We start from the raw sequence: 43,744 nt of genomic DNA on the forward strand, positions 1-43,744 counted from the left end.
CAGCTGTATATTCATCAAGCATCTTTGCACTGCGGGTTCTGGCATCTTCCATGCAAAATTTCAGGAAATGCTGTAATTTTTCCTCAGTCGTCAAGATGACCACCTCTTTCTTATAGTTTTAATCCGATGGCTTCATTAACATAATCCGTGATAAAGTTCGGCTTGCGGCCGGTACCATGGCGGTCAGGGATTTCTATGATTAATGGAAGCTTACGGTTCAGCTTCACATCATTGATGATGTCCGGAAACTCTTTTCCGAACTTTTCCGTCAGGAGAATGATCCCGAACTCCTTATCGGCCAGGACTTTATCCAGTTCACGTTTCAGTTCTGCCTTTTCATGAACGACAGCGCCCTCGACCCCGGCTAATCTCATGCCGGTCCAGGTATCCACGTTGTCGCTGATCAAATACATTTTCATGAGTTACAGCTTACCTAAGATCATGAAAGAAATGATCAGACCATACAGACAAACACCTTCGGCAAGCCCTACGAAGATCAGTGATTTACCAAGTATGGAACCATCCTCGCTGATGGCGCCAAGAGCGGCGCTGGCGGCTGCGGAAACGGCAATACCACCGCCGATGCATGCAAGTCCTGTGGAAAGAGCAGCAGCCAGGTAACCCATTCCTGTGATGCTTCCTGCGCCTGCGGCTGTGCTTTCCGCAGCGGCAGCCTGGCCGTTAAACATCAATACACTGGAAACGATCATGGTTCCAAAAAAATAAAAGAGTGTTGATACCAAGGGCGGTTTTATAGCGGCCCTTGGTTTTTGCGCCCATGGCAAAAGCTCCGAAAGGAAGGGCGATGCTTAAGATTAATGCGATAGCTAATGTTATTTTTACTAAGGTTGACATAATATTACCTCCGTTTTTATTTTTAAATTTTCTTTCCGTATGGTTTAAATGCACGGCCGGTTCCCCGATAGAAACGGCTGAATAATTCATAATATTCCAGACGCAATACCTGGATTCCAACGATCAGGCCTTCCATGCCGCAGACGAATAAGTTGCCAAGAACCACGACCAGCCAGTTTGGGCTGCCTGCTTCCGCACCGGACAGCATGAGCACCACCTCCATCATGGCTGCATGGCTGACAGCAAAGGCCCCTACACGGACAAAGGAAAGGGTGTTGGAAAAGTAGCTTAAAAGCACTTCAAACAGTTCAAAGAAGCCCTGGACCACAAACATGCCCTTTTCCTTTGGCATGATCTGCGCTTTCTTTTCCACCATATTAGTGAGAGGCTCCTTAAAGAACATAACAAGCAGCGGGATGCCAAACATGATAACCAGGAGTATGGCAGCCGGAATGGGATTATTTGTCATGTAAAGGACGATGGTGAGCACAAGGCTTGCGTAAAAGACAAGTCCTGCAGCACCGTTTGTGTCAAACAGGGTCCTTTCCGGATCATGAAAGCGGATGCTGTTTATGATGTTGAGGACCATGGTCAACAGGATAATTCCCATACCAATGGAAACCGCAACGATAAATACGGTGTTCAGTCTCCCTATAAAGGCAGGCTGGTCATGTGCTCCATGGGGCGGAGCCAGACGGCCTTAATAATATCTTCGAATCCGAAAACACTGCCGAACAGGAAGCCGAATATGGTTGAAAAAAAGCCGCAGCAGGATATAATAGCCGCCAGATTTATTTTTTTTCAGCCGGTAGAGGAGGAGCCCTCCAAACAGAAGACAGATTCCCTGCCCCACATCCCCAAACATAAAGCCAAACAGGAAGGAATAGGTGAGGCCGATCAATATGGTGGGATCGATCTCATTGTATGCCGGCAGGCCGTACATCTGAATGAACATCTCAAAGGGTTTAAAAAGCCTTGGGTTCTGCAGCTTGGTGGGCGGCTGGCTCATAATCTTGTTATGGTCATCCTCCACGATACAGAAAGTTTTTTTCATCGTTAGAGATTTCTTTCTGAAAGGCGGCGGCATCCCGGTTGCTCATCCAGCCGCAGAGGATGTAAAAGGTGTTTACCTTCTGCTTGGTGCATGCGGCCAGTTTTCTCACGTTAAAGTTGGTAGAAAAGGTTTCCAGGCTCCTAAGAGCCCCCAATAACTCTTCCTGTTTTGACGCCAGCAGTCCGGACACCTGGTTTCGGATGCCGTCAATATCAGACTGGAGAGCACTTATCTTATCTTCCAGTGCATGAATGGCATCTAAAGGCGTGCCCTTGTACTCATCTGATAAAAAGTAACGTTCAAAACGCATGGAGGCATAAATGGCGTCAATCTGATTTGAAATGGTTTCCGGTACAAAGTAAACCAGCCAGACATATTCGTCATCCTCCCGGCATTTATAGAGGACAGTATCAATGGTATCGTATACATAACTCACAAATTTGTCAAAATATTCATGAGAAATGCGCCCAAAACGGAATTTAATGTACTTAAATTGTAGGATGGAACTTAAGTCATAGTTAAGTCCGGTAAATGGAAGGATACGTTCCAGGGATTGGTGGTAGGACTTTTGTTCGGATACAAGCGCCTCTTCCTTTGCCGTAAGCTCCTTTACCTGTTCACTGATCGCTGTGACAATTCCGGCGGCCTGCCTGACGGGAAGCTTTTTCTGTCCGCTTTTCTGAATATCCGGCGGGAGTAATTCCGCCAGCTCCATGGCACGCTGGTAATCGTCTTTGTATGGATTGGTTTCAATATAAGGTCTTAAGTCTTTCACCGTCTTTAATTCCGACAGGGCATTTTCCAAATGGATTTCATATTTGGATAAATAAGTGTCAATGACCCGGTCAATGTCTTCCTTAGGTCCGGTGATACTTAAGAATTTCATTTTTTCTATCACGAAAAAAACAACCCCCTTTACTTTTTTACTACATAGGAGATGATTTCATCCTGGCTTACGCGGTAACGGATGCTCTCTATGAGGGTGATAATCTTTTGAATTTCTTCCTCCTTAAAATAAAGATAGGAATTCAGTGTGGCAATGGAATACGGATTCTGCCGGCTGGTGGAATTGTATATTTTATCCAGCACTTCATGAGTCAGGTATTCCAAGTCCGGCATGTCTGCGGCTTCCAGGTCTGATTTCCGTCCATAAAAGGTGGTCTTTAGTACGGAATAGAACTCTTCCAGCGTAGCTGTCTCTGCCATTTTTCCAATCTCCTCCTTATTCAGGTGATAATTGATCGGGATGAGAAGGGAATAAATGTCGGCAGGCTGCAGATGATAATACTTTTTGGAACGGTAAATCCACTGGACATTAAGTAAATCCAGCTTGCTTCCAAAGCAGCGTGTAAGCAGTTCCTTTTCCTTCCTGGTAAGATATTTGCCCATGACCTTCCAAATGGCCTTAAAGTAAAGAAGGTCTAAGTGAACCTCATAATCAAACAAGGTAGGCCGTTCCCTGTCATCTAAGTGGGACAGCAGGTCATAATAGGCCGAACCCTCCAGGTTGGCTATGAACTCATGTAAGTCCGTGGAGGATAACAGCTTTAGCAAATCCAGCCGGGAATGCTTGTCAAAAAAAGTCCTGGAATACAGAAAGATCGATATCCAGCCTGTTCCGCCCCATAGCATTGCGAAAGCATTTCTTCAGGATATCGATTTCAAAGTGCATAAAATACAGGTCCAGGAACTTACGCTGGGTTAAATTGGCGAACCGGTAGAGTTTGGCAAAATCCTGATACAGGGAAAGGATCAGCCGCTGTTCAATGGCTCCCCGGTGGAGCTCCACACCCTCCAGGTTTGCAAACAGCCCTTCATATGCTGGAAGACGCCTTAAATATTCCACTGCATCAGAAACGGTTTCAAGGGCTGCCATTCGCGAAACTGGCTGTCGGTGATCAGATGGCTCTCCATGGCTCTTACCTTGGTTGTAATGCCGCTGTAGGATAGTAAGTCTCCCATAGGATCACTCCTTTATCATAGTATTGAATAGTTCCTCCACATATTGAGTATGATGGTCTTCATAACGTTGTTCCATGGCTTCAAGGACCTTTTGGGAATCGCTTCGCTGCTTTTCCAGGCGTTTGTTCATACTGATTTCCATGCCAGCCTGCAGCTTTTCAATCTTTTTACTGGTCTCTGCTTCCAGCTGCGCATCAAATGCAGCGGTCCGTTCTTCCATATCTTTGGCAAACGCTTTTTGCGTTCATTGGCATCATTCATAATGGAAGCCGCCGCCGATTCAATCTCGGATATCTTCTCGATCACAGTGTCCATACCGTGTCCTCCTTTTTGTAATAGTTCATTAAAAATATAATGCTTAATTTATAATGATACTACAATTTTTAAAAAAAATGCCATAGGTTGTTAGAGAAAAAAACACAATATTAATGGAATTTTAGCATAAATATAAGTTACGCAACCGGGGTAACGGTTATGCATGAACAATAAAAAAGCGAAGCACAGGGGAGTGTTTCCCCTGGATTCTTCGCTTTTAACGCTTTCTTTACTGGGTGGCGGCTGTTGTATTATCTGCGGCAGAGGTGGATTCCCCTGGGTCGGTTCCTGTCCCACCTTCCGTTATGGTCAGGAATTCGGTGGCAACATAAGCCTCTGTTCCTTCAAACATAATGACCGTCCATTTGTCGTCATAGGTCTTGACATATTCCACTACTGTACCGGAAGCAAGGCTTCCAAGCTTGGCGCCGTTGGTAGAAGGCTCGGAGCGGACATTAAGCTTGCTCTTGGTGGTATAAATCTTAGGGGCTTCTGTCTCTGGTTCCGCAGGCTCTGTTGGTGCTTCGGTGTTTGTTATGGCCTCGGTAGTGACCTCAGCAGTCGTCGCAACAGTTGTCGGCTCTTTTTTTGAACCTTTTCCTGGAATCAGCTTTACGATGATCAGGACAAGAACAAGAAGAACCAGGAAAATAAGAGCTGGTTTTAGCAGTTCGTAAGCATCAAAGCCTTTCTTTTTGGTGCGCCGTCTGCTTCTGCTGTGGGAAGAGGGCCTTTGACCGCTTCTGGAAACGTTCCTCTGGGCCGGCCTCTGTCCGGGCCTTGCCCCAGCCGGTCTTACCCCGGTGCGCCCTGTTCCGCCGGTATGTTCCTGGGTTCTTAAAGGCGCAGTCTTTGCGCCGCTGTTTCTTAAAGTTCCGGTTCCCTGGAGTTCACTTCTTGGAGCGCCGCTTCGCGGCGGATTATTCCGGGAAGAGGAAGATATGGTCCTGACGTCTGCAGGCCGTTTGTTGACGGGGGCTCCCCCATGGCTTCCTCTATTATGAGAGTTTGCAAAGGCATTGACTTCCTGAGACAGAAGCTGGAAGGCTTCGTTGGCATCATAGGGACTGTCATCTCCCTCGTGGACTGCCTTATTTCCCAACACACGGATCCTGTGATAGTGGTCTTTGGCAGCCGGAGAAATAAAGCGCCCTTCAAATAGCTGGTCTATGCTGTCAGCCAGATCGCCTTCTACAATCAGAGCCCTTTCCCCAAGATAATTAACCATATATTCCAAGGTTTGACGGGCTTTGATCATGGCCATGTTATACTGCTTCTGGCTCATGAGCTTTTCCGTTTCCCTTTGACCCTGCTGGATTCTTAGCAAGAAACTGTTGTCTGTAGTTCCCATATATTTCCTCCTTTGCAAAAACGGTTGTATTCCAATATACAGATATTATACTAGATTATTACAAATTGTGCACCTGTTATTTTGTCGTTTTTTTGATTTGTAAGAGAAAAGTAAAAAGTAAACAGGGAATCCATATAAATAAAGAAATCTCTGTATTTAAAAGCTGTCTGAAATACTGTTTTGATACAAAATCCTGCAATTTGCTTTCAGTCTTACTTTGCTTATTGGTATAACTGAATATTGATAGTTAGTAAATTTAGTAGTATTCTAATTTATTAAATTTTTTTATATTATTTATCGCATAGAACCAGGCAGGAGATTTAATCCATGGATACCAGTAAGTACGTTTATCATATTATAACCAATTAAAAAAATGGCGTCAGGTCAAAAAAATTGTTTTTGATAATTCACATCATAATTCTGTATATATCCATTTTGCTGCTAAGGGATGGTATAACTTAAAAGGAAAAACCTGTTTAGACATCTTAAAAAAAACATGAGGATTCCAAACGTTTACACTTAAATAAGGATGACACTGCATTACTTTATACTTACATAGATCAAACAATGCGGGCAGTCCGGGAAATCATATTAGAATAGGTTAGAATTCAAAGGTTTTCCCAATATCCATCAAATTTATCATGCTTATATGCTGCGGAAACATACGAAGATGTCATGAAGTGGAAGGATATATTTAATGGATATAACCGCAAAGTCCTTCAAGCTGTTAAAATGAGGGGTGATGGTAATATTGAAGTTGTAGAAATTTCAGAAGATTATAATCATTGATGTTATATAGGAAGCATTAGGAGGTTGAGAAACAAATAAATTAAATATGTATAGAGAACTACAGGCTGTCAGTAATTAAGCCGGGAGTTATACATGTTTTTTGAAAAAGATCCTTATAAAAGGGAGGGCCGGCAAGATCGGAGAATCCTGCCGGCTGAGTATGAAAAAAAAGTTCTTATTAAAAGGATATTACCTGTTACAAGTATAAATATACCGGAAGGTTATGTAGAAAAAAATGTGGAAGATGTGAACAGTTTGTGAAAGAAAAGCAGTATATTGATCATTGAATAGTGATAGTTTACAGGCAATATGTATGATAAATCAGGAATATAGTATGCTGAATAATCGGATAAAAATTTACGCTGCGCCATGAATATGACATACTGCTGTCATATTCAATATGATATATTTGTTTCAAATAAAAAGCAGGAGGCAAATATAATGAATGAAGAAATGATTGTCAGAGCCGGAGAAATTGTTGCGGCAAAGACCGGTGGAGGAAACGAGGGGTTTTGCGTATTGGCATTGATTGACAAAGACGGTTATCCAACCGCCTCTACAATATCCGCATCAAAGGCAGACGGTATCAACTGGATTACATTCTGTACTGGGCTTGAAAGCAATAAAGCCGATCGCATTAAAAAGTGTAATCTCGCCAGTGTTTGTTTTAATGCAATAGATCACAATATCACACTAGTGGGTACAATAGAGATATTAACTGACCCGGATGTAAAGAAAGAAATGTGGTACAAGGGTCTTGAAGATAATCTCGATGGACCGGAAGATCCAAACTACTGCGTTTTGCGCTTTAAGACAGAGCGTTATAATCTGCTAATTGATTGGAAGGAAGCAAAGGGGACTTTTTAAAGAGATAGCTTTGGCTGTCCTTTTCTTGTCATGGAAACCGGTTAATGCCGTTTCAGATTAATGCACGCTGAAATAGAGACTGCGGGGAGTAACTAATAACTGAGATAGCAGAGAAAAGAAAGGGGATACCTCTATAAAGGAGAGGAGCCGGCAAGATTGGAGGAATCCAGCCGGCTATATGAAAAAAAGTTTATCTAAAAGGATATTACCTGTAACAAGTATTAATATAATGATTGGTTGTGTAGAAAAGTTGTGGAAGATGTGAACAGTTTGTGAAAGAGGCTGTGTCTTTTTTGCTTAGGGACAATCCTGGATTTTCAATCATATCTGTATACTAGTGAAGCATGTGGATATGCTGTATACCCGCATGCTTCACAATCTCAGGGCTGAAGGCTGCTTTTCTTTCATGCCCTGCAGAAAAAAAGAAAGGTGAGAATATGACATCTCAGGAAAAAAAGACAGGCGGTATGTGATAAATATGCAACTATTATAGGCCGCAACATTTATAGTCTGGATCTGCGGGATTACTGTTTTAAAAAAATATATTAACAACAAATATTACAGCGACTGCAGCAGTTCTATTTGTTATTCCTATAAAGAAGCCGGCTATGGTTTTGGCATCCTGACTACGGCTGGAATTTACCAGTCCAGTGCTCTTACTGTGGTAGATGTGAATATAACAAATGGCATTCCGGATATCTCCAGGCTGCGAAAGGGGGACATGCTGGAATTCGCTGGCACGGATGCCGAGAGGCCGCTGAAAATCGGCCACGTTGAAATGTACTATGGAAATAATATTTTATGCGGTCATGGCAGCGGCACCCCGTCCTTTAAGGATCTTAAGGGCTATTGCACCAGCCGGTACAATTCCTGGGCTCCCGGGGGCTGGCGTGAAGGTCTTGTATGCGTCCGAAGATACATTCAGGACGATGGTGAGACAGAGACGGAAGCTGTCAGGTTATCAGGCTGGAAGAGGGAAGCTGAGGGATGGCACTTTTACCTTGGAAATTCGGGAGAGTGGTAAGGAATTCCTGGTATCAGGATAGCGATGGGAAGTGGTACTGGTTCAATGCAGACGGTGTCATGGTTTCAAATATCTGGTACCAGTACAGAGGTGACTGGTACTATCTGAAAGCAGACGGAGCCATGGTCAAGGGCCGGCAGGATATTGACGGCAAATGGTATTATCTGAATCGGGGCGGCAGGATAGCAACAGAACCGGTGAAGCTGACCCCGGATGAAAACGGGGCGCTGCAGTATCCGGGTATGGCAGTGTAAGAAAAGAAGGCGGGCGCCAGTATTTGTGTACTGACCCGCCTTCTTTTCTTACACTGCCATAATACTGAGAATTTATGTAAACAATATGGATTATCATATGATCTTTATTGGAAATAATTAAAAAAGTCCAGGAAGGAAAATAAACGGCAAACTTGCGTTCCCGGCACCATGTATGATACAATCGTTCAGGTGATGCATGTTTTCATTAAGATGAATTTATTTGGAGGAATTTTAAGTATGAGGTTACGTCATATACCAGGCTCGGAAGAAGAAATCGCGGGCAGTCCATATGTTGTCCAGACTCCTTTTGAGAAAAAAGGCTGCTGGAAGGAAGTGTTTGGCAATGAAAATCCCATAGAGATAGAAGTTGGCATGGGAAAAGGCCGTTTTATCATGGAACTGGCTGCTATTCATCCGGAAATAAATTATGTTGGTATTGAGAGGTATCCCAGCGTTCTTTTGAGAGGCCTGCAGAAAAGGGCCCAGATGGAACTTGATAATATATTTTTTTATGTGCGTGGATGCAAAAAACCTGGCAGATATATTTGCACCGGGGGAGGTTCAGAAGGTTTACTTAAACTTTTCTGATCCATGGCCAAAGGACCGCCATGCAAAGCGCAGGCTCACGTCAGAGGATTTTATGGCGGTTTATGACCAGATTTTAAAGTCTGACGGAACTGTGGAGTTTAAAACCGACAACAGGGGCCTGTTTGACTATTCCCTGGAAGCCATTCCCAAAGCCGGATGGCAGATTAAGGAATTCACCTATGACCTTCACCACAGTGAGATGGGAGAGGGAAATGTGATGACAGAGTATGAAGAGAAATTTTCCTCTAAGGGGAATCCGATTTATAAATTGATTGCAGGAAGAAAATGATATTTTTTTAAATCCGGCATTCGGTTTCAATAACCGTGATGCCGGTTTTGCATATAATAAAGCAAAAGCAGATGCAGGAGCGGCAGTTATGGGAATGAAAGACAAGGTCACAAGCAAGCTTCTTCAGGCTACCAGCGATAAGACCGAATTAAATAAGAAAATGCTGGCTTGGAACAAATCTTTTGTAGAAGTGAACAAAACACTAGGTGAAAATGTACAAAAAAAATAAGAAAAATAAATAAATTCGAAAAAGTTGTAAATTATTTGTAAAAAAAGGTGTTGACTTTTGTTGGATACGGTTATATAATTACACACGTGCTCGAGACGAGAGCACAGTGAAAGAAAAAACAAAAGACATGCGCCTTTAGCTCAGTTGGTAGAGCAGTAGACTCTTAATCTATTTGTCCAGGGTTCGAGTCCCTGAAGGCGCACTCAAAAGTTCCGGTTTTGCAGACAGAGAGCTGCGGGGTTGGGGCTTTTACTTTGTCTGGATTTATGGGGATTTAAAAGGTTTTATTTCGTTTGAACAGAATAGACGGGGAAGCGGATGCCTGGAGGGTGTTCGCTTTTTTATTTAGGTCATCCCACGAAGATCCAAAAGCAGACGGTCTGAGCCCTGTCAAAGCGTGTTGAAAAATTCTTGTGCCCGGTGGGCTGCTGTAAGGCGGCCTGCCGGGCACAATGAACTTTCAAACGTACTTTTTCGTTGCTGTTACTGCTGCGCCAGCGCATGCATGAGTTCGGCTGCAGCAGGATAAAGCCTGTCATAAATATCCTGGTATATCTTGTAGGCTTCGTGATTTTTTGCGTCTGGACGGTAGGTTTTGCCGGTCTTGATAAACTTGGTCAGGGCGGCAAAATCCTCAAATCCGGGATACTTTACGGCGGTAGCTGCCATCATGGCATCCCCAAAGCTGGCGCCGATGGTCACAAGCGGTGTATTGATCTCCTTGCCGGTCACATCCGCCACAATCTGCATCCACAATGGATTCTGCACTCCGCCTCCTACGGCGAATATCTGGTCGATTATTACGTTGTCATGGGCTTCCATAAGGCTCAGCTGCTGGTTGACGGAGAATGCCACGGATTCCAGGGCACTGCGGTACATATGGGCTCTGGTGTGGGCCAGGGTCAGTCCAAGCAGGCAGCCGCTGGCCAGGGGATCGTTGATGGGAGTCCGCTCGCCGGCGAAATAGGGCAGTGTGATCAGCCCGCCGCTTCCTGGTGCAATTTGATCAACACCCTCCAGCATGGCCTGATAGGCATCCGGACCGCCAGCCCGCTCGAGTGCCAGGGCATCCGGGAACAAGGTGTCACGGTACCATTTGGTCAGAGAACCGGCTGCGTTGGTCCCTGCGGAAATGTCGCATAGACCCGGAACGATAAATTCTTCCCGCCACAGGCGGTCATCGTCCACCAGCTCCTTTGTTCCCAGAATCATATAGATGGAAGAACCGAACTGAATCATCATCTTGCCAGGAGCTACCACGCCGATGCTGATGGCCTCTGCGCCGGAATCATCGGTTCCTGTGATGACCGGAGTGCCCTCTTTCAAGCCGGTTTCTGCTGCTGCCCGGGCGGTCACTCTGCCTGCGATCTCGTTGGCCTCTTTAATCTCTGCAAGCTGGCCGGGGCGGCAGATGGGAGCGCACAGTCCGGGATTTGGCATCCCGTCCCGGTCGTACAGGGGATTGAAGCTGGACAGCCCCAGGAACCGGTCCACCACATAATTCCCTGTCAGCCTGGCGGTGATAAAGGTGGAAGCTGTAATGAATTTGTATGTTTTTTCATAGACCAGGGGCTCATTGTTCTTGATCCAGAGAATCTTGGGCATCACATCCGAGGAACAGAGCGGTCGTCCGTACCATTTCTTGATCTGTTCCTCACCGTAAAGCTCTGTAAGCTGTGCCATCTCCCTTGTGGCTCTGGAGTCGATGCCATAGAGGATGGCTTTTCGCAGGGGGCGGCACTGCTCGTCCACAGGCAGGCAGTCCGCGCCCAGTGCGCTGGCTCCCACAGCCAGAATGTCTGCAGGGTCCACCCGGCTTTCTGCGATCAGCTGCCGGCTGATGGTACAAAAATCCCCCCACCAATCCTCATCCGCATCGTGCTCATAATGGCCGGGCCTGGGATTGGTCATGGCGTGTTCGGTAGTTCCGGTGGCGATGATGTTGCAGTCTTGGTCAATCAGTACGCCTTTGCTGGAGTTGGTTCCCGTGTCAATACCCATAAAATATTTTTTTGCCGATCATGTTTACCTCCATAAAAAAATGTTATTCAACTGTGTCCGCGGGTCTGCGGGACAGCCTGGGTTTGGAGCCGATTATGTAACGTGTCAATTCATCTATTTCCTTAGATAGTGCGATGGACAATTTTGCCGTCCACCAGTGTCAGGCACACTTTAATGCCGCGTATCTGGTCCATGGGGGTCTCAAACACATTCCCGTCCAGCACTGCGATGTCTGCCAGATTGCCGGCTTTAAGGGTGCCCAGCTGGGATTCGCAGCCCAGGTTGTACTGACCGCCGTAGGTCCAGGCCTTTAATAACTCAGCAGTGGTCAGGGTGTTCTCTTCATTGAAGGGCGCACCTCCTTCGGGGAACAGGGCGCCTACAGTGTGGTAGATGGACTCAGGAATATTGTCATAAAGCAGCGGCAGGTCCGTGCCGCAGGAAATTATTACACCGCTGTCGGCCATTTTCCGGCGGTTCCAGTAGTTTTTTTTCGCGTTCCAGACCAATCGTTTTCTGAATCATTGCCAGCTTGCTGTCACGGTTTGCGATGGACATGATCTGGGGATAGACCTCTGCAACTATGCCGAGAGCTCCCATGTGCTCCAGATCAGCAGGATCTGAGCACTCCAGGTCTGTGATTGCATGGCGGTTTTTCACCTTACCATCTGGTCCCCTTTGACACTGGTCAAAGATATCTATGGTCCTGCAGATGGCTCCATCGCCCTGTGCATGGAGAGAAAAGCGGAAGTTCTCCCTATCGGCTGCCAGGGTATCCTTTCTTAAGCCTTCCCAGTCGATATCTTTGGCACAGCAGGTGTCCGCGCAGAGGTAGGGAGACTTCATTTCGCCTTCCAGCTGGCTGATGGATCCGTCGGTCATCTGGTTATAGCCTGAGAAATGTACGAAACTGTCGGGGAAGAAATCCCGCATCTCCTTTCCGTATTCCAGATTCATGGGAAAGCCTACAGGCTGACTCATGAAATGTACTCTGGCAGTCAGTGCGTTTTCCTGTTCCAATTTCTTAAGTTCTTCTGTAAAACCGTAGAAATCGTCAAACCCCATTTCCTTGATAGAAGTAATGCCTCTTGAATTCATCATAGACAGATATTTCCTGAATTCCGGTACGGAAAATTCCTTCTGTCCCAAAATATATCTCAGAAGGCGCCAGTAGCTTTCTGACCAACAGGTGTCCGGGGTGAATCGGTACTCCCTGCGGGCGGCGCTGTTCATATAGCAGCTTTCGCCTCCCTCCATAAAGAAGATGGCAGGCACGTCCCCGAACTCCTGGTCCAACCGGCCGCAGCTCAGTTCTGTGAAGCCGGGGCGCACCCCTCTTGCAAGCACGCTGCGCCGGGGGAGAGGGTTTTCTGGTAATCCTTAGCTGCTGCCACCAACTGGTCTGCGTTCTGGCATGCGCTTAAATCAGCGCCGGTGATGGTAAGCAGATATCCGGTGAAAAAAAACAGTGCACGTCTGTAAAGCCCGGGCAGATGAGCCGATCTCCTAAATCCATCACCTGGGTGTCCGGTCCGGTGTACTTAGCTCCGTCCGAGGGACCAACGGCCAGAATGCGGTTGCCAGATATGGCTATGAAGCCTGCTTCCGGAGTGGAAGCAAGGCCTGAGAAGACAGCGTTGGAACGTAATAGAATGTCAGCTTTCTGCATAATGCAGCCTCCTTTGATAAAAATAGCAGTATCAATAAGTTGATAATAATTTTATACCAGTTCTGAAATCATCATAACACGGTAGGAATCTGGATTCAATCAAAAAAAGGGCTTTACGGAAAAATTGTAATAAAGGTAAAAAAAATAATGCATAAAAATGTGCATATTGCACAAAGCATGTAATTAAGTGGGTGAGAAAACTGGAATGATGTTGACAATGGGGCTTTCGTTTGATATTGTAAAAGTGGTATTAAAATATAGTGAACATATATAACTAAAATAGGAGGAAATAACACATATGCTTTGGACTGAAAAAATGTTTCATACCAAAAAACCGATTATTGCCATGCTGCATCTGGATCCACTTCCAGGAGATCCCATGTATTCTTCAGATAATGATATGAAGACAACGGTAGCACACGCCAGGTCAGATCTTAAGGCGCTGCAGGAAGGCGGTGTGGACGGGATTTTATTCTCCAACGAATTCAGCCTTCCCTATGAAAGGAATATGAGCTTCGTCACACCTGCCAGCATGGCGAGGGTTATCGGAGAATTGATGAGCGAGATCAGAGTGCCTTTTGGTGTGGACTGCATCTCGGACGGTCTGGCGACCTTGGAGCTGGCTGCTGCCGTGGGTGCCGATTTTGTACGGGGAACTTTCTGCGGCGTCTATGTGGGAGACGGCGGACTGTACAATAATGATTTTTCAAAGCTTCTGAGGCGCAGGGCTGCCCTGCCCCTTGAAAAGCTTAAGATGCTCTATTTCATCAACCCGGAATCTGACCGGAATCTGGATACCAGACCGCTGAAGGATATTGCCAAGTCCACAATTTTCAAAGCTAATCCGGACGGGCTATGCATCTCTGCCTCAGCCGCCGGGCAGGATGTGGACGATGAGCTGATCGCACAGGTGAAGGCTGCGGCTCCGGAGGTGGTGGTTCTGTGCAATACTGGGTGCCGCAGGGATACCATAGAGCGGAAGCTTTCTGCAGCGGATGCTGCAGTGGTGGGGACTACATTTAAAGAAAACGGTGATTTCTACGCTCGCGTGGACGTGGTCCGCGTGAAGGAATTTATGGAAGCAGTAAAAGCATACAGGGAGAGTCTGTGAGCAGAAAACTGATTAAAAAGATTGGGCTGGAGGCAGAGAGGTCATCCCCCGCCGGGCTGTACACAACAGTATTTGGCGGGGGATGACCTTTTTGGTATAAAAATTATTTATACATATATAGATTCTGGCTGAATAAATGGAAAATATTACCACTAATCAAATAGTTTATGTATAATATGCACTATTACATGGGCGTATTTATGTGAAAAATAATAAATTGACACTAATATACTGATCTGATATACTTCAAGTGGTATAAAAAAACTAGAAACATATATACATAAAAGGAGGGAAAATGAAAGTTGCTGCTATGGGAGACAACTGCATTGACGTGTATGAGCGGATTCAAAAGAAATACCCCACCGGCAATGTGGTAGATACGGGAGTCAATATTCAGAAGCTGGGAATTCCCGTATCCATTATCAGTACTACCGGTTCTGATGAAAACGGAAAATGGATGGTGGAGACACTGTCCGGAGAAGGACTGGATTTGAGCCACTTCAAAGTGGGGAACGGGCTGACTGCCATTACATACATGGATATGGACGGGCTGGACCGGGTGCATGGTGATTATGTGGAAGGGGTGCTGGAACATATTGTGTTTGACGATGAGGATGTCCGTTTTGCTGCTGCCCATGACCTGGTGCATACTGCGCTGTGGGGGAAGGCCGAAGAAGCCCTGCCGAAGATCCGCCAGCTTTCCGGCGCGCGGATCAGCTTTGACTATGCAGACCGGCTGGACCACGAACTGGTTGAGAAAACCTGCCATTTGTGGATTATGGATTTTATTCCTACCACAAGGAGCGGGATGCATTTATTGAATCCTACTTAAAGGATAAGGTAGACAGAGGCATGAAGGTTGCGGTGGCCACTTTTGGCGATCAGGGGAGTTTGGCCTATGATGGCAGCCGGTTTTATGAGGGAGGCATTTATCCTGCCTATGTGGTAAATACTGTAGGAGCGGGCGACAGCTTCATCGCTGGATTCCTTTATGAAATTCTCAATGGGTCTGACATTGAAACATGCCTGGACACAGGCTCGAGAATAGCTGCCAAAGTGGTCAGTACCTTCAATCCCTGGGAGGAATGAGATGATAAGAAAACGGGTTCTCTGTTATGGTGATTCCAATACCTGGGGCTACATGCCCGGGACCGGAACCAGATATGAGGAGAATGTTCGGTATCCGGGAGTTATGGCTCAATCGCTGGGAGGGGAATACCGGGTTGTGGAGGAGGGGTTAAACGGACGGACTACTGTGTTTTCCGACCGGATGGAGCCGGAGCGCTGCGGAATTGAACACCTGCTTCCGTTTCTGCTGTCCCACCTGCCTCTTGATTATCTGGTGATTATGCTTGGGACAAATGATACGAAAAGCCATTTCCACGTCAATGCAAGAGAAATCGGATACGGTATGGAAGAGCTTCTGATCCGGGCCAGGCACATTCTGGATACCAGGGGATTTAAAACTGAGATTATACTGGTGGCCCCGGTTCCCATTCAGCCTGAGGGAGATCCCATGTTTGACCGGGAGTCCTGGAAAAAGAGTGGAGAACTGGCACTGGTTTTCCGGGAGCTGGCCCATACATGCGGATGCCTGTACCTGGATGGCGGATCCGTCACCAGGGATGTGGGGGAGGATGGAATCCATCTGAGCATACAAGGCCACCGGGCATTGGGAGAATCAATTGCAGAGATCATAAAGGCACACGAGCAATGCCAACTTACTAAGCGTATGAAGAACCCGTCTGAGTAAGCCGGCATGTATTGCACATAAGCGGTCAGCATACAACCGCTTCGTGCTCATAACAAAGGGGGTAATTAATTATGAAACTTGGAATGTTTACTTCTGGTTATCAGCGCAATCCGCTGGAACACTGCTTTCGGGACGCAAAGCGTTTCGGCTATGATTTCATCGAGCTGTGGGGCGGCAGGCCTCACGCCTTTGCACCGGATCTGAAGGCAGGGGAAATTGAGGACTTGAAACGCCTGATCGATAAATATCAGATGCCGGTACTTGGATTCACACCAGAGCACAACGCCTATCCTTATAATTTTATGATTGGAAGCGAACTGCAGAGGAGAGACGCAGTGGATTACCTGAAGCTGTGTCTGGATATGGCGAAGGAAATGGGTTCTGATTATATGCTGGTGTCACCGGCCCATGCCGGATACCTTTCAACTTATGAGGAGATCTGGTCCCGCATGGTGAGTACCTTGAGAGAACTGACCGACCACGCTGAGAAGGTTGGCGTAAAGCTGGTAGTAGAAACGCTGACGCCCTATGAGAGCAACGCGTTCAAGAGCGCAAATGACTTAATCGAACTGTTTAAACGCATCGATTCCCCCTATATTGTAGGCATGTGTGATGTTGTGCCGCCTTTTGTCCAACATGAAAGCATCATGGCTTACATTGATAAGCTGGGCGAAAAAATGTATCACATGCATATTATTGACGGGGATCAGGGGACAGACAGCCACATTGTTCCCGGCGAGGTTCCATACCGCTGCCGGAGCTGTTTAAGGAGCTGAAGGATGCCGGATATGAGAAGACTGCCACATTGGAGCTGGTGACAGGATATATCAACGAACCCAGGCTGTATGCCAGGAGAGCCATCGATAATACCCGCGCCTATATGAGGGAAGCTGGCTTCTGACAGACGGGAGGGAAGGGAGACTGATCATGTTTATTGACATTCATGTACATCCGGCGTTTTATGAGCGATTAATGAGGATGCCAAGGTGGAGGAGTTAAGGCATAATGCCCTGGACATCCACTTAAACGGAACGGCACCTCTGCAGCACATATTCAACCAGATGCGCTGTGCGGGGCTGGACCGCCTGTGCCTGCTGCCGGAAGATTACTCCGCAGAGTACGGCAGGCCGCTGGTGACAAATGAGGAGATCAAAAGGCTGGTGGATCTGGCGCCGGACCGCTTTATTGGTTTCGCAGGGGTGGATCCCCTGGCAGAGGGAGCTGGGGATAAGCTGGAGCACGCGTTTGGAGATCTGAAGCTCAGAGGATTGAAGCTTCATCCATCCCGGCAGCATTTTTATCCGTCGGATGAGCAGCTGAATCCGATTTACGACATCTGCGAGAAGTATCACAGGCCCATAATCTTTCACAGCGGACTGTCCTGGGAGCCCAATACTCTGGCAAAGTATTCCAGGCCCGTAGAGTTCGAGGCGCTGGCAGCCGACAGGCCGGGCCTTAAGATCTGCCTTGCCCACTTCGGCTGGCCCTGGGTACAGGAGACAGCCATGCTTATGCTGAAATATCCCAATGTTTATGCGGATACGGGGCTTCTGTATTTTGACAATGCTTTGGAGTTTTATAAGAGGGTATTTAACCATGACATTCCTGCCACATGGATTGACCGCAGCCTGAGGCACCAGGTAATGTTCGGAAGCAACAATCCGCGTTTCGAGCAGATCCGCATGGCGGACGCCATTTCGCGTCTGGGTTTCAGAGAGAGTACCCTGAAACTGATCAAAGGCGGCAATGCCATCGAATTCCTGGGAGGATTAGAAGACGCTTTCTCCGGCGGTGTTACAGGGGAACAGTAAGGAGGGATACCAGTGGTAAGCACAAGTTCAATTACACTTCTGACAACGGAATATAACCAGATGATCCGGATCACCGGTGAAATCGAAAAAGCCGTGAAGGAAAGCAGAATTCAAAACGGGATTGTCAACGTAATCAGCAGGCACACAACCACCGGAATTACGGTAAATGAGTCCCTGGAATGCCTGGAAAGTGATATAGCGGAGTTTCTGGCCAGGATGGCTCCTGAGGACTGGCCATACGCCCACGCCAGGATGCTCCGTGACTATGGTTCTACGGCCGGCAATCCTACCGGTCATCTGAAATCACTTCTAACAGGAAACCACTGCCATCTGCTGGTAAGCGAAGGCTGCATTCAAAAGGGCGGGGCTCAGGAGGTTTACTTTTGCGAATTTGACGGACCGGCCCAGAGAACTATATACATCCAGGTAATGGGGGAGTAGGGGTTTTAAGCAACAGATGCACGTCCTGGGGGACATGTAGTCGTATACGGTTAAGGGAAGCCTATTGACAAAAATACGAATAAAAAGGAGAAAGAGTATGTCGAACGTTAAAACACCGGAACAAAGTACCAACGAATTAAAGCGGAAGCTTGGTCTTGGCACCGTAATCGCTCTCGGAGTCGGAACAACAGTAGGATCCGGAATCTTCTCATCACTGGGTGAGGTGGCGGGAGCCGCGGGAAGCAGCCTGTTTTTGGTGCTGTCTTTCCTGATCGGCGGAATGCTGCAGATCCCGGCCAACTTCTGCTATGCGGAGTTGGCCAGCGCCTTCCCTGAGGACGGCGGACAGTATGTTTACTTTAAGGAAGCGGGATCACGTCCTCTTGCATTCCTCTGTGGCTGGATCAGTTTTTGGGCTACCGATCCGCCGTCCATTTCCATCATGGCCCTGGCCATTGCGAACTACCTGGCGTTCTTTATTCCGGTGCACGGCTTGATTCTCCGCCTGGTGGCAGTTGGTTTCGTGCTGATTTTCATGGTGCTTCATCTGCGCTCTGTGGAAGGCGGTGGTAAATTCCAGGCCATAATCACCGCTTTGAAGGTTATTCCCTTTGTGCTGATCATCGGCATCGGTATCTTCTTTATTAAAGGAGACTTATTCCTGTCATCCGCGCCGCTGGCAGGAGTGACCGCAACCGGTTTTACCGCCCTTCTGGCAGGTATTTCCGCCACCACATGGTCCTTTGATGGAATGGCGGCGGCCTGCTATATGTCAGGAGAGATCAGAGAGCCCAAAAAAAATCTGCCCAGAGGACTGATCCTTACTGCATTTATCGTACTTGCCCTGTATGTCGGCCTGACCCTGATCGCTTCCGGTCTGCTGTCTGTTGGCGAACTGGCAGCCTCCGAGGCTCCGATTGCTCTGCTGGCCTCCAAGATCCCGGTTATTGGCGGATATGCGGGAACCGTCGTGGCGGTAATGGCAGTTATCGTGGTAATTGGATCTCTGTCCAGCTGTATCATGTTCCAGCCGCGTATTGAGTACGCCATGGCAAAGGATGGCTTGTTTTTCAAGGCTTTCGGCAAGGTTCATCCCAAGTATGAGACCCCTTACTTCTCCATATTGGTTCAGTGTGCAGTTGCGATTGTTCTGATTTTCGCCACCTCCCTTTCTGACCTGCTTGGTTACTTCACTCTGGTAGCCCTGTTAAAGAACTTCCTTACCTTTGGAACTATCATTGTGCTGAGAAACAAGGCGCACTATATGCCTGCATACAGGATGCCTGCAAGGCCTCTGATGGTTGGAGTGGCTATGCTGATCACAGGAACCCTGATCTGGTCAACCTTTATCTGGGCGCCTATGGCAGGTATCGCCTGTGCGCTGATCGCCGTGGTTACAGGACTTCCGGTATATTACTTCTGGGAGAGCCGGAATAAGAAGGCGGCGGCCATGAAATAGGGGGTCTCCAATTAGAGAGATTGACACTTTGAGGCAGATGTTCTAAGATTGAAGATAATGAAACAATATTTGTATTTTAAATATGAAAATAAAAGGAATGTCTGCCATGAATTTAGATCGCCAGAAGCCCCGTGATGAGGCAATGGAAAAAAATTGAAAATTATATAATAAAAAAATCATTTAAAACCAGATGAGAAGCTTCCTTCCGAGCGGAGCATGTGCGAGATGTGGAATTTTAACCGGTCCACTCTAAGAAGCGCGATCAAGCAGCTGATCCTGGAAGGCAAAATCTATAACAAGAATGGGTCGGGAACCTACGTGGCCAGGGAAAAATTAGTCCGCAACCTTCAGGATGTCTATGGGTTTTACCAGACGGCACAGATTGCGGGGCGAAAGGTTGATACAAAGGTGCTTCTCGTGGATTTCTGTGAGACTTCCAAGGATATCGGACGCAAAATGAAACTGCCGCTGGGGCACAAACTGATACGGCTTGTGCGCCTGCGCTATCTGGATGAGATACCGGTACTGATTTCCACCATCTATCTGGACGCCCAGCGCTTTGCCGGACTGGAACAGGTCGATTTAGACAAGGTTTCTCTCTATGCTGTGCTGAAGGAACAGTATGATGTAGAGGTTTCCGGCGGTATGGAGAAGCTGAGCATCGCCTACTGCGATGAGGAGGAAGCGGGTTATCTGGAAATTGAAGAAGGTGCTCCTGTAATTTATCAGTCGGGTGTAACGATGGATCAGCAGGACGTGGTGTTTGAATATTTTAAGGAGATCACCCGCTCAGAATACGTTTGCTTCGCAAGCGAGCTTACGAGAAGGTGAGTTCCTTTCTGGCAAATGGAGGAATAAAATATGAAACTGGCTGCAGTTGGCGATAACTGTATGGATGTCTATGACAATACCGGGAACGCTTACCCGGGTGGCAATCCTGTAAACGTGGCTGTGTATTTCGTGCGGCTGGGAGGCAAGGCTTCCTACACGGGCGTGGTGGGTACAGATAAGTACGGCACGCTGATGAAGGAGAAAATCGCAGAAAAAGGTGTGGATGTATCCCGCATCCGTTTCATGGAGGGGAACACGGCCATCACCCATGTGGAGCTGGTGGATGGTGAACGCGTTTTCGGAGATTACGAGGAGGGCGTGCTGGCCGGATTTAAGCTGACCGAAGAGGAAAAGGATTTCATCTGTGATCATGATATGATCGTGACAGGATTATGGGGAAACATTCATGACGATCTGGCGCAGTTAAAGGAGCGGGGAATCAGGATTGCGTTTGATGCAGCCACAAGGCCGGGGGATCCCGCGGCTGTTGCGGCAATTCCCTCTGTGGATTACCTGTTTTTTGCCACGGACGACGGAGATACCGGGGAACTTCGGCAGGCCATGAAGGAGCTTAAGGAAAAAGGCCCTGTGCTGGTGGTCGCCACAATGGGAGAAAAGGGCAGCATTGCCTATGACGGAACCGGGTTTACCACATTCGGGATCGTGCCCTGCAACGTGGTGGATACCATGGGAGCCGGGGACAGCTATATTGCAGGATTCTTAAAGGGGATTCTGGAAGGCAGAGAATTAAAAGATTGCATGAGAATGGGTGCTGCCAATTCCAGTGTGACATTGGAGTACAACGGCGCCTGGTAATATTGCACATAAGCGGCAAAAAGATGACCGCTAAGTGCTCATAACAAGGAGGAAAAAAGTTGGCCAAAACAGCAGAGGTAGCTTACAATTCACCTATTTATCTTCAGCTTAGGGAAGTGGTACGTTCTAAAATTGAGGACGGGGAGTATGCTCCCGGTACGGCTATCCCTTCAGAAAATGTTCTGGCAGGTACCTACGGAATCAACCGTCTGACCGTCCGCAGCGCAATTGACGCGCTGGTGAACGAGGGTTTGTTAAAGCGTGTCCAGGGTAAGGGCGTGTATGTTGTGGCCCAGATCGAGAGGGACTTAGAGGTGCTGGGCGGATTTACCCAGACCATGGATGAAAAGCATGTGCAGAATAAGCGCAAGATCCTGTTGAAAGGCCAGCGGAAGGCCGGAGAGAAATACGCGGCAATCTTTGGAATCAACGAGGAAGATATGCTGTATTATATCAAGCGTCTGGACTATGCGGATGAAGATCCCATTGCCATTCAGGAAATCTATATTCCCTATAATCTGGTACCCAAGATGGAAGGGATCGATCAGAGCGTGTTCAGCATGTTTGAAATCTATAAATTTTATGGGATTAATCCTGTGAGGGCATGGCAGACCCTGGACTTGGTCCAGCTGACCCAGTCCGATGCCAGGCTGATTAATATCAACAAAGATCAGACGGTATTCCTGTTCTCCTGTACCACCTATGACGAGGATGACCGTGTGATAGAATATTCGAAATCTTATACTCGTGGAGATAAGTGCAACTTCAAGGTGCATTTCCACAAGTAGAAGGAAGGAGCAATTATGTTAAAGTTTGATGAACAGAAGCAGATTGACAATGTAAACGGCGCTCTGGCGCTGCGGCCGGAGATAGAGAAAGTTGTGGACGAAATTCAGCAGAGAGGTTTTGATGGAATTTATTTCATTGGAATCGGCGGGACCTGGGCTTCCGGCATGCAGGTAGAGGTTTATATGAGGGGCAGAAGCTCCATTCCGGTATATGTGGAGAACGGCGCGGAGTTCATCACCACCGGCAACAAGCGTTTCACCAAGGATTCCATTGTGATCTTCTCATCTGTAACGGGAAGCACTGAGGAGATGGTAAAGGCCATTGAGAAGGTACGGAAAACCGGCGCCAAGGTGTTTGGCTTCATCGACAAGCCGGATGCCCCCATGGTGAAACTGTGCGACTGGTGCATTTCCTACCCTATGAATGAGCAGCTGAAGTTCTATATGGTGGCCAACCGTTTGATGTTCAACAACGGGGAGTTCCCTGAGTACGACCAGTACAACGCAGAGATGGAGGCTTATCTGGCCCGGGCCTGGTGGAGGTTGAGAAGGAAGCAGACCAGTGGGCAGCTGAATTTGCCAGGAATAAATATGAATATTTCAAGGCCCGTCCGGATATGCCCCACTACTTTGTGGGCGGCGGTAACCAGTGGGGAGCTACTTACTCCTATGCGATGTGCTACTGGGAGGAACAGCTGTGGATCCGCACCAAATCCATCACCAGCGCTGAATTTTTCCATGGCATGCTGGAGGTTGTGGATGCGGAGACTCCGGTCACTCTCTTCATCGGAGAGGACGAGCAGCGTCCCCTGTCAGAGCGCGTGAAAGGTTTTCTGCCCAAGGTCTGCAAGAATTACACTGTCATTGATACGAGGGATTATGAACTGAAGGGAATCAGCCGGGAATTCAGAGGCTCTGTTTCACACCTTGTGATGCATGCGGTGAATAACCGTGTGGATGCCCATATGGAGGAGGAGTTCCGCCATCCCATGGTGATTCGCCGTTATTACCGCCAGTTTGACTATTGATGATGGGAGGACGGCGGAAATGTCAAAGATTACGATGGATCAGATCGGAGTAATGAGCGTTCAGTACATTCATTATTCCCTGGAATATTATCTTGACTCCATGAAAAGATGCGGTCTGAAGCACGTGGATCTTTGGGGGGGAATTCCTCACTACTGCAGGTTGGACTATCCCTTTGCGTAAGATGCAGGAGCTAAACTGGACTCTATCCGGCAAATGATGGATGAACGGGGGCTGGATGTGGCGGTTTACACCCCGGAGACCTTATCTTATCCCTATAGCTTTTCAGATCCACAGGAGGCGGTGAGAAAGCGTACAGTGGATTATTTCAGAATGGCTATGGACGATGCCCTAATAATGGGCACCAACAAGGTTTTTCTGAATTCCGGCTGCGGGCTTCTGGATCTGCCAAGGGAGAAGTCCTTTGCCAGGCTGGTTGATACTTACAAAAAGATAGCGGCAATTGCTGAGGAAAAGGGGATTGAGCTGGTACTGGAACAGCTTCAGCCTTATGAAAGCAATCTGGTACTGAATCTGGCCGATGTCAAGCGTGTTCTGGATGAGGTCAGTTCCCCGGCGCTTTGCGTATGCGTGGATGTGGTAGCCATGGCTGCGGCAGGGGAGGAGCTGAAGGACTACTTTGCTGTCATGTGAAATAACTATGATTTTTGTAACCCTCCTTATTGAAGGAATGAACGGCACAATAACAAGATAGACGGATTCCGTTAGGGATCCGTCTTATTTTTATATTCACACTACGGGCCAACTTGGCCTGTAACTGCATAACACTTACTACTTATGAAAAACGCCGGAGGAAATGCTGGAAGCCATGAAAACGACGCACCCGCTGCTGCGGGGCACATTATACATTCGATACAGGCGAGGCATTAATAACGAGTGGGTGCCCGCATGAGTAAATAAAATGCGTTATGTAAGGTATTTTTATTTAGACTGGTCTCCAATTCCATAATTTAAAAATCTAAAAAAAGAATATGAATCTGAAGATCGTTTATTCCATTTCTCCAATTCTTCCTATATAATGATAATAACTAACAAAATAATCAATTACGGAAGAGGGGGAACAAGATGTCAAAGGAACAGTATTTTGAAAACAGGAACAATTATATTACCTGTGAGGACAAGGCATGGGTCGCAGATTACTGTCAAAGGAACTGGCCTGAGGAAGTGAGCCATATCCTCCGCATTGCAGATGATGCAGTGGAGCATACATTTTTGTTTGATCTGCGGTGGGATATGGAACGAACCTATGTGCCGGTGCATTTTGACCGGGAAGTGGTTTGGGACTACATGCCGGGAGATGATCCGGAATTTATTTTTCAGTTCAACCGCCACCAATTCTTTATATGCCTGGGACAGGCATATGCCATAACCGGCGATGAAAAATATGCAAAGGCTTTTGCAGAGCTTTTGGATTCCTGGATAAAGAATAACCCTCTGACAGAAGAAACCAAGCAAACTACATGGAGGAGCATTGAGGCCGGAATACGGGCTGAAACCTGGGTAAAAGCCATGAGCTATTTTAAGGACAGCCCCTCTGTGGATGACGGACTTGTAAAGGCATATATGGATTGTCTCACCGTTCACGCGGAATACCTGATGACAACCTACAAACATTTCCAGATCAAGAGCAACTGGGGAGTTATTGAGAACCGGGGGCTTATGGAGATTGCACTGGCCCTTCCTATCTGCGACCGGACAAAGGAATACTTGGATGCAGCGCTTAGGCGTCTTAGTGAAGAGATGGATGTGCAGGTTACTGATGACGGAGTGCACTGGGAGCAATCCCCCATGTACCATAATGAGGTGTTTCACTGTTGTCTGGAAGTACTGCGGCTGGCAAGGCGATATGACATTAAGCTTTCAAGGAAAAAGACTGAGAAAGTCCGGCAGATGGCCTATGCAAATATTGCATGGAAAAAGCCGAATCATTGCCAGCCCATGCAGGGAGACAGTGATGAAACCGATCTCAGGGACTTATTGGCTCAAAGTGCCTGGCTGTTTGCAGACCCGGTGTTAAAGTTCTGCGCTTATGACAAGATGGATTATGACGGAGCCTGGGACTTCTTAAAAGAGGGAATCGAGGGCTACGGAAAGCTTAATGCAAAAGAACCGGATTTCTTAGACAGGGTTATGGAAAGCACCGGAAATCTTTTTGTCCGGTCCGGATGGGATGAAAATGCGGATTATTTCCATTTTCGCTGCGGTTTCCTTGGGGGAGGCCACGGCCATTCCGATAAGCTGCATGTGGATCTTGTGATCAACGGAGAAGATATTCTTATGGACACAGGACGTTACCATTATGTGCCCGGTGAAGCGAGAACCTGGTTTAAAAGCGCCCTGGGCCACAACGTTCCTCTGGTAGACGGCCGTGACTATTTAAAATGCCGGGATGCATGGGGCGTGGATAAGATGTCCGCAGCCTATTTTGGCGGCTATAAGAAAAAGGGCGGATACCGCTATATCCAGGGAAGCCACGGTGGATATTTAAATGGAGAAGAGGGAAATGTGTGGATCACCAGAAAAGTGCTGGCAATTGATACGGACCTTTATCTGATCACCGATGAATTTTCTCCAGAGAAAAACACACATACCAGCAGCTTTTCCATTTTAACAACCAGGGAAAGGTATCGCGCTCCGGACGAACTGTGCGCTATTTTGGCAGCAGGACGGACGGGGAATTGACGGTTCTGACAGAAGGCTGTGAGCTGAAACTGTCAGATGGCCGGATTTCCAGAAATTATAACCAAATGGAAACAGGTAAGCAGCTTTTGGCCGGTAAAGAAGCAGAAGGCTTTACTTCCATCATTTCTGTTGTTTCAGGAGGGGAAAAAGGGAAATACGAATCACCGGAGCTTTCTCTTCTTCCTGTATTCGGTACGGATCCAACGGTTCCATTAGACCCTTCTGATGCAGAAGCGGTATCTGTTGGCTGGAAGGGAAAGAGCTATGTAGTCATTTTGGCCCATGGTGATATCGGGGATTCTTCTGACCTGCTTACAGCAGGAGGCGTGAAGGGACTCGGAACGGTGATTGTGTTTGATACGGAGAAACAGAAAGTGGGAGGCACGGTCATTCACTGGTAGTGAACTGAAAAGTGAAAGATATGAGAGGAAGCAGCGTTTATCCGAAAGGAAAAACGCTGCTTTCTGCATTGGTGTATGTAAATCATGGCATACTTATCTTAAAGGGAAATCCGTACTTCAATCCAGTGCAGGACATCATTGATGACCTCATCCTTGCAGTATTCATTAAAGATCTCATGGAACAATCCTCCGTAGATCTTCATCTGCTTATCTTTTGACGGAGCAGCTGCAAAAAAACTGATAGGTGTCCTGGGCGCTTACCAATCCATCCTTTTCCCCATGAAGCATGAGAATCGGGTATTCAAACCTTCCCACTGCCTCCCCAAACCAGGCAATTCCCTGGCAGAGGGCGTAGCATAAGCCGGTAGTAAAGGTTTTTGAGTTATAGGGATCCTTACCGTACCAGTCAACAACTTCGGCTACGGAGCACACGCCGGCGCCCAGTTCGTTGGGAAGCTTGGTGTGGGGATCCAGGTCTTTCGGAACACTGCTTATGAGCCCCATATTATCCTTTGTCAATGCTCCACTTGTGATAATTCCGCGAAGCCTCTTATCCGGATATTTTGCACCGTATAGGGAAACGGTAAAGCCCCCCATGCTGTGACCGATTAAAAATACCGGGATATCCGGATTTTCCCGGATTGCCATGTCTACTATTACATTGGTATCGTCAAGCAGCTCATGGAAGTCATCATAATAAGTCCGTTCCCCCTCAGAACGCCCGTGCCCCCTGTGATCAAAGCGGTAGGTCGCGATCCCGGCTTTATGAAACAGCTCTGCAAAGTAATCATACCTTCCCTGATGCTCACATAACCCATGGACAATAACGGCTGCCCCCCGGGCGGCCTCTGGAACTTCCTTGTTTAAATACAGTTTGGTCCCGTCAAATGAAAAAATCATTTCTCCCATAAAAATACCTCCTTTAAAACAATGGTTTTACATTTCCCTTATTATACCAGAATTATTTCTATTTTAATAGGAAGAAATCCATGAAAAACAGGAAAAGTTTTTTGCATGACATTTGTAGGATTTGATAGCCATATAGGAGGGGAAGGACGGGAGCATATCCTTTTTCTCTATCTAATCTTATCTATTTATAATTGCGTTAGGTACTAATGACGGTGAAATGAAAAAAAAGCAAAAAAAACATAGTCAAATTTCACAAATTATTAGAAAAAAAATTCAACATAAAACCTAGAAAAATTCGCTAAAAAATAAAGTTCTTTGGGATCTGAACATATTTTGGGTTAAAAAAATTAATAATAATTTTAGAATTTCAGACGAAAAATTGTTTCAAATGTTCAAACAATTAACGGCATTAATAAGATGTTATGAAATTCGCAAAAAGTTGACAATTTCCGCAGATGAAAGTATGATACACGTTAGACCTCTGCAACATTGTATATTTAGGAGTACAATCTGTAAATCTGGTAATATATAAAGGGGAAGACAGTTTAAGAAAGGAAGTGAGCATTACGGAGGATTTGGCAGAGAAGTTATTAGAGGAACTGAACTGCGAAACGGTGTTTACCATTCCCATATTCGGAGGCATTCCCATTGCTGAATCAGTAGTGGTGACATGGATTATCATGGCAGCACTGACACTCCTTTCCATCATTCTGGTGAGAAATCTTAAGGTTGAGAATCCTGGAAAGAAGCAGCTGGCGCTTGAAATGACAATCGGTGGAATTTACAATTTTTTTGAAGATTTAGTGGGGGAAGAAGGGAAGAGGTATATTCCTTATCTCATGTCAGTGGGAATTTATCTCGGAGTGGCTAATTTGATTGGCCTGGCAGGCTTCAAGCCGCTACCAAGGATTTAAATACCACTGCAGCACTTGCTGTCATGAGCATACTTCTGATAGAATATTCAGGCCTTCACAAAAAAGGGGTAAAAGGTTTTATAAAAGGCTTTGCAGAGCCGTCACCTATCATAGCCCCTATTAACGTCCTGGAATTATTTATTAAACCGCTTTCTTTGTGCATGCGGCTTTTTGGTAATATCCTGGCGTCATTTGTAGTTATGGAATTGCTTAAGCAGTTTGCAGCACTCCTTGTACCAATTCCGTTCAGTTTTTATTTTGATATTTTTGACGGATTGATTCAGGCATATGTATTTGTATTTTTGACTGCCCTTTTCATTAAGGAATCGGTAGAGTAAACAATAGTAAATTAAAAGGAGAGATTATTATGTTAATAGCAATTGGAGCAGGAATCGCAGTATTCACAGGTATTGGAGCAGGAATCGGAATTGGAATAGCAACCTCTAAAGCAGTGGATTCCATTGCAAGACAGCCGGAAGCTGAAAGCAAGATCAGCAAGGCCCTTCTGTTAGGCTGTGCGCTTGCAGAGGCAACTGCCATCTATGGTTTCGTTATAGCCCTTCTCATCATTTTATTCCTTAAATAATTAACAAGGTCAGGATTAAGGTGAAAAAAATTGAAAAGAAAGGCAGGCGGTACAGATGCTTAGACTGGATATGAACTTTGTGTGGACTATCGTGAATCTCATCGTCCTGTATTTTCTGCTTCGGCATTTCCTCATAGGGCCGGTTATGAATGTGATGAATAAGCGGCGGGAAATGATTGAGCAGAGCATTTCGGATGCCAGGAATAAGGAAGTTCAGGCAGCGGATATTAAAAAGCAGTATGAAGAAAAGCTGGCTGCCTCTTCGGCTGAGGGATCAAAGCTTATTGAAGAAGCGAGAAACCAGGCAAAGGCCCAGTATGACCGGATTTTAAAGGAAGCTGGGGAAGATGCAGGCCGTCTGATGGCCGAAGCCAGGAAACAAGCTGAGGCTGATCAGGAAAAGGCGATGCGTGAGGCCAAGGCGCAGCTTGCGGGCATAGTTATCGCAGCAGCGGCCAAGGTGGTTAATCAGGAGGTGAGCGCCAGGGCAAATCAGGCGCTTTACGATACATTTATAGCAGAAGCAGGTGATTTTCATGATGCAGGCAGCAATTAATTACGGGCAGGTGCTTTATGAGCTTTCTGTTCCTGAAACGGCCATTGAGGAAACGGCTCTGGCACTAAAGACTGTGCCGGAGCTTAAGCGTGCTCTTAACAGCCCTGTGGTTGCAAGGAGCAGCAAGCACCGGATTATTGACCGTGTTTTTCCTGCTGAGATCAGAACCTTTTTAAAGGTTTTGGTGGATCGACGGGATATAGATCTTGCATATGATATTTTTCATGCATGGCGTACCTGCGTTTGCAGACAGGAAGGAATCCTGGAGGCTTCCCTTTTCTACGTGACAGAACCGGAGGAAGAACAGCTTAGCGAGATTAAAGCAATGCTGTGTAAAAAAATATGAAAAACATGATGTAAGGCTTCGCCTCATTCAGGACCCCGGTTTGATCGGCGGATTTATTATCCGCGTCGGTGATATGGAGACTGACTGGAGCTTAAAGGGACGCCTTAGAGAATTGGAACAAAAAAATAATGCGGAGGTGAAAAACGTGGCTTCCATCAATTCAGATGAAATTATTTCTATATTGAGAAGTGAGATTGAAGATTATGACGCTCATGCCAGGGACCAGGAAGTTGGAACTGTTATAAGCGTTGGCGACGGCATTGCAACGGTTTATGGAATCGACCGTGCGATGTACGGCGAAATCGTTATTTTTGATAGTGGAATCAAGGGCATGGTACAGGACATCAGAAAAGAAGATATCGGATGCATCCTGTTCGGTTCCGACCGGGACATTAGGGAAGGCTGTAAGGTAACAAGAACGAAAAAGCGTGCCGGGATCCCGGTAGGTGAGAAGTTTGTGGGAAGAGTAGTCAATGCTCTTGGTGCTCCCATTGACGGGAAGGGAGAAATCATCTCTGACGATTACCGTCCCATTGAACATGAAGCACCAGGCATTATTGACCGTAAGAGCGTGTCTGTTCCAATGGAAACAGGTATTCTTGCCATTGACTCCATGTTCCCCATCGGACGGGGGCAAAGAGAGCTGATCATCGGCGACCGACAGACTGGTAAGACTTCCATTGCCATTGATGCCATCTTAAACCAGAAGGGAAAAGGCGTAATCTGTGTTTATGTTGCGGTTGGACAGAAGGCATCAACCGTTGCAAAGCTGGTGAATACCCTGACACATTACGGCGCTATGGAATATACCATTGTGGTATCTTCTTCGGCCAGTGAACCGGCGCCTTTACAGTATATCGCACCTTATTCCGGTACTGCTCTTGCAGAGTATTTCATGTACCAGGGAAAAGATGTGCTGATCGTTTATGATGATCTGTCAAAGCATGCGGTGGCTTACCGTTCCCTGTCTCTGCTTTTAGAGCGTTCTCCTGGCCGTGAGGCTTATCCAGGCGACGTATTTTATCTCCATTCCAGGCTTTTGGAGCGCTCCAGCCGGCTGAATGAGGAAGCAGGAGGCGGTTCCATTACCGCACTGCCGATCATTGAAACCCAGGCCGGAGATGTATCGGCTTACATTCCCACCAATGTTATTTCCATTACTGACGGACAGATATTCCTGGAAAGCGACCTCTTTTTCTCCGGTATGAGACCGGCAGTAAACGTAGGCCTTTCCGTATCCCGAGTTGGTGGAGCGGCTCAGACCAAGGCCATGAAAAAGTCTGCCGGAAGCATCCGTATCGACCTGGCACAGTGCCGGGAGATGGAGGTGTTTACCCAGTTCAGTTCAGATCTGGATCCGGCTACCAAGGAGCAGATCCAGTATGGAAAGGGACTTACGGAGCTGTTAAAACAGCCCTTATGCCATCCTTTAAGCCTTCATGCCCAGGTAATCAGCCTGATCGTGGCCAATAACCGTCTGCTTTTGGATGTAGAAGTTTCAAAGATCAAAGAGTTTCAGAGAGAATTGCTGGCTTTCTTTGATGAACGCTATCCGGAAATCGGAAAGGAAATTGAAGAGAGCAAGGCGCTGTCTGACGAGCTGAAGCAAAGAATTCTTGATGTGACAGCCGAATTTAAACAGAAACGGGTGTAGGATATGGCAAATGCGAGAGAGATACAAAGCAGGATGAACAGCATCAAAAGTACCATGAAGATAACCAATGCGATGTATACCATTTCCTCGTCAAAGCTGAAAAGGGCAAGGAAAGCCCTGACTGATACGGAGCCTTACTTTTATGCGCTGCAAAGGACCATTGCCAGAATCATAAGGCATACGCCCGATATTGACGACCCGTATCTGGATACCAGGCCGCATATTAAGAAAGAAGACCGTAAGATCGGATACATTGTGGTAACGGCTGACAAGGGTCTGGCCGGTTCATATAATCATAACATTTTTAAACTGGCTCAGGATCAGATTGACAAGGGCGGAAATCCCATGCTGTTCGTAGTGGGTGATCTGGGGCAGCAGTATTTTATGAAAAAGGGAATACCGGTGGAGCAGGATTTCCGGTATACCGTTCAAAAGCCAAATATGAGCCGGGCCAGAATCATTGAGGAAAAGATCGTGGATTACTTCCTGTCAGGAAAGCTGGATGAGGTATATATGATCTACACCAGGATGGTGAATGCCATGAAAATGGAGGCTGAGATCGAACAGCTTCTTCCCATTCCAAAGCGCCAGTTAAGCCAGAGCGTTCCCATTAACGTGCATTTGGAAGAAATCACTATGAAGCCATCTCCACAGGCTGTGATCGATTCCATTGTGCCCAATTACATTGCTGGTTTTATCTATGGAGGTCTGGTGGAATCCTATTCCAGCGAACAGAATTCCAGAATGATGGCGATGCAGGCCGCAACAAACAGTGCCCAGGAGATGCTTGACGAACTGGCGATTACCTATAACAGGGTCCGTCAGGCGGCCATTACCCAGGAGATTACTGAGGTAATCAGCGGTGCTAAGGCCCAAAAGAAAAAAAGGAAGAAAGCGTAGTATCATCGGATGTTCCGTTTGACTTTAGAGAGGAGGAGTCCTCACGACTGTGAGTAACAGAATATGAATATAGGAAAGATCGTTCAGGTCCTTGGACCTGTAGTAGACGTTGAGTTTTTGGAGGGCAGCGACCTTCCCCGCATTAAGGACGCCCTTGAGGTGAATAATGAAGGGAAACGCTGCGTAATGGAAGTTGCACAGCATATGGGAAACAGCACAGTCCGCTGCATTATGCTGGCTTCCAGTGAAGGGCTGTATAAGGGCATGGAGGTAACCGCTACCGGGGAAGGCATTAAGGTTCCGGTAGGTGAGCAGACTCTTGGACGCCTTTTTAACGTACTTGGAGAGACCATTGACAATGGTGGTGCCTTAAAGGGCGGTTCGGAATGGGTCATTCACAGAGATCCTCCGGCCTTTGAGGAGCAAAGCCCTGTGGCAGAGATCCTGGAAACGGGAATCAAGGTCATTGATCTTCTGGCCCCTTATGCAAAAGGCGGAAAGATCGGTCTGTTCGGCGGTGCCGGTGTTGGTAAGACGGTTCTGATTCAGGAGCTGATCCACAACATCGCCACGGAGCATGGCGGATATTCTATTTTTACCGGTGTTGGAGAGCGTTCCCGTGAGGGAAATGATCTTTGGACCGAGATGGGAGAGTCCGGCGTTATTTCAAAAACTGCCCTGGTATTCGGCCAGATGAATGAGCCGCCGGGAGCACGTATGCGTGTAGCTGAAACAGGACTTACCATGGCGGAATACTTCCGTGATGAAGAGCATAAGAATGTACTTTTATTTATTGATAATATTTTCCGGTTTACCCAGGCTGGTTCTGAGGTTTCCGCCCTTCTTGGACGTATGCCGTCGGCGGTTGGATACCAGCCTACCCTGGCTACGGAAATGGGCGAGCTTCAGGAGAGGATCACTTCCACGAAAAATGGTTCCGTTACTTCTGTTCAGGCGGTTTACGTGCCGGCCGATGACTTAACGGACCCAGCTCCGGCAACTACCTTTGCCCATTTGGATGCCACTACGGTTTTATCCAGAAAGATCGTGGAACAGGGAATTTATCCTGCGGTTGACCCTCTTGCATCAAACTCCCGAATCCTGGAACCGGATGTGGTTGGAGAAGAGCATTATGAGGTAGCCCGTAAGGTACAGGAATTACTTCAGAAATATAAGGAACTTCAGGATATTATCGCTATCCTGGGTATGGAAGAGCTGGGAGATGACGATAAGACTACGGTTTACCGTGCAAGAAAGATCCAGAAATTCTTATCCCAGCCTTTCTCTGTAGCTGAGAACTTTACCGGTGTTGCAGGTAAATATGTTCCTCTTAAGGAAACAGTCCGGGGCTTTAAGGCAATTGTGAGCGGAGAGATGGATCAGTATCCGGAGGCTGCATTCTTTAATGTGGGAACTATTGATGAGGTAATTGAAAAGGCCAGGATATTAGAGGCTTAGCTTGGAGGTGCTGCCTGTGAGTAAAAATACATTTTTCCTTCAGGTCCTTGCCAGTGATAAGGTGTTTTACAAAGGCTCATGCCAGGAGCTTATCATTCCTCTTGCAGATGGAGAAAAGGCAATTCTTCCCCACCATGAGGATATGGTCATTGCAGTATCCATAGGGGAAATGCGTCTGTTGAATGAAAAGGATCAATGGGTTCAGGCTGTTGTTGGTAATGGCTTCATCCAGATCGTCAACAACCGTGTGACGCTCCTTGTTGATACTGCTGAGCAGCCGGAGGATATCGACGAACGCCGCGCAGAGGAAGCCAGGGAAAGGGCTGCCGAACAGTTAAGGCAGAGTAAAAGCCTTCAGGAGCATTCTCATTTTGAGGCTTCTTTAGCCAGATCCATGGCCAGGCTGCGTACAAAACACAAATATGGGCTTTGACAGGAAATGATGATAAAAAAAGGATATCCGGGAGGCAGAAAACTGCCTCCCGGATATCCTTTTTCTTATCCCAAAGCCACGTCTAAAATCATCATGATCAAAAATCCAAACATAACCCCAAGGGTTCCTACGTTGGAATGTTCTCCTAAATGAGCCTCAGGAATCAGCTCTTCCACCACCACGTACATCATGGCGCCGGCCGCAAAGGACAGAAGCCATGGCATCAGCGGCTGGATGCTGCCTGCCACGATTACGGTCAGGATACCGAATATAGGCTCCACGATCCCGGATAAGCTGCCTCGCAAAAATGCCTTTCCAGTAGAAAGCCCTTCCTGCCTTAAGGGCAGGGAAATGGCAGCGCCTTCCGGGAAGTTCTGGATTCCGATGCCGATAGCAAGAGCCACGGCAGCAGTATAAAGGGACGGATCGCTTCCATGCTGGGCAGCCAGGGCGAAAGCCAGTCCAACGGCCATGCCTTCCGGAATGTTATGAAGTGTCACAGCCATGACTAACAGGGTAGTCCGCTTCCAGGTGGAAGAGAGTCCTTCCGCCTCATTGTTTCTGCTTCCATTCATGTCTGGATGAAGGTGAGGGAGAAGGGTGTCTAGCAGTATAAGAAAAAGTACTCCCAGGACAAATCCTCCGGCAGCGGGTATCCAGCCTGGAGTCCCGCTTGCTTCGGCTTCCTCGATGGCCGGAATGAGAAGCGACCATACTGAGGCCGCGATCATAACACCGGCAGCAAAGCCGAGGAAGATCCTCTGAACAGACTGGTTTACGTCCTTCCGGAAAAAGAATACGACCGAAGCTCCCAGAGTAGTCATAAGAAATGTAAAGCCGGTACCGCCGGCAGCCCACAAAACAGGCATCATATTAAGCCCTCCTTTTCTGTTAAAAAAAACAGCGGTTTTGACTGTATTTTCACTGCTTTAACTATATCATAACCTCTGTTTGGACGCAATGAGATAAATTCCCTTTCCATTTCCGACAGATTTATGCTAAAATAGACCTGATTTTACATATGAAATACTTCGGGTATCCCTTTATGCCCAAAAAGCATGGGCAACAAATAGGAAAGGAATTTGGTTTATGAATATAAAAATAAGATGGAAAAGGCGTTCTGCCTATTCTGTGTTTTTGGCAGCAGCAGCGGTTTCCTTGTTGGCAGGATGCAGTAAAACAGAAACCGTCACCGAACTTGGAAAGGATGCCACGCCATCCATTGCCATATTGACAGAAAATGAACTGCAGCCTGTTGGTGCACTTACTCCCGGGGGAGATCTGATGCCAAGCTTCTTAAGGTGCCGGAACAAAAAGAAAATCCCATCCCTGAGTATTTGCGGAACGGGGTAGAGCATCCGGTGGTTGCCAGCCTTCAGGAGCGTTTGATGAATTTGGGCTTTATGGATAATGATGAGCCCACCCAGTACTTTGGAAATGTGACTGAGGCTGCTGTTAAGGTCTTCCAGCGCCAGAACAGCCTGGCTCAGGATGGAATTGTAGGGCCAGAGACCCTGACAGCCATTATGACGCCGGACGCCAAATATTACGCCGTGTCAAAGGGAGTGGAGGGCGACGACATATCACGGATCCAGAGCCGTCTTTATGAACTGGGGTATCTTGCCAGTGCGGGCCAGGTATCCGGCTCTTTTGGAGATGAAACGGAGGCCGCGGTCATGAAGCTTCAGGAGGTCAACGGCTTAAACACAGATGGTAAAGTAGGACGTCAGACCATAAATCTTCTCTACAGTGAAGAGATCAAGCCCAACTTCCTGTCATATGGAGAAAAAAAGCGATGTAGTTTTAACCAGCCAGCAGCGTCTTAAGGAACTGGGGTATTTAACAACTACTCCGGATGGGGCTTATGGCGATGATACGGTGACAGCGGTAAAACAGTTCCAGTCCCGGAATGACCTGGTTGTGGATGGGTATTTAGGACCTTCCACCCGGATCACCTTGATGAGCGCAGGGGCACAGCCAAACGGCCTGACCCTGGGAGAGCAGGGAGAATCGGTTACCAGGATCCAGCAGCTGTTAAATAAATACGGATACCTGTCTTCCGCAAATGTTACAGGATATTACGGTGAGTTGACAGAAAAGGCGGTTAAGGCGTTCCAGAGTAACAACGGACTGAAAGCGGATGGTTCTGTGGGACAGCTTACCATGAGTAAACTGACTGGGAGCGGCATAAAATCCGCAGGCTCTTCCGGATCTTCGGGCGGTTCCTCCAAAGGCGGTACGGTTAAGGGCGGTTCCGGTGTAAGCGGTCTGCTTTCCATTGCCAGATCCAAGGTGGGACGTCCTTATGTATGGGGAGCTAAGGGCTCGGAGTCCTTTGACTGTTCGGGATTCGTCTACTGGTCTCTCAATCAGGCCGGCGTCAGACAGAGCTATCTGACCTCTTCCGGTTGGAGAAATGTAGGTAAATATACGAAAATCACCAGCTTTGGAAACCTGAAGGCAGGCGATATCATCGTGGTAAGCGGCCATGTGGGAATTGTAGCCGGAGGCGGAAGCGTCATTGATGCTTCCTCCAGTAACGGACGGGTAGTAGAACGTTCCTTAAGCTCCTGGTGGAAGAACAACTTTATCTGCGGCTGGCGTATATTTGGATAGGAATGGTTCAAAATAATGAGTATGAAAACACAGAAAAAAAGCAATTAATATGGTAACAGATTCACCGGGAAGGGCCCTTTTGCTCTTTGCCCTTCCCCTGATTCTTGGGAATTTATTTCAGCAGTTTTATAACATCATAGACTCTGTGGTGGTTGGACGGTTTGTGGGGGAAGAGGCCCTGGCATCGGTAGGTGCCTCCTATTCCATCACAAACGTGTTTATTGCCATCGCGGTAGGCGGCGGAATCGGCAGTTCTGTAGTGGTGTCCCAGTTTTTAGGGGCAAAACAGACCGGAAATATGAAAACCGCCATATCCACCACTCTTATTAATTTCCTATCCATAGGAGTGATACTGGGCGGTCTGGGACTTCTTTTCAATAACCGGATTTTAAGCTTCATGAACACCCCGGAGAATGTATTTTATGATGCCTCGGTGTACCTGGGGATTTATTTTATAGGGCTGCCCTTCCTATTCATGTATAATGTGCAGGCATCTGTTTTTCAGGCTCTGGGAGATTCAAAGACTCCCTTATATCTGCTGGTCTTTTCCTCTCTTTTAAATGTAGTACTGGATCTGTTGTTCGTGACCCAGTTTTTCATGGGGGTAGCAGGTGTGGCGATTGCCACTTTAATAGCCCAGGGGCTTTCTGCTGTCATGTCTTTTCTCATTTTGATAAATCGGTTAAAGGGGTATGAGACAACAGAGCCGTTTCGGCTTTATGACTGGAACATGATGCTCCATATGATGCGGGTCGCCATTCCCTCCACCCTTCAGCAGTCCATCGTCCACATCGGAATGCTTCTGGTGCAGTCTGTAGTCAATGTATTTGGCTCTGCAGTCATGGCGGGCTTTGCAGCAGGAACCAGGATTGAATCCATCTGTATTGTGCCCATGCTTGCCCTGGGCAATGCCATGTCCACCTACACGGCACAGAACATAGGTGCAGGAAGGACAGACCGGGTAAAAACAGGCTACCGTTACTGCTATCTGATGGCAGGGGTTTTTGCAGTTGTCATATGCGTTATTATGGAAACTTGGGGAGATTGGTTTATACGAAGCTTTTTAAATGAAGGCAGTGCGGAAACTGCATTTCAGACAGGCATGGATTATATCCGGTTTATTTCATTCTTTTATATCTTCATTGGCTGCAAGGCGACCACAGACGGGCTTTTGCGCGGCGCAGGAGATGTGGTGGTATTTACTGTCGCCAATCTGGTGAATCTGGCGATCCGGGTGTCGGTAGCGGCTGTGTTCGCTCCCATTATTGGCGTCCAGGCCGTTTGGTTTGCAGTTCCAATGGCTGGACGGCCAATTATATCATATCATTCCTTCGATATCTGACGGGAAAATGGGAGCGGATACGGCTTATTTCTTGACAGGGAAGGCCACGCCTGCTTTAAATAGATCTCCGTCAATGTAGAGCCTTAATTCCCCGCCCTGAAGCTCGGCCAGGCTTTTAGCGATGGAGATCCCCAGTCCGCTTCCTTCCGTGGTCCGTGCAACATCCCCCCGGACAAAGCGCTCGGTCAGCTCGTTCGCGTGAATGTTTAACGGGTTTTGGGATATATTCTTCATGGTAAAAACCGCCATATCCCCTTCTACTGTAACCTCTACGTATACCCGGCTGTGTTCCATGGCATATTTGAACGCATTGTTATAAAGATTTTCAAGCACTCTCCACAGATACCGGCCGTCCGCCTCGATCAGGATGGTTTCGGCCGGAAGGGTGGAAACCAGTTCCAGGTGACGGAGGGCAAACTTTTCTTCAAATTCTCCGTTGGTCTGATGGATGAGCTGTACAAAGTCAATGCTGGTGATCTCCAGCTTTAAATTTCCGGAGCTTGCCTTTGAGGCCTCCACCAGATCTTCTGTCAAAGTCTTTAGCCGCTGGGACTTCTGTTCCAGAACTTCTAAGTATCCCTGAATCTTTGGATCCTGAATCTTTTCCCTTTTTATAAGGTCCACATAATTTATGATGGATGTAAGGGGAGTCTTAATATCATGGGACACATTGGTGATTAAGTCCGCTTTTAAGCGCTCACTCCGTACCTTTTCCTGGAGTGCGGTTTCAAGTCCGGTGCTGATGTGATTGATGTTCTCAGCCAGTTCCCGTTCTTTTCCGTTAAATGTCAGGGTATCGATCTTATAAGTGGTGTCTCCTCTGGAAATGTTAAAGAGGGCTTCATTGATCTGGTCCGTTTCCCATGCATTTTTGTACATCTGATGAAATACCCAGTAATCCATACAGAAAAGCAGCAGAGCAACCGAACCCATAAGGAACCGGGATGCTAAGCTGTTATAGGTAAATAAAAGGAAGGCAGAAGCCATTGTCATGGCAATGTTAAAAATCAGGAACATGGCATAAGAAAGCATGATCCGCGTGGTAAAACGGCGATTTTTAAAATACAGGGACAAGTTTTTAAGTCCCCGGTGCATAAGGCTTCCGGTCCAGAGGTTTCCTGCTTTATAACGTTTTAAAAGGCTTAAGGCGGCGGACAGTCCGGCTGCGTAATAAATGAGGACACGAAGGGCCAGCTCTCCGTAATTCCATTGGTCAACGGCAAAGAAGAGGTGGATGATCTTATAGGCCAGCCGGTTTGCAAGAAACAAGGTGAGGAGGGCAGCAGCGCAATGCAGGAGCAGACAGCTTTCTGCAGGAAGCCGGTCAATTCGTTTTAAGGGGCTGCGGTCTTGTTCCGTGTCCGGCTGCCCGGTCAGGCTTATCAGGGCGTACAGGGTCGCCATGCAGCCTAAGATTCCCAGGCACAGGCTGATCATTCCGACAATGAATAACAGACGCATACGGTCGTAGGAAGCGGAAGCCCGGGCGTAAGCATCGCCATAGGGGTAGGAAGTGTCCACGCTACTGTCATATGATAATTGCCGTTGTTATAGGGGTTCATCTTTTCTAACTGGGAAGAAACATTCTTGGGGACTGTTGTTAAGTTGGAATCCACGTAAAGCGCTTCTCCTGTTACGTAAAGGTATCTTCCCATGGCCTTAAAGTCATTGATGCCTTTACCGGAAACGTTGTTGTATAACTTATAATCCTCCTCAGTATTCTGATAGAGTACTTCAAACTTTAAATTGCTGGGGTTCTGGATGAAGCGGTAATAAAAAGAGTAGTAGTTGCCCAAATGGGTCAGTACCTCATAGGCCACCTGGTCCATGGTGAGAAATGCTTCTCCAGGCTCCGTTATCTTAAAATCCGGTTCATAGGCCCGGTAATCCACACGTACATACGAATCCGTGTCATCCGCAGCCGGCTGTCCTCCGCTCACCTTAAATTGCTCATTGAGATAATAGCCAAGGGATTTGGCCCTGCGCATCATCTCATCCACCGTATATTCCCTTGTGGTTCCAGGGCCTTCCATGACTCGGACAATGGGTTTTGAATAGTCAAGCTTTCCGTTGGTCTCAAATATTTCCTTATATTTTACATAATTAAAAATATCATCGATATCAGATTTTAGCTGACGGGTGAATTCAGGCGTGTCCTCATAGGTTTCATGGGTGACCCAGCGGATCCCCTCTCCGTAGTGGGAATTGCTGTACATAATGGATACGCCGATGACAACAAGAAGGGAGAAGAGCATATGCATAAGAGCTGCAAAATCTTTTCTTTTTTTCATAAACGCTCCTATTGTTTCTCGATCTTATAGCCTACACCCCATACCACTTTTAAATAGCGTGGCTCCCTGGGGTTGATTTCGATCTTTTCCCGGATATGCCGGATGTGTACTGCCACGGTGTTATCGGCACCGATGGCTTCTTCATTCCAGATCTGCTCGTAGATCTCGTCAATGGAAAATACTTTCCCCGCATTCTTTACCAGAAGCAGAAGGATGTTGTACTCAATGGGGGTCAGTTTGATCAGTTCCCCTTCAACAAAAACTTCCTTATTGTCGTCATTAATGGCCAGGCTCCGCATTTATATACTTGTCCGGCGGGCTGCTGGTTCATATTGCCAAGCTGGGTATAGCGGCGCAGCTGGGATTTTACCCTTGCTACCAGTTCCAGCGGATTAAAGGGTTTGGTGATATAATCGTCTGCCCCGATATTAAGTCCCAGGATCTTATCCGTATCTTCGGATTTGGCAGAAAGGATAATGATGGGGATGCTGCTTGTCTCACGGACCTTTAAAGTGGTCCGGATCCCGTCAAGACCCGGCATCATCACATCCAGAATCATTAAATCCACGTCCTGTCCTTCCAGAAGCTTTAGGGCATCGTAGCCGTCATAGGCCTTGATCACATGAAACCCTTCTCCTGTTAAATATATATCAATAGCTTCCACGATTTGTTTGTCATCATCACATACTAAAATATTCTGCATACGAAAACCTCCTTTTTCAATATTATACAACGAAGGCTGTAAAAAAAGCACATTACATTTTTATGACTTTTAAAAAAAATCCTTTATTTATATGTGTTTGAGGGCCGTTGTCTTATCATTTGACTGTATTATAATATGACTTCAGTTTATCCACTTTTCCATCCGCGTATCCCAAATGCGTGTCAGTGTCTAGGGCGGTTTTTATATCACCGTGACCTAAGAGATATTGCGCCTGCTTAATATCCGCTCCAGCCTTGTAAAGGCCGCTTGCATAGGATTGCCGGAAGATGAAGAGACAGATATTAAGTTTCAACCATTTTCCCGGAAGCAGGGAATGTTCTTACGTCCTTAAAGCTAATGCTCCGGAGCAGATCAGATTGTATACCATGCGGATAGCCAGCCTTGTCGGTTCTATCCTATCCTGCATCTGACATGCTATATTGGTGGAAAAGGCCATGTTACATGTTTCATATTATGTCACTTATGGGAATAGTTTGAAAACATGGATTGATAGTGTAGAAACAATGGAAGAACTGCGGGAGATCTTTTATGGAGCTGATATTCCTCTGGAGTACCAATCTGAGGTCCTGAAAACATATCCGGCGCAGATTGTTGCCATGGGCAAAGAGGAAGGGGTAATACGGTGAAGCAAACGTTTAAATATTTATTCCTCTGGTTGGTAGGAGGGTTTATTTACATAAGTATGGAGTTGGTATTCCGAGGCCGCTCACATTGGACCATGTTTCTTTTAGGCGGCCTCTGTTTTGTGTGCCTGGGTTTAATCAATGAATTAATTCCCTGGCAAATGCCCCTCTTAAAGCAGATGTTCATTGGTATGCTAATAATTACATATTTTGAGTTTATAACCGGTTGTGTAGTTAATATATGGCTGGGCTGGGGAATTTGGGATTACAGCAATATACCTGGCAATATCCTGGGACAGATTTGTCCCGTATTTTCATTTTTATGGTTTTGGATCAGCGGCGCTGGGATTATACTTGACGACTGGCTGCGTTACTGGTTATTTGGAGAAGATCGGCCACATTATACAATAATTTAAGAAAGAGTGAGGACTGCGAAAGTAAAAAATATATTATGTGCGATGGCAGGAGCAGTAGGTAACTTCATAATATCTTTGTTTGGGGGCTGGGATACCGGGATTGTGACAAAGGTAAAGACTATAGTGGAAATGCTTTTGGAGCCGGTGATGCTCACGCCGGATCAGGATGGCGTCCTGCAGTATCTGGAATTGGATGAGTAAAAGATAGGCGGCATTGCACTTATACACACCTTGTCTACGTGTCCCATATAATATAGTGTAGTACGGCATGAAAGGAGTCAAAGTATATGAGCAGTGATACTTTTAAATGTAGATGTAAATGTGTTAAGAAATGTGAACCCAAATGTGAATGCAGACCCAAACGTGAATGTGAATGCGAACACGAATGCGATTGTGAACATGGCAAGGACTGCGAATGGTTCAAAAAAAGCATTAAAAGAAGCTTACTGGAGAGGTTTTAAAGACGGCTGCAGAAAATGCAGACGGAAAGAAAATGAATGTAACGAATGTGAAAAGTATGAAGGATATGAAGAGTATGAAGGGTATGAAGAGTACGAAGAGTATGAAAGATAGTCTTTGATAAGAGCGGGCTTCGGTATTCCGGGCCCGCTATATTTATATCATGTTCTGATGGCGTTTTGACTGTATGATGCTTGGTTCTGACTGTTTTCAGGTGGGTAACAGGTGGTGAAGCCAAAAGTTTCTAAAACCTTAATTTTAACCCTTAAAATACAGATTTAAAGTGTTTGCTTATTTTTAATGAAAAAAAGCACATTGCGTTTTTCTAAAGAAACCTGAAATGGTGTCTGTTTCTGTCATGTTTCGGATTTTTTTCATCATATGCTTTACCAATTCTGGTAAAAGGATGCTTTTATGAAAATATATGTGGTAAAGCGGGGAGACAGCGTGGACACCATTGCCGAATCCCAGGGCATTCCGGTACAAAGCCTTATATTTGATAACCAGATTGGTTATCCATACCGCCTGGCTGTAGGCCAGGCACTTTATATCAGGGATGATAGCCCTTCGGAAGAAAGAACTCCTCTTTATGTGTTCGGTTATGCATACCCGATCATCAGTCCGGATAATCTGGAAAACACCCTTCCATTTCTGACTGATCTATATGTCTTCTCTTATGGATTTACCATGGAGGGTGATCTGGTTCCGCCCATGAGCCCGGATGACTGGATGATTGAAAGGGCCTGGCAGCTCGGAGTGCGTCCCATTTTGACCCTTACTCCTCTCGGTCCTGACGGGCATTTTAACAACAATCTGGTTTCTGCGGTTGTACATAATATGGAGGTTCAGCAGCGGCTGATCTGGAATCTGGGTCTTACGATGCTGGAAAAGGGGTTTGGAGGACTGGATTTTGACTTTGAATACATTATGGCAGATGACCGGGAGGCCTATGCGGACCTTGTAAGGCGGACCACCCAGATCATGAACCAGTTCGGCTATCAGGTTACGGTTGCCCTGGCCCCCAAGACATCGGCCACACAGGCAGGGCTTTTGTATGAGGGGGTTGATTATGCGCTTTTGGGCGAAGCGGCTAACCGGGTTTTTTTAATGACTTATGAGTGGGGATATAC

General features: G+C 46.9%; 52 protein-coding genes, 1 tRNA gene and 6 pseudogenes (1 of these 59 cut by a window edge). 39 read left to right on the forward strand and 20 right to left on the reverse strand.

Annotation, left to right across the window (positions count from 1 at the left end; all coding sequences use genetic code 11):
* The 11 genes and pseudogenes from JCM10519_RS20200 to JCM10519_RS20230 all read right to left on the reverse strand — a co-directional run.
* Window positions 1–94, reverse strand: partial view of a hypothetical protein gene (locus tag JCM10519_RS20200; RefSeq protein ID WP_054741417.1) — the start only. The gene continues 509 nt to the left of window position 1, outside the view; the window shows 94 of its 603 coding nt (coding positions 1–94); its start codon is at window positions 92–94; its stop codon lies off the left edge, out of view.
* 16 nt (window positions 95–110) lie between these two features.
* On the reverse strand, window positions 111–419 hold the full coding sequence (locus JCM10519_RS20205; RefSeq protein ID WP_054741419.1) for a V-type ATP synthase subunit F: 309 nt from the start codon (window positions 417–419) through the stop codon (window positions 111–113).
* A 3-nt stretch (window positions 420–422) separates the two neighbouring features.
* On the reverse strand, window positions 423–710 hold the full coding sequence (locus JCM10519_RS20210) for an ATP synthase subunit C (protein ID WP_347844936.1): 288 nt from the start codon (window positions 708–710) through the stop codon (window positions 423–425).
* Window positions 682–855: a hypothetical protein gene (locus JCM10519_RS32415; protein ID WP_347844937.1), complete on the reverse strand. Its 174-nt coding sequence runs from the start codon at window positions 853–855 to the stop codon at window positions 682–684. Before JCM10519_RS32415 ends, JCM10519_RS20210 begins: the two co-directional genes overlap by 29 nt.
* A 22-nt stretch (window positions 856–877) precedes the next feature.
* Window positions 878–2,807, reverse strand: a pseudogene (locus JCM10519_RS20215) (V-type ATPase 116kDa subunit family protein).
* A 17-nt stretch (window positions 2,808–2,824) separates the two neighbouring features.
* A complete protein-coding gene (locus JCM10519_RS32420; RefSeq protein ID WP_347844938.1) occupies window positions 2,825–3,463 on the reverse strand; it encodes a V-type ATPase subunit in 639 nt (212 codons plus the stop codon).
* A gap of 19 nt (window positions 3,464–3,482) precedes the next feature.
* On the reverse strand, window positions 3,483–3,785 hold the full coding sequence (locus tag JCM10519_RS32425; RefSeq protein ID WP_347844939.1) for a V-type ATPase subunit: 303 nt from the start codon (window positions 3,783–3,785) through the stop codon (window positions 3,483–3,485).
* Window positions 3,743–3,871: a hypothetical protein gene (locus JCM10519_RS32430; RefSeq protein ID WP_347844940.1), complete on the reverse strand. Its 129-nt coding sequence runs from the start codon at window positions 3,869–3,871 to the stop codon at window positions 3,743–3,745. The genes JCM10519_RS32425 and JCM10519_RS32430 overlap by 43 nt, the downstream gene beginning before the upstream one ends.
* Window positions 3,872–3,875: 4 nt before the next feature.
* Window positions 3,876–4,013, reverse strand: a complete 138-nt coding sequence (locus JCM10519_RS32435; protein ID WP_347844941.1) for a hypothetical protein — start codon at window positions 4,011–4,013, stop codon at window positions 3,876–3,878.
* Window positions 3,998–4,186 (reverse strand): hypothetical protein, encoded by a 189-nt coding sequence (locus tag JCM10519_RS32440; RefSeq protein ID WP_347844942.1) that lies wholly within the window; start codon window positions 4,184–4,186, stop codon window positions 3,998–4,000. Before JCM10519_RS32440 ends, JCM10519_RS32435 begins: the two co-directional genes overlap by 16 nt.
* 229 nt (window positions 4,187–4,415) lie before the next feature.
* The gene (locus tag JCM10519_RS20230) at window positions 4,416–5,537 is read right to left on the reverse strand and encodes a DUF4145 domain-containing protein (protein ID WP_054741421.1); all 1,122 of its coding nucleotides are present in this window, start codon (window positions 5,535–5,537) and stop codon (window positions 4,416–4,418) included.
* 1,230 nt (window positions 5,538–6,767) lie between these two features.
* On the opposite strand from JCM10519_RS20230, the gene JCM10519_RS20235 reads away from it, so the two are divergent.
* The 6 genes and pseudogenes from JCM10519_RS20235 to JCM10519_RS20255 all read left to right on the forward strand — a co-directional run bounded on the left by JCM10519_RS20235 (window position 6,768) and on the right by JCM10519_RS20255 (window position 9,779).
* Window positions 6,768–7,193 (forward strand): pyridoxamine 5'-phosphate oxidase family protein, encoded by a 426-nt coding sequence (locus JCM10519_RS20235; protein WP_054741423.1) that lies wholly within the window; start codon window positions 6,768–6,770, stop codon window positions 7,191–7,193.
* 721 nt (window positions 7,194–7,914) lie between these two features.
* Window positions 7,915–8,217 (forward strand): hypothetical protein, encoded by a 303-nt coding sequence (locus tag JCM10519_RS32445; RefSeq protein ID WP_347844943.1) that lies wholly within the window; start codon window positions 7,915–7,917, stop codon window positions 8,215–8,217.
* Window positions 8,211–8,471, forward strand: a complete 261-nt coding sequence (locus tag JCM10519_RS32450) for a hypothetical protein (RefSeq protein WP_347844944.1) — start codon at window positions 8,211–8,213, stop codon at window positions 8,469–8,471. Before JCM10519_RS32445 ends, JCM10519_RS32450 begins: the two co-directional genes overlap by 7 nt.
* Before the next feature lie 237 nt (window positions 8,472–8,708).
* Window positions 8,709–9,348, forward strand: a pseudogene (gene trmB / locus JCM10519_RS20245) (tRNA (guanosine(46)-N7)-methyltransferase TrmB).
* Window positions 9,332–9,577 (forward strand): hypothetical protein, encoded by a 246-nt coding sequence (locus JCM10519_RS20250; protein ID WP_054741425.1) that lies wholly within the window; start codon window positions 9,332–9,334, stop codon window positions 9,575–9,577. Before trmB ends, JCM10519_RS20250 begins: the two are co-directional and overlap by 17 nt.
* Window positions 9,578–9,706: 129 nt before the next feature.
* Window positions 9,707–9,779 (forward strand) — tRNA-Lys (locus tag JCM10519_RS20255).
* A 281-nt stretch (window positions 9,780–10,060) separates the two neighbouring features.
* Here the strand turns inward: JCM10519_RS20255 and JCM10519_RS20260 are convergent.
* The 4 genes from JCM10519_RS20260 to JCM10519_RS32465 all read right to left on the reverse strand — a co-directional run bounded on the left by JCM10519_RS20260 (window position 10,061) and on the right by JCM10519_RS32465 (window position 13,247).
* Window positions 10,061–11,578 (reverse strand): FGGY family carbohydrate kinase, encoded by a 1,518-nt coding sequence (locus JCM10519_RS20260; RefSeq protein WP_054741427.1) that lies wholly within the window; start codon window positions 11,576–11,578, stop codon window positions 10,061–10,063.
* Window positions 11,579–11,700: 122 nt separating this feature from the next.
* Window positions 11,701–12,045, reverse strand: a complete 345-nt coding sequence (locus tag JCM10519_RS32455) for an amidohydrolase family protein (protein WP_347844945.1) — start codon at window positions 12,043–12,045, stop codon at window positions 11,701–11,703.
* Window positions 11,990–12,853, reverse strand: a complete 864-nt coding sequence (locus JCM10519_RS32460; RefSeq protein WP_347844946.1) for a hypothetical protein — start codon at window positions 12,851–12,853, stop codon at window positions 11,990–11,992. The genes JCM10519_RS32455 and JCM10519_RS32460 overlap by 56 nt, the downstream gene beginning before the upstream one ends.
* Before the next feature lie 145 nt (window positions 12,854–12,998).
* Entirely contained in the window at window positions 12,999–13,247 is a 249-nt protein-coding gene (locus JCM10519_RS32465) for a hypothetical protein (RefSeq protein WP_347844947.1), read from the reverse strand.
* Between the two features lie 298 nt (window positions 13,248–13,545).
* Between JCM10519_RS32465 and JCM10519_RS20270 the strand changes: the two genes are divergently transcribed.
* The 17 genes from JCM10519_RS20270 (at window position 13,546) to JCM10519_RS20335 (ending at window position 26,387) form a co-directional block, all read left to right on the forward strand.
* The gene (locus tag JCM10519_RS20270; RefSeq protein WP_054741428.1) at window positions 13,546–14,358 is read left to right on the forward strand and encodes a BtpA/SgcQ family protein; all 813 of its coding nucleotides are present in this window, start codon (window positions 13,546–13,548) and stop codon (window positions 14,356–14,358) included.
* A gap of 295 nt (window positions 14,359–14,653) precedes the next feature.
* Window positions 14,654–15,190, forward strand: coding sequence for a hypothetical protein (locus tag JCM10519_RS20275; RefSeq protein ID WP_347844948.1), 537 nt, complete (start codon window positions 14,654–14,656; stop codon window positions 15,188–15,190).
* Between the two features lie 20 nt (window positions 15,191–15,210).
* A complete protein-coding gene (locus JCM10519_RS32470; RefSeq protein ID WP_347844949.1) occupies window positions 15,211–15,447 on the forward strand; it encodes a PfkB family carbohydrate kinase in 237 nt (78 codons plus the stop codon).
* 1 nt (window position 15,448) lies between these two features.
* A complete protein-coding gene (locus JCM10519_RS20280) occupies window positions 15,449–16,111 on the forward strand; it encodes an SGNH/GDSL hydrolase family protein (protein ID WP_347844950.1) in 663 nt (220 codons plus the stop codon).
* 71 nt (window positions 16,112–16,182) lie between these two features.
* The gene (frlC, locus tag JCM10519_RS20285) at window positions 16,183–16,887 is read left to right on the forward strand and encodes a fructoselysine 3-epimerase (protein WP_347844951.1); all 705 of its coding nucleotides are present in this window, start codon (window positions 16,183–16,185) and stop codon (window positions 16,885–16,887) included.
* A gap of 210 nt (window positions 16,888–17,097) precedes the next feature.
* Complete coding sequence (locus tag JCM10519_RS20290) at window positions 17,098–17,922, forward strand: amidohydrolase family protein (protein WP_347844952.1); 825 nt, start codon at window positions 17,098–17,100, stop codon at window positions 17,920–17,922.
* Window positions 17,923–17,934: 12 nt separating this feature from the next.
* Window positions 17,935–18,363 carry a secondary thiamine-phosphate synthase enzyme YjbQ gene (locus tag JCM10519_RS20295; RefSeq protein WP_054741430.1) on the forward strand — a complete coding sequence of 143 codons (429 nt, stop codon included), beginning with the start codon at window positions 17,935–17,937 and terminating at the stop codon, window positions 18,361–18,363.
* 97 nt (window positions 18,364–18,460) lie between these two features.
* A complete protein-coding gene (locus JCM10519_RS20300) occupies window positions 18,461–19,822 on the forward strand; it encodes an amino acid permease (RefSeq protein WP_054741432.1) in 1,362 nt (453 codons plus the stop codon).
* A gap of 225 nt (window positions 19,823–20,047) precedes the next feature.
* Window positions 20,048–20,653, forward strand: coding sequence for a GntR family transcriptional regulator (locus JCM10519_RS20305; RefSeq protein ID WP_347844953.1), 606 nt, complete (start codon window positions 20,048–20,050; stop codon window positions 20,651–20,653).
* Window positions 20,654–20,683: 30 nt separating this feature from the next.
* Window positions 20,684–21,469 (forward strand): fructoselysine 6-kinase, encoded by a 786-nt coding sequence (gene frlD / locus JCM10519_RS20310; protein WP_054741434.1) that lies wholly within the window; start codon window positions 20,684–20,686, stop codon window positions 21,467–21,469.
* Between the two features lie 59 nt (window positions 21,470–21,528).
* The gene (locus JCM10519_RS20315; RefSeq protein ID WP_054741436.1) at window positions 21,529–22,257 is read left to right on the forward strand and encodes a UTRA domain-containing protein; all 729 of its coding nucleotides are present in this window, start codon (window positions 21,529–21,531) and stop codon (window positions 22,255–22,257) included.
* Between the two features lie 15 nt (window positions 22,258–22,272).
* Window positions 22,273–23,082 carry an SIS domain-containing protein gene (locus JCM10519_RS20320; protein WP_347844954.1) on the forward strand — a complete coding sequence of 270 codons (810 nt, stop codon included), beginning with the start codon at window positions 22,273–22,275 and terminating at the stop codon, window positions 23,080–23,082.
* Window positions 23,013–23,285, forward strand: coding sequence for a hypothetical protein (locus JCM10519_RS32475; protein ID WP_347844955.1), 273 nt, complete (start codon window positions 23,013–23,015; stop codon window positions 23,283–23,285). Before JCM10519_RS20320 ends, JCM10519_RS32475 begins: the two co-directional genes overlap by 70 nt.
* Before the next feature lie 19 nt (window positions 23,286–23,304).
* Complete coding sequence (locus JCM10519_RS32480) at window positions 23,305–23,466, forward strand: hypothetical protein (RefSeq protein WP_347844956.1); 162 nt, start codon at window positions 23,305–23,307, stop codon at window positions 23,464–23,466.
* A gap of 15 nt (window positions 23,467–23,481) precedes the next feature.
* Window positions 23,482–23,937, forward strand: a complete 456-nt coding sequence (locus JCM10519_RS20325) for a TIM barrel protein (RefSeq protein WP_347844971.1) — start codon at window positions 23,482–23,484, stop codon at window positions 23,935–23,937.
* A gap of 432 nt (window positions 23,938–24,369) precedes the next feature.
* Window positions 24,370–25,986 (forward strand): heparinase II/III family protein, encoded by a 1,617-nt coding sequence (locus JCM10519_RS20330; protein ID WP_054741438.1) that lies wholly within the window; start codon window positions 24,370–24,372, stop codon window positions 25,984–25,986.
* Window positions 25,983–26,387, forward strand: a complete 405-nt coding sequence (locus JCM10519_RS20335) for a hypothetical protein (RefSeq protein ID WP_054741440.1) — start codon at window positions 25,983–25,985, stop codon at window positions 26,385–26,387. Before JCM10519_RS20330 ends, JCM10519_RS20335 begins: the two co-directional genes overlap by 4 nt.
* A gap of 207 nt (window positions 26,388–26,594) precedes the next feature.
* On the opposite strand, the gene JCM10519_RS20340 is transcribed toward JCM10519_RS20335, so the two are convergent.
* Window positions 26,595–27,296: a lysophospholipase gene (locus JCM10519_RS20340; RefSeq protein ID WP_347844957.1), complete on the reverse strand. Its 702-nt coding sequence runs from the start codon at window positions 27,294–27,296 to the stop codon at window positions 26,595–26,597.
* Between the two features lie 557 nt (window positions 27,297–27,853).
* On the opposite strand from JCM10519_RS20340, the pseudogene JCM10519_RS20345 reads away from it, so the two are divergent.
* The 8 genes and pseudogenes from JCM10519_RS20345 to atpC all read left to right on the forward strand — a co-directional run bounded on the left by JCM10519_RS20345 (window position 27,854) and on the right by atpC (window position 34,143).
* Window positions 27,854–28,548, forward strand: a pseudogene (locus tag JCM10519_RS20345) (F0F1 ATP synthase subunit A).
* 23 nt (window positions 28,549–28,571) lie between these two features.
* Window positions 28,572–28,796: an ATP synthase F0 subunit C gene (atpE, locus tag JCM10519_RS20350; RefSeq protein ID WP_174715246.1), complete on the forward strand. Its 225-nt coding sequence runs from the start codon at window positions 28,572–28,574 to the stop codon at window positions 28,794–28,796.
* A gap of 55 nt (window positions 28,797–28,851) precedes the next feature.
* The gene (atpF, locus tag JCM10519_RS20355) at window positions 28,852–29,352 is read left to right on the forward strand and encodes a F0F1 ATP synthase subunit B (protein WP_054741442.1); all 501 of its coding nucleotides are present in this window, start codon (window positions 28,852–28,854) and stop codon (window positions 29,350–29,352) included.
* On the forward strand, window positions 29,333–29,698 hold the full coding sequence (locus JCM10519_RS20360) for a F0F1 ATP synthase subunit delta (RefSeq protein WP_347844958.1): 366 nt from the start codon (window positions 29,333–29,335) through the stop codon (window positions 29,696–29,698). The genes atpF and JCM10519_RS20360 overlap by 20 nt, the downstream gene beginning before the upstream one ends.
* A 16-nt stretch (window positions 29,699–29,714) precedes the next feature.
* Window positions 29,715–31,352, forward strand: a pseudogene (atpA, locus tag JCM10519_RS20365) (F0F1 ATP synthase subunit alpha); the annotation flags it as partial.
* Window positions 31,353–31,355: 3 nt separating this feature from the next.
* Window positions 31,356–32,252 carry an ATP synthase F1 subunit gamma gene (atpG, locus tag JCM10519_RS20370; protein ID WP_054741444.1) on the forward strand — a complete coding sequence of 299 codons (897 nt, stop codon included), beginning with the start codon at window positions 31,356–31,358 and terminating at the stop codon, window positions 32,250–32,252.
* Window positions 32,253–32,315: 63 nt separating this feature from the next.
* On the forward strand, window positions 32,316–33,710 hold the full coding sequence (atpD, locus tag JCM10519_RS20375; RefSeq protein WP_054741446.1) for a F0F1 ATP synthase subunit beta: 1,395 nt from the start codon (window positions 32,316–32,318) through the stop codon (window positions 33,708–33,710).
* A 16-nt stretch (window positions 33,711–33,726) separates the two neighbouring features.
* Window positions 33,727–34,143, forward strand: a complete 417-nt coding sequence (gene atpC / locus JCM10519_RS20380) for an ATP synthase F1 subunit epsilon (protein WP_054741467.1) — start codon at window positions 33,727–33,729, stop codon at window positions 34,141–34,143.
* A gap of 65 nt (window positions 34,144–34,208) precedes the next feature.
* Here atpC and JCM10519_RS20385 read toward each other — a convergent pair whose 3' ends face one another.
* Window positions 34,209–35,015, reverse strand: coding sequence for a ZIP family metal transporter (locus JCM10519_RS20385; RefSeq protein ID WP_054741448.1), 807 nt, complete (start codon window positions 35,013–35,015; stop codon window positions 34,209–34,211).
* Between the two features lie 217 nt (window positions 35,016–35,232).
* Between JCM10519_RS20385 and JCM10519_RS32485 the strand changes: the two genes are divergently transcribed.
* The 4 genes and pseudogenes from JCM10519_RS32485 (at window position 35,233) to JCM10519_RS20395 (ending at window position 38,136) form a co-directional block, all read left to right on the forward strand.
* Window positions 35,233–35,496: a hypothetical protein gene (locus tag JCM10519_RS32485; RefSeq protein WP_347844959.1), complete on the forward strand. Its 264-nt coding sequence runs from the start codon at window positions 35,233–35,235 to the stop codon at window positions 35,494–35,496.
* Window positions 35,481–35,969: a peptidoglycan-binding protein gene (locus JCM10519_RS32490; RefSeq protein ID WP_347844960.1), complete on the forward strand. Its 489-nt coding sequence runs from the start codon at window positions 35,481–35,483 to the stop codon at window positions 35,967–35,969. Before JCM10519_RS32485 ends, JCM10519_RS32490 begins: the two co-directional genes overlap by 16 nt.
* The gene (locus JCM10519_RS32495; protein WP_347844961.1) at window positions 35,923–36,759 is read left to right on the forward strand and encodes a peptidoglycan-binding protein; all 837 of its coding nucleotides are present in this window, start codon (window positions 35,923–35,925) and stop codon (window positions 36,757–36,759) included. The genes JCM10519_RS32490 and JCM10519_RS32495 overlap by 47 nt, the downstream gene beginning before the upstream one ends.
* A 49-nt stretch (window positions 36,760–36,808) precedes the next feature.
* Window positions 36,809–38,136 (forward strand): annotated as a pseudogene (locus tag JCM10519_RS20395) (MATE family efflux transporter).
* Here JCM10519_RS20395 and JCM10519_RS20400 read toward each other — a convergent pair.
* The 3 genes and pseudogenes from JCM10519_RS20400 to JCM10519_RS20405 all read right to left on the reverse strand — a co-directional run bounded on the left by JCM10519_RS20400 (window position 38,126) and on the right by JCM10519_RS20405 (window position 41,095).
* Window positions 38,126–39,622 (reverse strand): HAMP domain-containing sensor histidine kinase, encoded by a 1,497-nt coding sequence (locus tag JCM10519_RS20400; RefSeq protein ID WP_347844962.1) that lies wholly within the window; start codon window positions 39,620–39,622, stop codon window positions 38,126–38,128. The pseudogene JCM10519_RS20395 and the gene JCM10519_RS20400 sit on opposite strands and share 11 nt — an antisense overlap.
* Window positions 39,535–40,392: a hypothetical protein gene (locus JCM10519_RS32500; protein WP_347844963.1), complete on the reverse strand. Its 858-nt coding sequence runs from the start codon at window positions 40,390–40,392 to the stop codon at window positions 39,535–39,537. Before JCM10519_RS32500 ends, JCM10519_RS20400 begins: the two co-directional genes overlap by 88 nt.
* Window positions 40,393–40,400: 8 nt before the next feature.
* Window positions 40,401–41,095, reverse strand: a pseudogene (locus JCM10519_RS20405) (response regulator transcription factor).
* Window positions 41,096–41,550: 455 nt separating this feature from the next.
* Between JCM10519_RS20405 and JCM10519_RS20415 the strand changes: the two are divergent.
* The 4 genes from JCM10519_RS20415 to JCM10519_RS20435 all read left to right on the forward strand — a co-directional run.
* Window positions 41,551–41,742 (forward strand): hypothetical protein, encoded by a 192-nt coding sequence (locus JCM10519_RS20415; protein WP_054741452.1) that lies wholly within the window; start codon window positions 41,551–41,553, stop codon window positions 41,740–41,742.
* Window positions 41,743–41,798: 56 nt separating this feature from the next.
* Window positions 41,799–42,155, forward strand: coding sequence for a hypothetical protein (locus tag JCM10519_RS20420; protein ID WP_347844972.1), 357 nt, complete (start codon window positions 41,799–41,801; stop codon window positions 42,153–42,155).
* Between the two features lie 294 nt (window positions 42,156–42,449).
* Complete coding sequence (locus tag JCM10519_RS20430; RefSeq protein WP_054741457.1) at window positions 42,450–42,728, forward strand: hypothetical protein; 279 nt, start codon at window positions 42,450–42,452, stop codon at window positions 42,726–42,728.
* A gap of 300 nt (window positions 42,729–43,028) precedes the next feature.
* The coding region (locus tag JCM10519_RS20435; protein ID WP_347844964.1) for a LysM peptidoglycan-binding domain-containing protein at window positions 43,029–43,744 on the forward strand (716 nt) is incomplete at its 3' end.

The organism is Clostridium sp. NkU-1 (genome assembly GCA_001312405.1).

What these genes read in the sequence shown, in the direction of transcription:
- JCM10519_RS20360 (WP_347844958.1), top strand. Translation starts at nt 29,333, where the DNA reads ATGATGCAGGCAGCAATTAATTACGGGCAGGTGCTTTATGAGCTTTCT.
- JCM10519_RS20280 (WP_347844950.1), top strand. Translation starts at nt 15,449, where the DNA reads ATGATAAGAAAACGGGTTCTCTGTTATGGTGATTCCAATACCTGGGGC.
- JCM10519_RS20260 (WP_054741427.1), bottom strand. Translation starts at nt 11,578, where the DNA reads ATGGGTATTGACACGGGAACCAACTCCAGCAAAGGCGTACTGATTGAC.
- JCM10519_RS32480 (WP_347844956.1), top strand. Translation starts at nt 23,305, where the DNA reads ATGTCAAAGATTACGATGGATCAGATCGGAGTAATGAGCGTTCAGTAC.
- JCM10519_RS32470 (WP_347844949.1), top strand. Translation starts at nt 15,211, where the DNA reads ATGAAGGTTGCGGTGGCCACTTTTGGCGATCAGGGGAGTTTGGCCTAT.
- JCM10519_RS32485 (WP_347844959.1), top strand. Translation starts at nt 35,233, where the DNA reads ATGAATATAAAAATAAGATGGAAAAGGCGTTCTGCCTATTCTGTGTTT.
- JCM10519_RS20205 (WP_054741419.1), bottom strand. Translation starts at nt 419, where the DNA reads ATGAAAATGTATTTGATCAGCGACAACGTGGATACCTGGACCGGCATG.
- JCM10519_RS20305 (WP_347844953.1), top strand. Translation starts at nt 20,048, where the DNA reads ATGTGGAATTTTAACCGGTCCACTCTAAGAAGCGCGATCAAGCAGCTG.
- JCM10519_RS20270 (WP_054741428.1), top strand. Translation starts at nt 13,546, where the DNA reads ATGCTTTGGACTGAAAAAATGTTTCATACCAAAAAACCGATTATTGCC.
- JCM10519_RS20300 (WP_054741432.1), top strand. Translation starts at nt 18,461, where the DNA reads ATGTCGAACGTTAAAACACCGGAACAAAGTACCAACGAATTAAAGCGG.
- frlC (WP_347844951.1), top strand. Translation starts at nt 16,183, where the DNA reads ATGAAACTTGGAATGTTTACTTCTGGTTATCAGCGCAATCCGCTGGAA.
- JCM10519_RS20230 (WP_054741421.1), bottom strand. Translation starts at nt 5,537, where the DNA reads ATGGGAACTACAGACAACAGTTTCTTGCTAAGAATCCAGCAGGGTCAA.
- JCM10519_RS32445 (WP_347844943.1), top strand. Translation starts at nt 7,915, where the DNA reads ATGCTGGAATTCGCTGGCACGGATGCCGAGAGGCCGCTGAAAATCGGC.
- JCM10519_RS20275 (WP_347844948.1), top strand. Translation starts at nt 14,654, where the DNA reads ATGAAAGTTGCTGCTATGGGAGACAACTGCATTGACGTGTATGAGCGG.
- JCM10519_RS32455 (WP_347844945.1), bottom strand. Translation starts at nt 12,045, where the DNA reads ATGGCCGACAGCGGTGTAATAATTTCCTGCGGCACGGACCTGCCGCTG.
- JCM10519_RS20340 (WP_347844957.1), bottom strand. Translation starts at nt 27,296, where the DNA reads ATGGGAGAAATGATTTTTTCATTTGACGGGACCAAACTGTATTTAAAC.
- atpD (WP_054741446.1), top strand. Translation starts at nt 32,316, where the DNA reads ATGAATATAGGAAAGATCGTTCAGGTCCTTGGACCTGTAGTAGACGTT.
- JCM10519_RS20235 (WP_054741423.1), top strand. Translation starts at nt 6,768, where the DNA reads ATGAATGAAGAAATGATTGTCAGAGCCGGAGAAATTGTTGCGGCAAAG.
- JCM10519_RS32435 (WP_347844941.1), bottom strand. Translation starts at nt 4,013, where the DNA reads ATGGAAATCAGTATGAACAAACGCCTGGAAAAGCAGCGAAGCGATTCC.
- JCM10519_RS32425 (WP_347844939.1), bottom strand. Translation starts at nt 3,785, where the DNA reads ATGGCAGCCCTTGAAACCGTTTCTGATGCAGTGGAATATTTAAGGCGT.
- JCM10519_RS20320 (WP_347844954.1), top strand. Translation starts at nt 22,273, where the DNA reads ATGTTAAAGTTTGATGAACAGAAGCAGATTGACAATGTAAACGGCGCT.
- frlD (WP_054741434.1), top strand. Translation starts at nt 20,684, where the DNA reads ATGAAACTGGCTGCAGTTGGCGATAACTGTATGGATGTCTATGACAAT.
- JCM10519_RS20420 (WP_347844972.1), top strand. Translation starts at nt 41,799, where the DNA reads ATGGAGTTGGTATTCCGAGGCCGCTCACATTGGACCATGTTTCTTTTA.
- JCM10519_RS32440 (WP_347844942.1), bottom strand. Translation starts at nt 4,186, where the DNA reads ATGGACACTGTGATCGAGAAGATATCCGAGATTGAATCGGCGGCGGCT.
- JCM10519_RS32465 (WP_347844947.1), bottom strand. Translation starts at nt 13,247, where the DNA reads ATGCAGAAAGCTGACATTCTATTACGTTCCAACGCTGTCTTCTCAGGC.
- JCM10519_RS20330 (WP_054741438.1), top strand. Translation starts at nt 24,370, where the DNA reads ATGTCAAAGGAACAGTATTTTGAAAACAGGAACAATTATATTACCTGT.
- JCM10519_RS32500 (WP_347844963.1), bottom strand. Translation starts at nt 40,392, where the DNA reads ATGAAAAAAAGAAAAGATTTTGCAGCTCTTATGCATATGCTCTTCTCC.
- JCM10519_RS20385 (WP_054741448.1), bottom strand. Translation starts at nt 35,015, where the DNA reads ATGATGCCTGTTTTGTGGGCTGCCGGCGGTACCGGCTTTACATTTCTT.
- JCM10519_RS32415 (WP_347844937.1), bottom strand. Translation starts at nt 855, where the DNA reads ATGTCAACCTTAGTAAAAATAACATTAGCTATCGCATTAATCTTAAGC.
- JCM10519_RS32430 (WP_347844940.1), bottom strand. Translation starts at nt 3,871, where the DNA reads ATGGGAGACTTACTATCCTACAGCGGCATTACAACCAAGGTAAGAGCC.
- atpG (WP_054741444.1), top strand. Translation starts at nt 31,356, where the DNA reads ATGGCAAATGCGAGAGAGATACAAAGCAGGATGAACAGCATCAAAAGT.
- JCM10519_RS20415 (WP_054741452.1), top strand. Translation starts at nt 41,551, where the DNA reads ATGTTACATGTTTCATATTATGTCACTTATGGGAATAGTTTGAAAACA.
- JCM10519_RS20210 (WP_347844936.1), bottom strand. Translation starts at nt 710, where the DNA reads ATGATCGTTTCCAGTGTATTGATGTTTAACGGCCAGGCTGCCGCTGCG.
- atpF (WP_054741442.1), top strand. Translation starts at nt 28,852, where the DNA reads ATGCTTAGACTGGATATGAACTTTGTGTGGACTATCGTGAATCTCATC.
- JCM10519_RS32495 (WP_347844961.1), top strand. Translation starts at nt 35,923, where the DNA reads ATGGAGAAAAAAAGCGATGTAGTTTTAACCAGCCAGCAGCGTCTTAAG.